The organism is Rheinheimera fenheensis (assembly GCF_039871805.1).
Classification (GTDB): domain Bacteria; phylum Pseudomonadota; class Gammaproteobacteria; order Enterobacterales; family Alteromonadaceae; genus Alishewanella; species Alishewanella fenheensis.
Map to the genome: position 1 here is coordinate 401,765 of NZ_JBDPJM010000001.1, position 57,671 is coordinate 459,435.

Annotated in this window: 42 protein-coding genes (2 of these 42 running past the window's edge); 24 read left to right on the forward strand and 18 right to left on the reverse strand. The window is 51.5% G+C overall.

Translation table 11 applies throughout. From position 1 onward, the window contains the following. On the reverse strand, positions 1-3,921 hold the 5' portion of the coding sequence (gene pulA, locus ABGI61_RS01675) for a pullulanase-type alpha-1,6-glucosidase (protein ID WP_347595889.1). 36 nt of this gene lie to the left of the window's left edge; the window shows 3,921 of its 3,957 coding nt (coding positions 1-3,921); it begins with the start codon at positions 3,919-3,921; its stop codon lies beyond the left edge, outside the window. A gap of 21 nt (positions 3,922-3,942) precedes the next feature. Continuing rightward, entirely contained in the window at positions 3,943-6,831 is a 2,889-nt protein-coding gene (locus ABGI61_RS01680) for a TonB-dependent receptor (RefSeq protein WP_347595892.1), read from the reverse strand. A gap of 264 nt (positions 6,832-7,095) precedes the next feature. Between ABGI61_RS01680 and ABGI61_RS01685 the strand changes: the two genes are divergently transcribed. Further along, positions 7,096-8,451 carry a hypothetical protein gene (locus ABGI61_RS01685; RefSeq protein WP_347595895.1) on the forward strand — a complete coding sequence of 452 codons (1,356 nt, stop codon included), beginning with the start codon at positions 7,096-7,098 and terminating at the stop codon, positions 8,449-8,451. A 19-nt stretch (positions 8,452-8,470) separates the two neighbouring features. Here the strand turns inward: ABGI61_RS01685 and ABGI61_RS01690 are convergent, their stop codons facing one another. The 3 genes from ABGI61_RS01690 to ABGI61_RS01700 all read right to left on the reverse strand — a co-directional run bounded on the left by ABGI61_RS01690 (position 8,471) and on the right by ABGI61_RS01700 (position 14,424). Beyond that, complete coding sequence (locus ABGI61_RS01690; protein ID WP_347596643.1) at positions 8,471-9,949, reverse strand: tryptophan halogenase family protein; 1,479 nt, start codon at positions 9,947-9,949, stop codon at positions 8,471-8,473. A 45-nt stretch (positions 9,950-9,994) separates the two neighbouring features. Beyond that, complete coding sequence (locus ABGI61_RS01695) at positions 9,995-11,479, reverse strand: tryptophan halogenase family protein (RefSeq protein ID WP_347595898.1); 1,485 nt, start codon at positions 11,477-11,479, stop codon at positions 9,995-9,997. A 110-nt stretch (positions 11,480-11,589) separates the two neighbouring features. Further along, complete coding sequence (locus tag ABGI61_RS01700) at positions 11,590-14,424, reverse strand: TonB-dependent receptor (protein WP_347595901.1); 2,835 nt, start codon at positions 14,422-14,424, stop codon at positions 11,590-11,592. A gap of 408 nt (positions 14,425-14,832) precedes the next feature. Between ABGI61_RS01700 and ABGI61_RS01705 the strand changes: the two genes are divergently transcribed. Next, a complete protein-coding gene (locus ABGI61_RS01705; protein WP_347595904.1) occupies positions 14,833-15,279 on the forward strand; it encodes a helix-turn-helix transcriptional regulator in 447 nt (148 codons plus the stop codon). Beyond that, entirely contained in the window at positions 15,266-17,419 is a 2,154-nt protein-coding gene (malQ, locus tag ABGI61_RS01710; RefSeq protein WP_347595907.1) for a 4-alpha-glucanotransferase, read from the forward strand. Before ABGI61_RS01705 ends, malQ begins: the two co-directional genes overlap by 14 nt. Before the next feature lie 58 nt (positions 17,420-17,477). Here the strand turns inward: malQ and ABGI61_RS01715 are convergent, their stop codons facing one another. After that, positions 17,478-19,556, reverse strand: a complete 2,079-nt coding sequence (locus ABGI61_RS01715) for a M13 family metallopeptidase (protein WP_347595910.1) — start codon at positions 19,554-19,556, stop codon at positions 17,478-17,480. A gap of 231 nt (positions 19,557-19,787) precedes the next feature. Between ABGI61_RS01715 and ABGI61_RS01720 the strand changes: the two genes are divergently transcribed. The 8 genes from ABGI61_RS01720 to ABGI61_RS01755 all read left to right on the forward strand — a co-directional run bounded on the left by ABGI61_RS01720 (position 19,788) and on the right by ABGI61_RS01755 (position 32,601). Further along, positions 19,788-20,201, forward strand: a complete 414-nt coding sequence (locus ABGI61_RS01720) for a DUF350 domain-containing protein (RefSeq protein ID WP_347595912.1) — start codon at positions 19,788-19,790, stop codon at positions 20,199-20,201. Positions 20,202-20,211: 10 nt separating this feature from the next. Next, positions 20,212-20,841, forward strand: a complete 630-nt coding sequence (locus tag ABGI61_RS01725) for a DUF1190 domain-containing protein (RefSeq protein WP_347595915.1) — start codon at positions 20,212-20,214, stop codon at positions 20,839-20,841. A 6-nt stretch (positions 20,842-20,847) separates the two neighbouring features. Beyond that, complete coding sequence (locus ABGI61_RS01730; RefSeq protein WP_347595918.1) at positions 20,848-21,996, forward strand: glutathionylspermidine synthase family protein; 1,149 nt, start codon at positions 20,848-20,850, stop codon at positions 21,994-21,996. Between the two features lie 372 nt (positions 21,997-22,368). After that, positions 22,369-24,513, forward strand: a complete 2,145-nt coding sequence (locus tag ABGI61_RS01735) for a glycosyl hydrolase family 18 protein (RefSeq protein ID WP_347595921.1) — start codon at positions 22,369-22,371, stop codon at positions 24,511-24,513. 246 nt (positions 24,514-24,759) lie between these two features. Then, a complete protein-coding gene (locus ABGI61_RS01740) occupies positions 24,760-27,396 on the forward strand; it encodes a glycosyl hydrolase family 18 protein (RefSeq protein WP_347595924.1) in 2,637 nt (878 codons plus the stop codon). A 290-nt stretch (positions 27,397-27,686) separates the two neighbouring features. After that, a complete protein-coding gene (locus ABGI61_RS01745) occupies positions 27,687-28,925 on the forward strand; it encodes a lytic polysaccharide monooxygenase (protein ID WP_347595927.1) in 1,239 nt (412 codons plus the stop codon). A 163-nt stretch (positions 28,926-29,088) separates the two neighbouring features. Beyond that, a complete protein-coding gene (argA, locus tag ABGI61_RS01750) occupies positions 29,089-30,408 on the forward strand; it encodes an amino-acid N-acetyltransferase (protein ID WP_347595930.1) in 1,320 nt (439 codons plus the stop codon). Between the two features lie 93 nt (positions 30,409-30,501). Continuing rightward, entirely contained in the window at positions 30,502-32,601 is a 2,100-nt protein-coding gene (locus ABGI61_RS01755) for a DUF6351 family protein (protein WP_347595933.1), read from the forward strand. Here ABGI61_RS01755 and ABGI61_RS01760 read toward each other — a convergent pair. From ABGI61_RS01760 to ABGI61_RS01770, 3 genes are all read right to left on the reverse strand, one after another. Continuing rightward, the gene (locus tag ABGI61_RS01760) at positions 32,584-33,663 is read right to left on the reverse strand and encodes a glycerol-3-phosphate dehydrogenase/oxidase (protein ID WP_347595936.1); all 1,080 of its coding nucleotides are present in this window, start codon (positions 33,661-33,663) and stop codon (positions 32,584-32,586) included. The two genes, ABGI61_RS01755 and ABGI61_RS01760, sit on opposite strands and share 18 nt — an antisense overlap. 13 nt (positions 33,664-33,676) lie before the next feature. After that, positions 33,677-34,783 carry a glutamate 5-kinase gene (gene proB / locus ABGI61_RS01765; protein ID WP_347595939.1) on the reverse strand — a complete coding sequence of 369 codons (1,107 nt, stop codon included), beginning with the start codon at positions 34,781-34,783 and terminating at the stop codon, positions 33,677-33,679. A 61-nt stretch (positions 34,784-34,844) separates the two neighbouring features. Next, positions 34,845-35,363, reverse strand: coding sequence for a DUF4124 domain-containing protein (locus ABGI61_RS01770; protein WP_347595942.1), 519 nt, complete (start codon positions 35,361-35,363; stop codon positions 34,845-34,847). A 201-nt stretch (positions 35,364-35,564) separates the two neighbouring features. Between ABGI61_RS01770 and ABGI61_RS01775 the strand changes: the two genes are divergently transcribed. After that, entirely contained in the window at positions 35,565-36,203 is a 639-nt protein-coding gene (locus ABGI61_RS01775) for a YiaD family glycine zipper/OmpA-like lipoprotein (protein WP_347595944.1), read from the forward strand. A 59-nt stretch (positions 36,204-36,262) separates the two neighbouring features. On the opposite strand, the gene ABGI61_RS01780 is transcribed toward ABGI61_RS01775, so the two are convergent. From ABGI61_RS01780 to speE, 3 genes are all read right to left on the reverse strand, one after another. Next, a complete protein-coding gene (locus ABGI61_RS01780; protein ID WP_347595947.1) occupies positions 36,263-38,848 on the reverse strand; it encodes a TonB-dependent receptor in 2,586 nt (861 codons plus the stop codon). A 193-nt stretch (positions 38,849-39,041) separates the two neighbouring features. Continuing rightward, positions 39,042-39,491 (reverse strand): DUF4124 domain-containing protein, encoded by a 450-nt coding sequence (locus ABGI61_RS01785; RefSeq protein WP_347595950.1) that lies wholly within the window; start codon positions 39,489-39,491, stop codon positions 39,042-39,044. A 133-nt stretch (positions 39,492-39,624) separates the two neighbouring features. After that, positions 39,625-40,482: a polyamine aminopropyltransferase gene (speE, locus tag ABGI61_RS01790; protein ID WP_347595953.1), complete on the reverse strand. Its 858-nt coding sequence runs from the start codon at positions 40,480-40,482 to the stop codon at positions 39,625-39,627. A gap of 142 nt (positions 40,483-40,624) precedes the next feature. Here speE and speA point away from each other — a divergent pair, with 142 nt between their 5' ends. The 3 genes from speA (at position 40,625) to yihG (ABGI61_RS01805) (ending at position 44,445) form a co-directional block, all read left to right on the forward strand. Further along, complete coding sequence (speA, locus tag ABGI61_RS01795) at positions 40,625-42,511, forward strand: biosynthetic arginine decarboxylase (RefSeq protein ID WP_008222270.1); 1,887 nt, start codon at positions 40,625-40,627, stop codon at positions 42,509-42,511. 111 nt (positions 42,512-42,622) lie between these two features. Then, positions 42,623-43,516, forward strand: coding sequence for a 1-acylglycerol-3-phosphate O-acyltransferase, YihG family (yihG, locus tag ABGI61_RS01800; protein WP_347595957.1), 894 nt, complete (start codon positions 42,623-42,625; stop codon positions 43,514-43,516). Then, on the forward strand, positions 43,516-44,445 hold the full coding sequence (yihG, locus tag ABGI61_RS01805) for a 1-acylglycerol-3-phosphate O-acyltransferase, YihG family (RefSeq protein ID WP_347595960.1): 930 nt from the start codon (positions 43,516-43,518) through the stop codon (positions 44,443-44,445). Before yihG (ABGI61_RS01800) ends, yihG (ABGI61_RS01805) begins: the two co-directional genes overlap by 1 nt. Here the strand turns inward: yihG (ABGI61_RS01805) and ABGI61_RS01810 are convergent. Continuing rightward, positions 44,442-45,623, reverse strand: coding sequence for a class I SAM-dependent methyltransferase (locus tag ABGI61_RS01810; protein ID WP_347595963.1), 1,182 nt, complete (start codon positions 45,621-45,623; stop codon positions 44,442-44,444). The genes yihG (ABGI61_RS01805) and ABGI61_RS01810 overlap by 4 nt on opposite strands. A 99-nt stretch (positions 45,624-45,722) precedes the next feature. Between ABGI61_RS01810 and ABGI61_RS01815 the strand changes: the two genes are divergently transcribed. Next, positions 45,723-47,579, forward strand: a complete 1,857-nt coding sequence (locus tag ABGI61_RS01815; RefSeq protein ID WP_347595966.1) for a GAF domain-containing sensor histidine kinase — start codon at positions 45,723-45,725, stop codon at positions 47,577-47,579. After that, positions 47,576-47,965: a response regulator gene (locus ABGI61_RS01820; protein ID WP_347595969.1), complete on the forward strand. Its 390-nt coding sequence runs from the start codon at positions 47,576-47,578 to the stop codon at positions 47,963-47,965. Before ABGI61_RS01815 ends, ABGI61_RS01820 begins: the two co-directional genes overlap by 4 nt. 24 nt (positions 47,966-47,989) lie before the next feature. Here ABGI61_RS01820 and ABGI61_RS01825 read toward each other — a convergent pair whose 3' ends face one another. Next, the gene (locus ABGI61_RS01825) at positions 47,990-48,835 is read right to left on the reverse strand and encodes a tetratricopeptide repeat protein (protein ID WP_347595972.1); all 846 of its coding nucleotides are present in this window, start codon (positions 48,833-48,835) and stop codon (positions 47,990-47,992) included. Between the two features lie 346 nt (positions 48,836-49,181). On the opposite strand from ABGI61_RS01825, the gene ABGI61_RS01830 reads away from it, so the two are divergent. Beyond that, complete coding sequence (locus ABGI61_RS01830) at positions 49,182-50,948, forward strand: acetolactate synthase 3 large subunit (RefSeq protein ID WP_347595975.1); 1,767 nt, start codon at positions 49,182-49,184, stop codon at positions 50,946-50,948. 1 nt (position 50,949) lies between these two features. After that, positions 50,950-51,441, forward strand: coding sequence for an acetolactate synthase small subunit (ilvN, locus tag ABGI61_RS01835; RefSeq protein ID WP_008222251.1), 492 nt, complete (start codon positions 50,950-50,952; stop codon positions 51,439-51,441). A gap of 93 nt (positions 51,442-51,534) precedes the next feature. On the opposite strand, the gene ABGI61_RS01840 is transcribed toward ilvN, so the two are convergent. After that, a complete protein-coding gene (locus tag ABGI61_RS01840; RefSeq protein ID WP_347595979.1) occupies positions 51,535-52,773 on the reverse strand; it encodes an NRAMP family divalent metal transporter in 1,239 nt (412 codons plus the stop codon). A 152-nt stretch (positions 52,774-52,925) separates the two neighbouring features. Here ABGI61_RS01840 and ABGI61_RS01845 point away from each other — a divergent pair, with 152 nt between their 5' ends. From ABGI61_RS01845 to ABGI61_RS01855, 3 genes are all read left to right on the forward strand, one after another. Beyond that, positions 52,926-54,350, forward strand: coding sequence for a hypothetical protein (locus tag ABGI61_RS01845; protein WP_347595982.1), 1,425 nt, complete (start codon positions 52,926-52,928; stop codon positions 54,348-54,350). Positions 54,351-54,444: 94 nt separating this feature from the next. After that, positions 54,445-54,714, forward strand: coding sequence for a hypothetical protein (locus ABGI61_RS01850; RefSeq protein ID WP_347595984.1), 270 nt, complete (start codon positions 54,445-54,447; stop codon positions 54,712-54,714). Then, a complete protein-coding gene (locus tag ABGI61_RS01855) occupies positions 54,711-54,959 on the forward strand; it encodes a GNAT family N-acetyltransferase (RefSeq protein WP_347595987.1) in 249 nt (82 codons plus the stop codon). Before ABGI61_RS01850 ends, ABGI61_RS01855 begins: the two co-directional genes overlap by 4 nt. Positions 54,960-54,982: 23 nt before the next feature. Here ABGI61_RS01855 and ABGI61_RS01860 read toward each other — a convergent pair whose 3' ends face one another. The 3 genes from ABGI61_RS01860 to ABGI61_RS01870 form a co-directional block, all read right to left on the reverse strand. Then, positions 54,983-55,639: a diguanylate cyclase domain-containing protein gene (locus tag ABGI61_RS01860; protein ID WP_347595990.1), complete on the reverse strand. Its 657-nt coding sequence runs from the start codon at positions 55,637-55,639 to the stop codon at positions 54,983-54,985. Between the two features lie 23 nt (positions 55,640-55,662). After that, the gene (locus ABGI61_RS01865) at positions 55,663-55,809 is read right to left on the reverse strand and encodes a lmo0937 family membrane protein (RefSeq protein WP_347595993.1); all 147 of its coding nucleotides are present in this window, start codon (positions 55,807-55,809) and stop codon (positions 55,663-55,665) included. A gap of 137 nt (positions 55,810-55,946) precedes the next feature. After that, on the reverse strand, positions 55,947-56,336 hold the full coding sequence (locus tag ABGI61_RS01870; RefSeq protein WP_347595996.1) for a PRC-barrel domain-containing protein: 390 nt from the start codon (positions 56,334-56,336) through the stop codon (positions 55,947-55,949). 175 nt (positions 56,337-56,511) lie between these two features. Between ABGI61_RS01870 and ABGI61_RS01875 the strand changes: the two genes are divergently transcribed. Beyond that, positions 56,512-56,823, forward strand: coding sequence for a BON domain-containing protein (locus ABGI61_RS01875; protein WP_347595999.1), 312 nt, complete (start codon positions 56,512-56,514; stop codon positions 56,821-56,823). Between the two features lie 90 nt (positions 56,824-56,913). Further along, positions 56,914-57,671 carry the 5' portion of a Crp/Fnr family transcriptional regulator gene (locus tag ABGI61_RS01880; RefSeq protein ID WP_440590647.1) on the forward strand. The gene runs 16 nt beyond the window's last position, so only the first 758 of its 774 coding nucleotides appear in the window; its start codon is at positions 56,914-56,916; its stop codon lies off the right edge, out of view.

The following is a 57,671-nucleotide window of genomic DNA, read 5'->3' on the forward strand; positions in this document are numbered from 1 at the left end:
GTTGGTGGCGTCTAACAGGAAGTTATAAGTCGCACTTTCAAAGTCCATGTTCAGGTTATCGTTGCTAGCTTCAATCACTAAGGGCGCACCTTCGGTTACTGTTGCTCCAGCAGCGCCTGCGCCCATGTTAACCGTTGCCCAGTCAGCCGAGGCTACTTTGAAGGCAATATTGCCAGCGGTGATGTCAATGTCCACGCTATACAGGTTAGATCCCAGATATTCAAAGGCATCGACTTCACCCCAGCCGTTCATGCCACCACGCAGATACACTGTGGTTGCACCATAAGGCACATACTCACTCACTGTCAGCGTAGGTGCCGTTTTATTGTTGGCATCTAAGCGGAACACATAAGACGAGCTCTTCGGTATGCTGATGTTCAGGTTATCATTACTGGCTTCAATAACGATGTCCTGATCCAAGGTAACCGTTGCGCCACCAGCGCCCACCCCCAGATTGACAGTGGCCCAGTCCGCAGAGGCCACTTTGAACGCGTAGTCACCTGCATCAATATTTAATGTCGCAGTGTACACCCCATCGCCATCATAACTAAAGGCGTCAGACTCACCCCAGCCATTCATGCCGCCACGGACAAAAACAGTGGTAGCTTCATACGGTGGAATATCCGGTGCACCGCTGGTGGCATCTGCAGCCAGGCCCGCTCCCTGCGTGGCTCCCTGGGCTTTAACAAATACCGCCATGGTGTAAGCGGGCACGATAAAAGTGCCTTCATCTGCGCCAGCAGTAAAGCTGGCCGCTGTGACACTGGTATCCACTGAAGCTTGCTGTATTGGGTGTAAATCAAAACCCGCTGCAGTAGGTACGGTGTGCGACTGCTGCTGACCGGTGCCGTTAATCACTACCACCAGCGCGTCGTGCATCGGATCCAGATCAGTTAAACCGACGCCATCGTCAATGCTCATCACAATAAGGCCCTGGGTTTGGTTTTTGCCAATATTGTGAAAGCCTACGCGGTCGATAACATCCTGCGCGCTCGCCAGGCGGAACAAGGGGCTGCCGGAACGAATGCTTAAGAACTCCTTAAACACTGAGCTTGCAAAGCTAATTTGCTCTGGCTCTGGTTTAGCGTTAGGGTCCAGCAGAATTTGCCCTATCGTAGTCCAGTTATCACGATTTTTCTCTGCCAATGGCAAACCAACCGCAAAGTTGTTGCTTTGCATGGTGAAATCAACAAAGTTAAACCAATCACCGGCATCATAGCTATCGCGGTCCATCGATTTCGAGCGCAGGAAGTCACCGCCCATTTGTAAAAACGGTATGCCCTGGCTCATCAGTGGAATGGCGATAGCAATATTCTGCGCCCGCACCCGCTCTGCGCGGTTCAGGCTGGCATCCAGGCCATATTGCAGCTTATCCCACAGTGTTTCATTATCATGCTTGGACACATAGTTAATGATATCAGCCGGGTCTGCGGCATAGCCGGCACCACCAAAGCTGGATGCCGGGCCGGCAATACCCTGATAACTCTCCAATACATAGTCTTTTAGCGTACCCGCCAGGCCAATGCGGATTAAATCCTGTTTGCGCAGGTTATCGTCTGATAACTCAGTGCTAAACAGCACCGCATCACGAATAGGGTCACGTGGCCGGTCGTTAAAGGTACCGACTTCTGTACCTGCCATATCAATTTGCTTGGCCTGCACAAATAAGCGGTTATTGGTTACTTCACCAAAGTTCCAGCCTTCACCGTAAAAGTACACCGTTGGGTCGACGCTGCGAACCACCTCACGCGCGGCCAAAATACTGTCTTTGGGCGAGTGCCCCATAATGTCAAAGCGGAAGTCGTTAAAGCCGAAATCGCGCGCCAGAATAAGCAAGGAATCCTGCATAAACTTATCGAACATACGATGCTCAGTCGCGGTGTTTTCACAGCAGGTTGAACGCTCAATACCGCCGGTGGTTTCGTTGTAACGGTGGTAATAACCGGGCACAATTTTGTCAAACACTGAGGTGGTGTTCAGGCCCGAAGCACTGGTGTGGTTGTACACCACATCCAGCACGGTGCGCAGGCCAAGATCGTTTAATGCCTTATTCATTGCCCGCACTTCTTTAATGCGTGCCACGCCGTCCGGGCTAGAGGCATAGCTGCCTTCAGGGGCAATAAAGTGCTGTGGGTCATAACCCCAGTTAAAGCCATCTATGCTGCGCATGGCTTCTACCAGCTCCTGGGCTTTTTCACCAAAAGGGGAATAGCTCTCCAGCACGGATAACAGTGTCGCGTTGGCGTCAGTATTACCACATACCGGTGCATCGGCCTTTAACTGACATAGCTTGGCTACCGTATCGCTTAGCTCAATACGACGGTTGGCATCTTCATTGATATTGGCCTGATCATTCAGCGGTAACAGGTGGAAATGCGTTAAGCCATTATCTGCCAGCGACTTTAAATGCTTAACCGGCAGCGAGTCCATCTCGGTAAACGCCAGATACTTACCACGATTCGCCGCGCTGACGCTTTGGTCACGAATGGAGAAATCGCGCACATGGCCTTCGTAAATCACGATATCCTCAGGCTTGGCCACTGTGGGCACAGTGCGCTCGCTCCAGCCTTCTGGCGCTAAGTCGGCATCATGCAGGTTAACAAACTGGCTGTAACGGCCGTTGGTTGACAGGCTTAGCGAGTAAGGGTCGGTGCTTTCAATGGTTTCTACCTTACGGGTTACCGGATGGTACACCGTTACCTCATAGCGGTAGAACTGGCGGTCCAGCGCGCTGCTACCCTCGTAACGCCAAATGCCGGTCAGGCTATCCAGTGCCATATCGTGGGTGGCGGTTAAGCTTTTGCCGGCGTCATACACTTTTAACTTAACGCTACGGGCAGTTGGTGCCCAAACACTGGCCGTAATGCCTCCATCCTGATACTGAATACCCAGGCTGGCTTCATCGGCATCATCATCGCCTTTGGTGTATAAATCGTCTAATACCTTGGCAGCCTGCACATAGGTAGCGGCCAATAGCTCACCATCGGCATCAGTCGCGGCCAGTACCAGCTGGTTCTGCACCATGGCTTTGGCTTCATCAGCGGTAAAGTTTGCACTAAAGGCCGGCTTATCGGCCAGATGGGGCACCAGGGCTTTTTCGGCATCGGTTAAATCAGCTGGCATTAGCTCTACGCTGCTGCCAGACAAATTACCATTACGATCGATTTCCAGATCAGCATCGGCAGAGTAATGCAGCTTAACAATACTCGATGGTGCCACAGTACCATTCCAGACAAAGGTGTTCTGGCCGATCCAGTGTGCCGCCGCGCCTTGTACGTTAACGCCCAGTGACACGACCGGGAATTCAAATACGCCATTCACGCCGGAGAATATCCAGTTCATGCGGGCAAATTCCGGGTCATCCTGTGACAGCGGCATTTGCATATCCGGGCCAGGATCTTTACCGGCATCATCGGTACCAATGTGCACAATAAAGTTACCGCAAGCGCCTTCAGTACCGGCATAACCGGGTTTTAAGTCTAAAATCCAGTAAGCGCCATAGTTGGGGTCAACACCGTCATGCACCAGGCCATTGTCCCAGGATGGTGCAATGGAGGAAGGCTGATAAGCATCACAGGTTTCGTTGTTCCAGGTATGCAGCCGGTAACCTTCGTAAACGCCATCCTGTGGCCGCTTGTAAAATAATACTGCCTGATTAGCGCCAGCAAACACCACCGGATCCGGCGCGTTAGGGTCTTTACCAATAACACAGCTTTCATTAGCGGCATCCGGCACCGTGGGTGCCGGGCAGAATATCGGTGGTGGGTCGATACAGCTGGTACCACTGGCATCAGGGATTTGCGGTACATTACAGGTGAGTAATACCTCACCGGGTTCGGTCGAGTCAGTACCGCCACAAGCGGCCAGCAGCTGCACTGCCAGCGCCAGGGTACTGAGTTTTATTAGGCTAAAGCTATTCATTATGCTTGCTCCAAAATCCGCTTAAAAGGTGTACACCGCGCCAAAGTAGAACTGGCGACCAAAGAACTGGATGGTGCCGGTTTGCGCTTTGTCACCGAAATAACTTTTGGTGGGCTCGTCGGTCAGGTTATTTACCTGGAACAACAGCTTAAAGTTGTCGTTAATGTCGTAAGAGGTTTGCATGTCAATCACAGTTTCGCTGTCGAAGTTAGTGATTTGCTCATCTATACCCACTTGAGACGACACGAAAGGCGAGCGGTAACGGGCACTGACGCGGGCATCAAAACCCTGATAGTTCCAGAATACGGTGCCGGTAAATACATCCTGTGACAGACCTTCAAAAGTGGTTTCGATTGGCTCACCGCCTAAGCTGTTAATCAGGCTGACTTCACTTTCGGTGTAGGAGTAACTGCCCGACACACCCAGGCCAGACCAGATTTCCGGCAGGAAATCGAACACCCGGGTAAAGGCCAGCTCAGCACCGCGGATATAGCCGCCTTCGCCGTTATTTACTGCGGTAGAGAAAGCGCCATTAAAGGTGGTGCGCGGAATACCGTCTTCATCCACAATCACCTCGGGCACATCAAAACCGGCACCGGCAAAATCAAATTCCTGAATGGTAAAATCGTTCACAAAAGACTTAATGTCTTTATAAAACAGTGCAAAGGCTACAGCCCCGGCCGGCACATAGTACTCGTATGATAAGTCGAACTGATTGGCTTCAAACGGTCGCAGGAAGGGGCTGTTGGCACTGGAGCCGCTAATTTCTCCGTCATCACTGATGGTAATAGAGGTATTAGACGCCAAACGGTTAATCGGTGGGCGCGAAATCACTTTTGCCGCAGCGAAGCGGATTTGCGAGTTGTCGGTAATACCAAAGTTCAGGTTTAACTGCGGCAGCACATCGGTGTATTTTTCACCTAAAATTCCCGGCGCATAGCGGGTATTGACCAGGCCGGCATCATCGGTAATGTTTTGCGCGCCGCGCAGCGGATCACCGTTTACATCGGCTAAATCGGTGGCGCTCTGGTCGGTTTGTACCACGCGCACCCCCACGTTACCGGTCAGCGGTATGCCAAACACTTCGCTGTTCAGGTTCGCCATCACATAACCGGCCAGTACATCTTCATATACTTCACCGCTTTGTAATACTGACCAGTTGGTATTAGGACCAGTGGGGTTAAACTGCGACGGCAGAATGTCCGGGTTACCCGTGCCCCAGGTTTGTACTGGCAGCGGAATCCCCTCAGGGAACCAGGCGTTTAGTGCCGCATCCAGATCAATCGCCAGGTAGCTGGGGTAATTGGCAAAATCGCCGCTAAAATTGACCACTTCAACCATATCAGCAGTTAAACGCAGCGGCGGCTGTGAATTTAAGAAGGCACCGTCACTGCCATATTCAAATACAGAACGATCATTTTTATAGGTACGCTCAGAATAGCGCACACCCGCCTCGAGTGACGCGACCACAGGCATATCCAGTAACCAGGTAGCATCCAGCCGATAGGCATTTACCTCATCCTCGTTCACAAAAGGATAGATGCCGTATTTGCTGACCATTACCTTGTCGATATCTGAGAACGCTTCTGCCTGGTTAAACCCTACGCTTGGCAGGTTTAAACCGTTTAACAGATAGGAGATAGACACATTGGTATCCAGTACCGGCACCTCGGCATTGGCATCTTCTGCCACTAAGGCCCACAGCAAGCCGTTACGGAAATCGCTCTTGGCGCTCGAGTGCGACACATCAAAACTCAGATTTACCGTGTCGGTGACATCCCAGTCGGCGTTAATGCCAAAACTGCGTACCTCGTCATAGTCGCGGTTATCATCGTTAACAATTTCAACCCGGGTAAAGCTGCTGCTGGTGCGGTTAAAGGTGCCGCCAATTACTGAGCGACCATTTAGCGCCGGGTTACCCAGCGCTGCCGTAGGGCCGCCAAATTTCACCCGAAAACCACGGGCAAAGGCTTCTTTGTCAAACTTCGATAAAAACGCATCGGCTTTTAACGTAAAGGCATCATGCGGCGTCCACTCCAGTGCAGCCATATAGCCATCACGGGTTTCTTCGCCGCCTTTGTGCTGAATCTCAAAGCCTTCGCTGATAAATTCGTTTACCCCATCATCATTGGTGTCTTTCTGACCGTTGTAAGCCAAACCGACAAACTGCGTGGCCACACTGGGCTGATACAGCCGGGCGTAGCCGGCGGCAAAGCCTAAGGTATCGTTTAAAAACTTGCCCTGATACGACAGGCTAAAACGATGGCCAAAATCGACACCGTCCGGCACTTCGTCAGCGCGGTCGTTGTACATGCCACGGGCATTAACAGTGAAGGTATGCTGCTTTTCGTTACGCAGCGGGCTGGCGGTTTGCAGCTCAACGGTACCGGCGACGCCGCCTTCAATCAGCGAGGCTTTAGGCGACTTATACACCGCGGCAGAATTAATCAGCTCTGACGGGTACTGGTCAAATTCAATATTACGCTTGCCACTGGTCGATACCTGCTCGCGGCCATTGAGGGTAGAAAATACAAAGCCACCCGACATACCGCGAATATTAATTTCGGCCGCCTGGCCACCGGTGCGCACCGCCGATATGCCCGGTAAGCGGGTAAGCGCATCGGCCATTGAGACATCAGGCAGTGCGCCCAAATCATCGGCCGAGATGGTTTCTGATACCGTATCGCCAAAGCGTTTAGCGTCTAACGAGCGGAACAGGCTGCTGGCAAAGCCGCGTACCTGAATTACTTCAACACTGTCCAGCGCCTGCTCGGTGGCGGCACTGTCGTTGCTAGTTTGTTGCGTTGCTGATTGCGGCGTCTGCTCTGTTGTTTGTGCAACAGCAGAACACGCCAGACTACCCACACCTGCCATAGCAAGTGTGAGCAGACTAAGCCTGAACTTATTCATGCCCTGTTTCCCCGTGTGTTTTTTATTATCGGTGCTGCCTTCCATGCCACCAGCATGAACTGCTGCCCGCTGTATGTACTATGTACAGTTTTTAACCGTAATGGGGCAGGCTGCAATATGAATACGTATTCAGCGCGCCAGTTTGGCGCATTTCACCATAAAGCTGTCACAAAGTGGTGCAAGCGCTACCGGACCTGACCAGGCTCTTTTCTACTTAGCAGCTTTGCGGTAAGGTGGATTCAGCTATTTTCACAAGGACAGCATTTGCGTAGCCCAGCCCCGAAACTTGCAGCCGACAGCAGCTTTATGCGTGAACTCAAGCGATTACTAACGCGGTTAAGCGCTGTATCGGATGCCGACAGTTTAGTTAGTTTATTTAGTGACAACCTGCGCTACAGCAGCTTTGCCAGCGGCACTGCCGGCGAGAAGCTGCCCGATGGCCAACTGGCGAAACCTGAGCTGACGGCACAGTTGTGGTTTTTGGCTGAGAAGATGCTCGGGTTAATTGAAGGTAGCACCCCTGTCGATACGCTTGTCCGCTCGGCCAGGCTGTTGGGCTGCCTGCAACTGACCGCACCGGTATCGCCCAGACGCTGGCGTGAACTGCAATTTGGTTACAAACTGCTGTACCGCGCCACCCTTAGCCTGCGCTTGCTGGATCATGCTCTGGCGCATAAGTTGATTACTGAACCTGCCTTGCTGTTGCACTTTGACCAGCGACAACCGCAAAACCCTGATTGCAGCTACCGGTTACAGGTGCAAATGCCGATACTGGTGGCTTTAATGCTGCTTGATGCCGGCCAACTGGACGGTAAAGCCCAGCGCTTGCTTACCGGCTACAGCGGCGAGCTTGATAGCAGCCGTGCGCTGTCTATCGAAGAGCGCGCAGAATATTTACAGCTGATACAAGAAGGTAGCCAGCGCTTAGCACAGCAGGCATTAGTGGTACTGCCGTATCGGGGCAACGACAAACAACAGCGGCAACAGCATCAGCACAGCGAACAGCAGAAACTGGCGCTGGTGCGGCAGTTTCTGCAACAGCAACAACAGCCACTGAGCCTGTTGGGTAACCTGTTGAAAATTCCGCAGGTATACAGCTCCATGGTGTTACCCGGCCGCCAGCGCTATGTGTATGAAGCGCTGCCTAAGGCCAGCTTATTGCTTAAAGACAGCGCACGGCGCGGCCAGCTTCACAGCACCCTGGTAGAGCATTTTTTACAGATCACCGGCGTATTTCCGCAGGGCTTTGGCATTGCTTTTACACCACAGCAGCACGATGGCAGCCAGCAGGAAAAATACGAGCTGGCCATTGTAAACCAGCTGTATCCGCCGAATATTGCCGAGCCGCTATGCCGGGTAGTGAGCCGCAACCTGCAATACCGCCGTGGCGGCCAGAATATCCGCATTAGTATTGCGCATAATTTGTACTTTAAACCTGCACGCGAGCGTTTAGCCACCATCCCAAAACAACGCTTACAGGACATACTGACCCAGCTCAGCGCCGACTGGCAGCCGGGCCAAATACGCAGTTTCATTCCGCGCTGCTGGCACCCGGAGCAGTTTTTTCAGCAGGCCGAGCACCAGAATTTGTGGAATAACGCCGTACTAAAACAGAATTAGCCGGGCCAATTTTGCGTTATCACGCTGACGTAAAATTGAGCGTACAACCGCGAAAAAGCGGTCCGATACCCTGAGCTATCCAAGCATCTTGTTGCCGTAATATCTCAGCTGCAGGTTGCTTGGGGGCGAGGCGCGGAAACACGCCATAACCGGCAAACAGGCAATACCAAGACAAGAGGCCAAATAAGGTTTCACGATTTTGCTGTCGCAGCACCGGCGCCAAGTCCTGTCCATTTAGCCAAGCGTCACGGATCTCAGCCAATGTTAGCGGCATCACATCTGGCTGACGGGCTGCGCGCCAATACTCCGTGTCCTGACGGGTATTAAACAAATAATGCGCCAGAATATAATCCCGAGTGGCTTCAAAACGTTGCCGGATAGAATGATTATATTTATCTTGACGCAACGTGCTCCAATTGCCCGCGTCGTAGTCTTCCAAAAAGGTCTCAACTGCGGTTTGCACCAGATGTAAGGCTGTTGCCTCCAAAGGCTCAATAAAACCTTGCGACAAACCAATCGCCAAACAATTTTTAGCCCAGTGTTGTTTAACCTGGCCCACTCGCATGTTCAGGTGCCGGGCACTGACATCAGTATCCAACAACCCTAATGCGGCTCTTAGCTCGGTCTCTGCCTGATCTTTTGATTTAAAAGCACTGCTGTAAACATAACCATTACCGGTACGGTGCTTCAGGGGTATTTGCCAGGCCCAACCGGCCTGCATTGCACTGGCCAGGGTTTGCGTGGGTAATGGCGATAATGCCTTAGAGGGCAGGGCAACAGCGGCGTCGTTTAACAGCTGTCCACTGAAGGACTCAAACGGAACGTTGAGCGCTTGTTGTAACAACAAGCTGCTAAAACCCGTGCAATCGACAAATAAGTCGGCGGTAAAACTGCGACCGTCGTTGGTTATCAGTTGTTCTATCTCACCGGCAACTGACAACGCGACCCGGTTAATGCTGGCCGTATGGTGCTGCACACCGAGGGCTTTGGCACGCTCACGCAGGTACTTTCCCAGTAATACTGCATCAAAGTGATAGCCATACTCTAACCGAAATGGAAAGTTCGCTGGCGCCACCGGCGTCAGATGCTGTGCAGCAAGATAACCATTAAACAAAAAATGTTCCGGCGCAGTAACCACGGCCAAACCTTGCCGACGCTTTAAACAATTGCTGACAAAGGCGTCCTGACTGTGAACATCCAGCTGTGAGATAAACGGGTGGCTGTAGCTACGCACACCGGTTGCCGGGCTCCAGCTATCAAATTGGATACTGACCTTGTAGGTCGCTTCGCAGGCTGGCATCCAGTCACTTTCGGCAATACCCAGCGTGGAAAAAAAGCGCTTCATTGTTGGTGTCGACCCTTCGCCAACACCAATAATACCAATATCTTCAGACTCAATTAAGGTAATAACTACCGGTTGCTGGCGCCAATGCTGTGCCATTAGTAACGCCGTCATCCAACCGGCTGTTCCCCCGCCGACAATGATAATACGATGCATATTTTGCACAGCGTCACCTGGCATCAATCTGATATCTCCACACAGTTAACCCTGGCAAACCCGCTGCAAAAACGCATCATGCAGCGGCAGTTTTTCTAATGGATCACGCTTTATCGCCAGCATGGTTTGCAGCATTTGTTTTAACTGGGCTTCGGAGTAGCTATTGGCCAGCGGATGATAATCTTTTGGCACTATGCCCTGCCCCAGCATCACCTGCAGCCAGGAGCTCTCCAGAAATAAGTCATTCTGCTCGCGGAACAGGCTGCCATTTTCAGCAAATAGCGCAATTTTTCGCTTCAATGTATCAGGCACCTGCATCTGGCGCAGATCCCGCCAAAACGGGCTGTCAGTACGTTCATTGACATGGTAGTGCAGAATAATAAAATCGCGCACCTGTTCAAATTCAATCTGCGATTGGCGGTTATATTCATTCACCAGCGCCTCGGTGACGCCCTGATGCGGAAACAGTTGCAGCAAACGCACCACCGCCGACTGGATCAAATGGATGCTGGTCGACTCCAACGGCTCTAAAAAGCCGCTGGACAGGCCCACCGACACCACATTGCGGTGCCACTGTTTACGCCGGCGGCCGGTTTTAAACTGAATAAACTTCGGATCCGCCAGCGGTGTAGAGTCCAGATTAGACAGCAGTAAATCGGCCGCCTGCTGCTCGGTATAATGTGCACTGCTGTACACCAGGCCATTGCCGTTACGGTGCTGCAGCGGAATACGCCATTGCCAGCCGGCACTGTGCGCAATTGAGCGGGTGTAAGGCAGTGTCTGCTCAAAGCGCTCAGACGGCACCGCCACGGCTCTGTCGCACGGCAGCCAATGGCTCCAGTCTTCATAACCGGTATTAAGCTTTTGCTGGATCAACAGGCCTCGAAACCCGGAGCAGTCGATAAACAAATCACCGGCTAACACCCGGCCATCCTCCAGCACCAAATGCTGAATGTCGCCATTGCCATGCTGGGTCACACTGCTGACTTTACCTTCGTGGCGCATTACGCCCATTTGCTCGCTGAATTTACGCAAAAAGCGCGCGTAAAGGCCGGCATCAAAGTGGTAGGCGTAGGGCAGCTCCAGCACCGGGTCTTTACTGTTTATCGGCGCAAACTTACCCGCTTCGGCGCACAAATAGTTTAAATCGTACTGCCATAAAGAGGTGGTATCGCCCAGCTGCTGGGCGCGGCGCCACAAATGGTGAAAATGACAAAATGCCAGGCTTTTACCCGGTGCACCAAAGGTATGAAAATAGCCCTCGCCCGGCACACGCCAGTTTTCAAACTTTATTGCCAGCTTAATTGTCGCTTTAGTTTCACGTAAGAATTCGGCTTCATTAATGCCCAGCACATTATTTAATAAGCGGATGGGCGGAATAGTGGCTTCACCTACGCCGACGGTGCCAATATCTTCAGACTCGACAAGGTCGATATCGACCACCGGGCCTAATACTTTTTTTAGTAAAGCCGCCGCTATCCAACCGGATGTGCCGCCGCCTAACACTACAACCTTGCGAACGCCTTGCATTGTTGCCCCTTAAATACAAAACAGCCCAACCAGGCTAAGCTTGGTCGGGCTGTTGTTAACGGTTAAGCCGTAACGGGGTTACCGCTTAATTGCCACGTGGGCGGCCAAACTTAGAACTTATAGTTCAAGCCTAACATATAGTTACGGCCATAGCTCTGATAGGTAATGATCTGACGGCTATCAGCGCCATTGGTCGTGACATCTTTTTCATCAGTCAGGTTTTGCGCCTGCAGCGTGACGCGTAAACCTTTCAGCGCTTCTATACCCGACTCGCTAAAGTCGTAGCCAATCTGCGCATCCCATAGCTCACTGCCAAGGCGGGTAACCGGAGTCAAGGCTAAGCTTAGACCACGTTCTTCCGTCTGGAACTCATCACGCTTGGTGCCTGAAATACGGAATTCAAAGCCTTTGTACTCATAGTAAGCTGTCAGGGTATAAATTTCTTCTGACAAACCCGGTACCCGGCCACCATCATCCAGTTTACCGTCCATAAAGGTGGCGCTGGCAACAAGACCAAAACCATCTAAGGCTTCATGGAAGATATCAAACGGCACACTGGCCTGGAACTCGTAACCACGTACAAAACCTTGTAAGCCATCCTGACGCACATCTAAACGGCCAAGGAAAGTCGCTGGCGGCTGGTTACCTGTCGCGTCTGTTGACTGATGGAAACCTGGGATATAGTTAGCCGAAAAATCATTTATCAGTGTGATGTTACGGTGCCAATTCTTCAGATCTTTAAAGAAGAAGCTGGCCGCAAAGAAACCATTATCGTGGTAGTAATTTTCGTATGACAAATCGAACTGGTCAGCTTCCAGTGGTTTCAGCTCGGTGTTGCCACCGTTGCCACCCCAGGCGCTGTTCAGCGGATTATCATCCAGAATATTATTGTCGTTAAAGGCAAAGGTGACCTGCGAGTTAGGACGCATATCGTCCATCCGTGGCCGGCTCATCACTTTTGACAAACTGGTGCGGACATACTGACGATCGGCCACTTCAAAGCTCAGGTTCAAGCTTGGCAACACGTCGGTATAGTCTGTGCCAGCTGATACCGGAACAATTTCGGTGAAGCGATCAGCGTTGGTAGTAGTACTAAAACCGTCACCACTCTGATCGGCACGCACAATTTGCACACCCAGATTACCGGTTACCGCAATATCACCAATTTCGGTGCTGATATCCAGCATACCGTACAGCGTAGTTAACTTTTCGTCGATTTTGTAGGTGTCACCAAAACGGCCGTTTTCCAGCAGAGCAGCATTGGTTTCGGTATAAAAACCGCTGCGGTACAAGCCTAGGCTGTCGTACGCCAGCACACCGTTAATACCGATAAAGCTTAAATCCGCCACGCCCAGTACAGCTGGAATAGCACCATCATTTGGCCAGGTATTAGCAGTTAAAAAAGCACCATTATTAATTTTGGTTTTTGAGCGCTCTTTGTAGACTACGCCCAATTCCAACTCATTAAAAATACCCCACTCGACATAGCCGTTGGCTTGTAAGCGCACACTGTCCAACGTTTCTTCAAACTCAGGATTGTTTACAAAGCCATCTTGTGCTGTATCCGGGCCGAAGCCAGGCACCCCCTGGAATTGCTGAATAGGTGCCAGTGAGCCACCCCAGGCTTGCGGGCCTGCTAAGCGGATTAAGCTTGGGTCGGTCAAATCAACCGGTGCAATCGTTGGGTGATCAGAGTAGAAGGCGCCACTGGACGTCATTACCCAAGAGCGTGCAGTGATTGGACGGTCAGCAGAGTTAGCTCGACCTACACCAGAATAACTTTCGATATCGGTAATCGACTTGGTGACTTTACCGCTGGAAACATCCAGTTGACCTGTCCAGTTATCACTGATTTGGTATTCCAGGTTTAAGCCAAAGGTTTTTAGCTCTGCATCTTGCTCACGTACGTCGTTACGCACTACCGAGTAGAAGCCGTCGTAAAACCCTGATGTGACTAAACCATTTTCTACGCCGGTGATGGTATAAGCACCGGTACCCCACTCAGCACCACCTTCTTCCAAACCACGGCGGGCATCCTGCTCGTTAAAGTCGATATAAAGTGCGTCAAAAGTCGCTTTTAATTTATCGTTTACCGCGTATTCCAGCACCAACGCAACGGAGTCACGCTCTAACATGGCCGAACGGGTAAAGGAGTCATGACCACCGAGAATCACAGTACCTTCAGGCACTGTTACCCCATCAGCCGCACGCTCTGCATTCGCTCCTGCATAACCCCAACCGCGGAACTGCTGCTCCTGGCGAGGCGTTTCCAATGTTGCTACTACCAGTGCCACGCCCAGCTTGTCATCGAGGAACTTGTCGACATAGTTAAACGATAAGCGATGGCCCTTGTTATCAAAGTCTGGGTTGCCGGAGTCTTGGTCGTTCTTCTCGTAGCTGCCGTTAAAGGCAATGGTGCGTTCTGCTGAAAGTGGTTTTACGGTTTGTAAATCAACGGTACCACCAATACCTTGCGCCATTAGGCTGGCGTCGGGGGTTTTATACACTAAGGCGGTAGAAACAATCTCAGACGGGTATAAGTCGTATTCAACACCACGGTTATCACCCATACCTAACAGCTCACGGCCGTTTAATGAGGTGCCAACGTAGTTTTCGTTAAAGCCGCGCACCGACAACCCGCTGGTGCGGCCGTTACGGCGTTCACCGGCCAAGCCTGGCAAACGGGCTAATGACTCGGCCACGCTGGTATCAGGCAGTTTACCGATATCTTCAGCCGACAGTACTTCAACGATTGAGTTTTCACTCATTTTAATCGCTTGGGCGCGTTGTAAGCTGCCGCGATAGCCTGTTACTGAAATTACTTCAATCTGCTCATCGGCTTTGGCTTGCTCGTCAGCTTGCGTCGCTGTTTGCGCATAGGCCATTGAGCCTGAGCCAGCTGCAGCTAACGCCAGTGTCAGCATACTGAATTTAAATTTAGTCATGTCCTTCATCCCCGGTGTGTTGTTTGTGTCGCCTGCTGCCGTAAGCGCAGCCATGCAGTGCAACCAGACTTTTGTCTAAGGCTATTTATTAAACTTATTAGGTCAACAGCTCAATATGAATACGTATTCATAATTACTAATTTGCCCAAAACTGGGGCGGCAATGTAAATACCTGCACCAGCTGGGTGCACCGCGTCATATCAGGGTTTTGCTTTGTTTCGCGGCGTCACTTTAATGCTAGGTATAGCAGATTTACGCCGCTTTACCCTTATCAGATGAGGGGGAAATTTTATTGCATACGTATGCAGCAGGTTTAATAAATCGAGCAGGCTGATTTATGCTTGCACCGTTTAATGGCAGAACCAAGCAAACCTGTGGACTTGCTGTGCTGCCAACTGGGAGCACTCTATGACACCTTATAGCCATCAGCCAGCACCGGTTGCCGCAGTAAGCAGCCAGACAACGCTGACAGAACAACTATTCGCTAAACTGCGCCGGTATATCACGCAGCAACTGCCGCAAGCGCCAAGGCTTTGCCAGGCGGCCAGCGCCCTGCATGTTAGCAGTCGCACGCTGCAGCGTTTACTACAGCAGCACAACAGCAGTTTTCGCCAGCTGGTGTGTCAGTGCCGCCATCAACTGGCACAGCAATATTTACAGCAAAGTGAGCTGAGTTTGCAGCAAATTGCTTTTCAGCTTGGCTTTGAAGAGCAAAGCAGTTTTCAAAAAGCTTTTAAATGCTGGCAGGGTTGCTCACCCGGCGCCTTTCGGCAACGCAAGCTGTGTAGCGCAGCACGAACTCAATATCCAACGGCGCAAAGCGCGCGGTTACAGGTGAATTATGCAATTAATTAAGCAGCTCGCTGCATTGGCGGGGCTACAGGACAGCTATGTTCACGCGCAAGGCCACACTGAGGTGGTCAGCCTGGACAAGCAACAGGCTATTTTGCAGGCGATGGGCTTTGATTTAACCAGCGATAACAGCATCCGCCAGCACATTAGCGATTTAACCGAGCAGCCCTGGCTGGAAGTGTTAGCTCCCGTTACCGTGTGCCAACAGGGCCAGCCGGTACAAATACGGCTGCAGCAGTTGCAACAGCATGCCCTCAGCGACTGGCAGTGGCAGATTACCACGGAAGATCAGCAGCAATTTAGCGGCCAGTTAAGCCTGGCAGCCAGTAATATTAGCCAGCGCCAGCAGACGACGCAGGGCGAAGTGCTGGTAGCCGAGCTAACGCTGGACGTGGCGCTACCACTGGGCTACCACCAACTGACGTTAACCGGCGGCGCCAGCCAATATCAGCAGCAGTTAATTATTACGCCGCAGCGCTGTTTTCAGCTGCACGATAAAGCCGTGCTACATAAAACCTTCGGCCCGGCCTTACAGTTATATGCGGTAAAATCAGCGCGTAACTGGGGTATTGGCGACTTTATCGACTTGCAGCAGATGATAGCGCCGCTTGCGGCACAAGGCGTCGACTTTATTGGCTTAAACCCACTGCATGCGCTGTACCCAGAGTTACCGCAAGATTGCAGCCCTTACAGCCCGAATAGCCGGCTGTGGCTAAACACCCAATATGTCGCGCTGGAGCACACTGAAGAGTTTAAACAGTGCGCCGCGGCGCAGGCAGAAGTCGACAGCACCGCGTTTCAGCAGCGTTTAGCCAGCCTGCGCGCCACTACCGATGTTGATTACCCTGGCGTAGCAGCAGCGAAAAAACATATCGCTACTCTATTGTTTCAGCAGTTTAAACAGCAGCATCTCGCCAAAAACACCACCCGGGCCCAGCAATTTCATGCCTTTGTTGAGCAAGGTGGCTTAAGCCTGACGCAATTAGCTATTCATCAGGTGTTACAAGGCAAGCTGTTTGCAAAAGACTGGGGCATGGCGGCCTGGCAGAATTTCCCTGACGCCATGCGCAGCCCCAACAGCAGCGCGGTGGCAGAGTTTGCCCGCGAGCACGCCGATGAAGTGCAGCTGCAACTGTACCTGCAGTGGCAGGCGCAACTGCAATTAAGTGAAGTTAAGCGCTTATGCCAGCAACACGGTATGGCCATTGGCCTGTACTGTGATGTGGCGGTAGGCACCAGCCGCAGCAGTGCTGAAAGCTGGGGCGCGCCCGAAGACTATTACATGGACTTAAGCGTCGGCGCACCGGCTGATATTATGGCGCCCAAAGGCCAGAACTGGGGCTTACTGGCGTTTAACCCGCATACGCTGCGACAAAAGGCCTACAAACCTTTTATTGAGTTAATTCAGGCCAATATGCGCTATGCCGGCGCGTTACGCTTAGACCATGTAATGGCGCTGCTGCGCTTATGGTGTTGTCCGCTGGGCAGCGATGCCACAGCCGGTGCTTACCTGCGTTTTCCGGCAGCCGATTTATTCGCCATACTGGCGCTGGAAAGTCAGCGCAACAGCTGTGTGGTAATAGGCGAAGACTTGGGCACAGTGCCGGTTGAGATCAGCCATTTAATGGCGCAGTACCAGGTATTGTCATACCGGGTATTTATGCTGGAGCAAAAAGCCGGTAGTTACGACCATGCCGCGCAAACCTACCCGGAGCTGGCCTTGGCCACCGTCACCACGCACGATATGCCCACGCTGGTCGGTTACTGGCAGGAGCATGATTTAGCGCTGCGCCATCAGCTGGATCTGTTCCCTAATGCCCAGGTAGCCGACAGCCTGCACCAGCTACGTGCAGATGAAAAACAGCTGATGCGCCAGCGCCTGCAATTACCCGAAGGTGATTACAGCCAGGCCGATTATGCTCAGCTTATCCGCGCCAGCCATTTATTTACCGCACGCCAACCGGCTAAACTACTGGCGTTTCAGCTGGAAGACTTGTTGCTGATGGCCACGCCGGTCAATATTCCCGGCACCAGCACTGAGTACCCGAACTGGCGGCGTAAGCTGGTTGAGAATATCGACCAGATCCTGCAGCGTGAGGATGTACGCCAGCTAATCGCCGAGATAAAAGCGGCCCGGCAATAACGCAGCGTCTGCATAAAAAAACCGCCTAAGTGGCGGTTTTTTATTATAAAACATCAGGTTACCAGATTTTCACCCGTACTTTTTCGTCACGGTACATGCCATCACCCGGTTTAACATCGAACGCCTGATAGAACTCCGGCATATTCGACAGGGTACCCAGCACGCGGTACATGCCCGGTGAATGTGGCCCGGTGATTACCTGCTGGCGCAGGGCTTCGTCGCGGAATTTAATGCGCCAGACCTGGCCCCAGCCCATAAAGAAACGCTGTTCGGCAGTAAAGCCGTCAATTACTGTACCGCTCTGGCCTTGCAGTGAATTTTGGTACGCTTTAAACGACACCGTTAAACCACCAAGGTCAGCAATATTTTCGCCCAGACCTAAGGCGCCCTGCAGGTGTAAATCGTCAATCGGGTTAAAGGCACTGTATTGATCAATCATCAGCTGTGCCCGCTGCTGGAACTGCGCTGCGTCTTGCTCTGTCCACCAGTCGCGCAGGTTACCGTCGCCGTCGGAGCGGCGGCCCTGATCGTCAAAGCCGTGGGTAAATTCATGGCCAATAACGCCACCAATGGCACCATAGTTTACGGCATCATCCGCTTCTACGTTGAAGAACGGTGGCTGTAAAATAGCGGCCGGGAACACGATTTCATTCATGGTCGAGCTGTAATAGGCATTTACCGTTTGCGGTGTCATGCCCCATTCGGTGCGATCGACCGGCTTGCCTAAACGGTCAATAGTACGCTGGTATTCGCACTCACTGCTACGGCGCAGGTTACCGATTAAATCAGCGGCGTTAATCTCCACACAACTGTAGTCGCGCCATTTATCGGGGTAACCAATTTTGGTGTTAAATTTGGCCAGCTTAATTTGCGCCTGCTTTTTCGTTACCGGGCTCATCCATTCCAGCTCGTCAATAGACTGGCGAAATGCCACGCGCAGGTTTTCAATCATTTGGTCCATCCGCGCCTTGGCTTCTGGTTTAAAGTATTGCTCAACGTACTTTTTACCCACCATAAAGCCCAGGTTGTTATCGACCAGGCTAACCGCGCGTTTCTCGCGGCTACGCTGCTCTTGCAGGCCATTTAGCGTCTTGCCGTAAAAGTCGAAGCTGGCATCAACAAAGGCTTTGTTCAGATTATTGGCGTTGCTGCGCAATACATGAAACTTAAGATACTGCTGCCACTGCTTAACCGGCGTTTCTGCCTGTATTTTGGCAAAAGCGGTAAAATAGGTCGGCTGACGTACCACCAACTCATTAATGCTGCCCAAATCTGCGGCGGTTAAAAACGCCTGCCAGTCAAAGCCCGGCGCGAGTTTATTAAGCTCAGTTAGCGTAAGCTTGTTGTAGGTGGCATTACGGTCGCGGTTCTGTACCCGGCTCCAGTGCGCAGCAGCAATTTGCTTTTCCAGCGCCACGATATCGGCGGCAACTTGTTCAGCATTATCAAAACCGGCCAGGGTCCACAGTTTTGCAATAAAAGCCTGATATTGTTGCAGCAACTCTAGTGAGCGAGCATCGTCTTTTAAGTAGTAATCACGGTCAGGTAAACCCAAACCACTTTGCGAAGCACCGGTAATGTACTGATCGGATTGCTTTTGATCCTGGCCGACATAGACCACAACCGGCGTGCCCATACGGTAACGCTGCCAGTTGCCCCACAGAGCGGTCAGATCAGCATGGGTTTTCAGGTTATCAATTGCTGCCAGTTCGCCGCGCAGTGGGTTTAAGCCCAGTACTTCAGCCAGCTGCTCATCTAAGAATGAGCGGTATAAATCAGCAATTTTTTGCTCATCACTGCCTTTGGCATGCTGCTCTGTCGCCAACTGCTGCACTATCGCCAGCACTTGTTTTTCAGCGTTTTCACGTAGCTCATCAAAACTGCCCCAACGTGCTTTATCCGCCGGAATTTCAGTGTTATCAAGCCAGCTGCCGTTTACGTAACGGAAAAAATCCTGCTGCGGTGCAACTGTGGTATCCATATTTGCCAGCGTAATACCTGAGCTTAAGCCGGCTGGCGATGCCGCGGCGGTCTGCTGTACCGCGTTCTCAGTATTGCTGACAGTGCTGGTTGAACAGCCCGCCACGCCCAGTGCCAGCGCGATGCTGAGCGCCACTGTGGTCATACTTTTTTTCATTATCAGTTCCTGAATTAACATTTACCTGCGCTACTGCAAGCGTGTTGTTGTGGTTATGTATTTAAGTCGTTACTGCGCCAGTGTAGGTAACGGATCAGTGCTGTCCAGCGCTTAACCGGTAAGCGGTGTGCTATCTGCGATAAATAACCCACACAGTAGCGCCGATTTTGGTTGAATTACCCCGCTAATTTGCGCAGGATCAGCGCAAACTATCTCAATCGGGGAATTTATATGTTAGATACTGCGTTAAGCTCGTTAACTGGTTTACCGGCGTTTGCTGCTTACTTCGCACTGGCGGTAGTATTGCTGCTGGTGTTTGCCCGGCTGTATACCTGGGTAACACCCCACGACGAGTTTGGTCTTATCCGCGCGAATAACCCGGCTGCAGCAATCGCCTTTGCCGGCGCCATCATTGGTTTTGCCTGGCCGCTTTCAAGCGCTATTACCCATTCGATGTCGTTGCTAGATTGCGCCATCTGGGGCGGCATAGCGTTAATCGTGCAAGTGCTGACGTTTTTCATCAGCAATGCTGCGCTTAAGCAATTACCACAACGTATAAGCCAGGGTGAATTGGCGGCCGGCATTTTCTCTGCCGCCTGCTCTATTACCGTGGGTATGTTAAACGCCGCCTGTATGAGCTACTAAGGAGTACAGTATGAGCAAAACCTTTAAACGCAGTAAAACCGCGCGCCTGATTATGATGGTACCCGCTGCAGGCCTGGTGCTAGCCGGTTGTGGCGAAAAACCGGTTGAAGTACAGGTATTTAACACACCGGATGAATGTGCGGCTTACTACAACCCACCGGCCGAGTGTCAGGCGGCTTTTGCCGAAGCTAAGGCGCTGCACCCACAGGTGGCACCGCGTTATGCCAACCGGCAGGAGTGTGAAACCGATTTTGGTGTGGGCCAGTGTGAGAGCGCTGCGGTTGTTGCCGCAAACGCAACTGAACCCACACAGCAGCAAACCCAGGCCAGCGGCGGCTTTTTTATGCCAATGATGATGGGCTTTATGGCTGGCCAAATGCTTAACCGTGGCGGCATGGCCGGTGCGCCACAACAGCAAACGGCCAGCGCCAACCGCAGCACGGTACCCAATCAGCCGCTGTATAAATCGCGTGATGATCGCAGCACCTTTCGCACTGCGACCAACACACCGGTTGCCAACCAGCCAGGCTTAGCCAGTATTAAGCCGTCAGCAGTGCAGCCTAAGCCAGCCGCCATGGCTCGGCGCGGTGGTTTTGGCGCTCAGGCGGCAAAACGCGCTACGACAAGTTACGGTGGTTAAGCCGATATGAAACGCATAAACAGTGCTCCGCGCCCGGGCTGGAAAGCCTTTGCTGAAAGTGTTGGCTTTAACTTTCATACCTTTGACGGCGAACCGTATTGGGATGAGAGCGCTTATTATCAATTTAGCCTGACGCAAATTGAGCAGGATTTAGAAGATCCGACCGAGCAATTGCACCAAATGGCGCTGGATTTGGTAGATGAAATTGTTACCAATGAAGAGAAACTAACCCGGCTAGCCATTCCAGAGCCGTTCTGGGATGCGGTGCTGGCTAGCTGGCGCGCAAAAGCGCCACACTTGTATGGCCGGATGGATTTTAGCTACAACGGTACTGGTCCGGCTAAACTGCTGGAACTGAACTACGATACCCCCACGTCACTTTATGAAACCGGCTTTTTCCAGTGGGTCTGGCTGGAAGATATGCTGATGCGCGGCGCTCTGCCGCAGGGAGCAGATCAGTTCAATTCATTGCAGGATAAACTACAGCAAGCCTTTAGCGAACTTAATCTGCCACAGCCATTTTATTTTGCCAGCGTTACCGAAAGTGTTGAAGATAAAGGCACTGTCGATTACCTGATGGATATCGCCCTGCAGGCCGGGGTCAACTGCCGTTATATTCAGCTGGAGCAACTGGGCGATATTGACGGTCAGCTGGTCGACCTCGATGGCTTTCCCATCCAGGGTTTATTCAAGCTATACCCCTGGGAGTTTATGCTGCAAGAAGACTTTGCCAGCACCATTTTAACCAGCCAAACCCAGTTTATTGAGCCGCTATGGAAATGCCTGTTATCTAACAAAGGCATACTGCCGCTGCTGTGGCAAAAATATCAGGGCCACCCTAACCTGTTACCGGCATTTTTTGATGATGGCAGCAGCTTACAATACGGCTGGCTGCGCAAGCCGCTGTTATCGCGCGAAGGGGCCAATATCGAATTGCTGACTGCAGAGGGCAAATTCATTAAGCAAGACGGTCCTTATAACGACAGCGGTTATATCCGCCAGCAACTGGCGCCACTGCCTCAGTTTGACAATAACTATACGCTGATTGGCAGCTGGGTGGTGGGTGACAGCGCTGCAGGCATAGGTATCCGTGAAGATAACAGCCTGATCACCAAAGACAGCTCGCGCTTTTTGCCGCATATCATCCTCGACTAACCTTTGAACACAGCGGCGCTGCTCATCGTGCCGCTGTGCTCGTTAACAAACTTCCCTAATAGCGCCAAACTGGCCCGATAATGTGTAAATTATCCTGACAGCATACTGTAATTATTTTTCTTTAAAATTCAGTGTATTAATCTTCGCACAGCAAAATATCATGAAATTCTCAAGTCTAAATTTTGACAACGCTGTCATATTTGCCATAGTCAATACCGCTTATTTTCTAATCAGCCAGCTGCACAAACGACACTGCAGGTAAGCAGAAAATAGCCAACGTCCGAATTACAAAGCTGTTAAATGCTGGACGAATTTGCGACTAAGTATCGCCATAACTATTACAAAACCTAAGCAACACCATTGGAGGAAGTTATGTTTAAACAAGCAGTTAAAGGCGGAAGTGGTCTATCACTACTGCTACTGGCCGCCAGTATTCAGGCCGCCACACCCAATGCCCCGGTGATCAGCTGGATGCCCACCGATTACGCCCTGCAAAACGGCAGTGTGCAGGTACCGCTACGCTGGGATATGTGGTGGGGCAGCAACGGTAACAAGTGGTACTTACATAAAAATGACAGCGTTGTCTATGAAGCTGCATTAACACCCAACGGCCAGAACGCACAAAGCGGCAGTACCAGCTTAACCTTTAGCCAGCCCGGCAGTTACCAGCTGCAGGTCAGTTTATGTAATGTCAGTGGCAGCACCGAACAATGCGCACAAAGCGGCATTACCACTGTTACAATTACCGGCTCAGGCGACAGCGAACCAGACCCGGTAGAGCCCGATCCGGTTGACCCGGATCCCGTCGAGCCAGACCCGGTAGAGCCGGATCCGGTAGAACCGGTTAACCCGGCCGCTCCGGCTAAACCTGCCTTTGCCTGGAGTGAAAACAGCGTCACGCTAAACGGCGGCAGCGCCAGCCTGAATTTGGCCTGGAATATGTGGTGGGGCAACAACGGCAACTTATGGCAGCTAAAACAAAACGGCTCTGTGGTGCACAGCGCCAGCCTCAGCAGCGCTACTCCTTCCGCACAGAGCGGCAGTACTACAGTAAGCTTTAGTACCACCGGTAATTACGACTTTGTTGTCAGTTTATGCCAGCAAAGCAGCGATGCGCTGTTATGTACCGACAGTGATGTGAAAACCGTCAGCGTGGTTGCCGGCTCAGGCGGCGAGGGTGGTGGCAACGGCGGCGATAACGGCAGTTTCGATCCCTGGACCGACTTAGATATGACCGCCTGGCCGCACCCGCTGAAGCAAAATAATGTCGCTTTTAACAATACTACCGGCAAAAAAGTCGGCGCCTACTTTGTGGAGTGGGGCATTTATGGCCGCGCCTTCCATGCTGCCGATATACCGGCACAAAACCTGACGCATATTTACTATGGCTTTATTCCCGTGTGTGGTCCGAACGAAGGCTTACGCCAGGCCAACCCGGAAGGTTATGCGGCATTAAACAGCCAGTGCAGCGGCAAACCTGACTATTCCGTTGTGGTACACGATAAGTTTGCCGCGCTGGAAAAAGGCTATCCAGGCGATGTTTGGGATCAGCCAATCCGCGGCATTTTTGCCGAGCTGTACCGCTTAAAGCAGGCTCATCCGCACGTTAAAATTCTACCGTCAGTCGGTGGCTGGACCTTATCTGATCCGCTATACGATGTCGGTACTAACGCTGCCGCCCGCGCGGTATTCATCGACTCTATTATCGACTTTATCCGCACCTATGATTTCTTTGACGGTATAGATATCGACTGGGAATTCCCCGGCGGCGGCGGTGCTAACCCGGATTTAGGCTCTGCTCAGGACGGTGCCGGCTTTGCTACTCTGATGCGCGAACTGCGTGAAGCTCTGGATGCACTGGAAGCGGAAACCGGTCGTGAATATGAACTGGCGGCGGCGATGTCCGGCGGCGTTGAGAAACTTAGCGTCGTCGACTGGGAAGATGCACACCAGCACATGGATTACATCAACCTGATGACCTACGACTATTACGGTGCCTGGAACGGTGTGCTGGGCCATCAAACCGGCTTGTATCCATCTCATAACTCGCCTATCAGCGGCTTTAGTGCCCATGAAGCGGTGCAGTACCTGCTTAATCGCGGCGTACCGGCCGGCAAAATTGCGTTGGGCGCCGCCATGTATGGCCGCGGCTGGCAAAATGTGTCGGGCACTACTGGCGGCAATCCATTTACCGGTACCGGCGGTGATGGCATTACCGGTGGCTGGGAGCGCGGTATTATGGACTACAAAAAAATCGAAGCCGACTTTATGGGTGGGCCAGAGGCCAGTGGCGTAAACGGCTTTACCGTGGGCTGGGATGATACCGCCAAAGCCAGTTATGTCTGGAACCCGGCCACCAATACGCTGATCAGTATCGATACCAAGCGGTCGGTACGCGAGAAAGGCGCTTACATTTTGCAGCATCAGCTGGGCGGTATTTTTGCCTGGGAAATCGATGCCGACAATGGCCATATTTTAAACGCGATGCATGAAGGCTTAGGCCATACGCAACAATAACTAATATTGCCAGCTGGTTGCCATCACAAACAGGACGAGAACCGGCTTACTCTAAACCAACCGTTGCAGGCCAGGAACGCTGACAAATTCGTCAGGAACGAATTTGAATAGCATCGCTAGCCCGCAGGGTGAACTTCATGGATGAAGTTCATTATCGAGCCTACAGGGATGTATTTACGGCGTGTTGGTGTGAGCAAGCCGGTTCGACCCGGAGCTGCCAGCTTGAGCTTTTAGCAGGAATTAAAGATGAATCTAACTACTACCTTATCGCTGCTGGCGTTGGCCAGCACAGCGGCTTTTTCGGCCCGCGCGGTCGATTGCACTAATCTGCCACTGTGGCAAAGCGATGCTGCCTATGGTGGCGGCGCTCAGGTACAACAGCAACAACAGGCTTTTCAGGCCAACTGGTGGACACAGGGTAATGACCCTGTCAGCCACTCGGCACCCTATCAGGAGTGGCGCTTACTCGGCAGTTGCGATGGCGCGGAGCCCGAACCGGACCCGGAACCCGAGCCAGATCCGGAACCTGAGCCTGATCCCGAGCCAGACCCTGAGCCCGATCCGGAACCAGAACCAGACCCGGAACCTGATCCCAGCGTACCGGGCGACAGCAGCTGCCGGCCCGATGGCCTGTATCAAACCCCCGGTATTAACGTGCCTTACTGCACTGTGTATGACGCTGATGGCCGCGAGCTTATCAGCCCCGACCACCCGCGGCGTATCATTGGCTACTTTACCAGCTGGCGCCATGGTAAAAACGGCCAGCCGGCCTATTTAGCCTCAGATATTCCGTGGGATAAAATTACCCATATCAACTACGCCTTTGCCCATGTAAATGCCGCCAATCAAATTTCTGTCGGCGATACCAGCGACCCAACCAATGCCTCTACCGGCATGGAATGGCCGGGCATTGCCGGCGCTGAGCTCGACCCCAGCCTGCCGTACAAGGGCCACTTTAACCTGCTGCAAAAATACAAACAGCAGCACCCGCATGTGAAAACGCTGATCTCGGTCGGTGGCTGGGCTGAAACCGGCGGCTATTTTGATAGCGACGGTAACCGGGTGGCCAGTGGCGGTTTTTACACCATGACCACCAACAGCGATTTAAGCATTAACCAGCAGGGTATTAATACCTTTGCCGACTCGGCGGTGGCCTTTATCCGCCAGTACGGTTTTGACGGTGTCGATATTGACTATGAGTACCCGACCAGCATGAACGATGCCGGTAACCCGGACGACTTTGCCCTGGCTAACAGCCTGCGCGGTGGTTTAATGCGCTCTTATGTCGAGCTGATGAAAGTACTGCGGCAGAAACTGGATGCGGCCGGTGCCGCCGATGGTAAGCATTATCTGCTGACAATTGCCTCGCCCTCATCCGGCTACCTGCTGCGCGGTATGGAGGCGTTTCAGGTTACTCAGTATCTGGATTACGTCAACATTATGAGCTACGACCTGCACGGTGCCTGGAACCAGTTCGTCGGCCATAATGCTGCCCTGTTCGATACCGGCGAAGACGCTGAGCTGGCTGCATGGAACTATTACAACACCGCGCAGTACCAGCAGATCGGTTATCTGAATACCGACTGGGCTTACCGCTATTTCCGCGGCACTATGCCTGCCGGCCGTATCAATATTGGTATTCCGTATTACAGCCGTGGATGGAAGGATGTGCAAGGCGGCAACTTTGGCTTATGGGGCAGCGCTGCCTTACCGAACCAGAGTAACTGCCCGCCGGGTACCGGTGGCAGCACAGTGAGTAAATGCGGCAACGGCGCTGTGGGCATTGATAACCTATGGCATGACAAAGATGTGAACGGTAACGAGATGCCGGCCGGCTCTAACCCATTGTGGCATACCATGAACCTGGCCGAGGGCATTAGCGCCAGCTATTTTGGTCTGTATGGTTTAGACCCTGCTAACCCGGCACATCAGCTGACCGGCAGCTACAGTCAGCACTACGACGCTACCGCCGTCGCGCCCTGGCTGTGGAACGCGCAGAAAAAGGTGTTTTTATCGGTCGAAACCGAGCAAAGCATCGCTGCCAAAGCCCAGTATGTGATTGAGAACGGTATCGGCGGTGTGATGTTCTGGGAGCTGGCCGGCGACTACGGCTGGGACGCCGCCAAAGGCGAGTACTTTATCGGCAATACCCTGACCACGCAGTTTTACAACAGCTTTAATGGCGCCACGCCTTATGGTGCAGTTAAAGCCGAGCGCGCTATGCCAGTTCAGGCGGTCGATGTGCGCTTAAGCATCAGCGATTTTAAACTGGGCGATCAGAACTTCCCGATTAACCCCAAGCTTACGCTGACTAACCACAGCGACAGCACTATCCCAGGTGGCAGCAGCATCAGCTTCGATGTGCCAACCGCAATACCGGATAGCATTAGTGATCAGAGCGGTTTTGGCTTAACCGTAATAGAAAGCGGCCGTAACACCAGTGGTAATAATATTGGCGGCCTTGAGAATAACTTTCATCGCGTTGCCTTTACCCTACCCGGCTATTTAAGCGTGGCCAGTGGCGACAGCGTTACAGTGACGCTGAATTATCAGCTACCCATGCCAATGCCGTCTAACTGGGTACTTACTGCTAACGGTAATGAATATGCCTTTGCACAAGAGTATCCGCAGCTACCGGTAGTCAGTATTGGCGCCGGTGATGGCGGTGACGGTGGCGATGACGGCAATGGGGATAGCTGCGGCGGTATCAGCGCACCTATTTACCCTTACCCGCAGTGGCCGCAAACCGACTGGGCCGGTAACCCCAGCCATGCCAATGGCGGTGACCATTTGTCGTACCAGGGCGGCGTATATAAAGCCAACTGGTGGACCAACTCGGTGCCGGGCAGTGATGGCAGCTGGAGTTTTATCTGTAATTTATAGCGCGCTATAAAGCGGTGGAGTTGAAGGTTCACCGCTTTTCCTTGGCTTTGGGTTTCGAGTAATGCGGTGAGTGGGTAACACTTGTCAGGCTCGTCGCAGCAACTGTGCCTGGACGTCCTGTCCGGCAACTGCGGCCAGCTAAAGCTGTCCAAACTCGCTCCCGACGAATTTGTCGAGCCCGCTCGGGCGGGCACTCAGACACTCTGCGCCGCCCTGCCAAGGTCACGCCATTCACCAATGTCAAATTCAGTGCAGCCTTGAAGCGTTTTGGCAGCACAGGAGATCCGAAGATGAAACCCAAACATTTAATCCCCGCAATCCTCACAACCAGCCTGCTATTTATCAGTCTGCAGGCCAGCAGCCATGGCTATGTCGACTACCCCAAAGCCCGGCAGCAAATATGTAAAGACGACGGCGGCTACTGGTGGCCAGCCGATGGCAGCGGCATTCCCAATGCGGCCTGCCGCGCGGCTTACCAGCAGTCCGGCGGTTATATGCTGACCCAGCATCATGAATTTTCTGCTAATGTCGCCGATTACCGCAATATGGCGGCGGTGCAAAACGTGGTTAGCGATGGTAGCCTGTGCGCCGCTGGCGACAGCCGTAAAAGCGGTATCGATATCCCCTCAGCGCACTGGCAGCGCACCACTATCGATTTAGCACAAAGCAGTGAGCTAACGCTGCGCTTTCGTGCCACTACACCGCACAACCCCAGCTTCTGGCAAATCTATTTAAGTAAAGCCGGCTTTGATATTGCCAGCGAGCCACTCAGCTGGAGCCAGCTGCAGCTTATTCACCAGCAAAGCGATGTACCGGCCGATGCCGGCTATTACACGCTGCAGGTACCGCTACCGACCGATCGCAGCGGCCCTGCGGTGCTGTACACGCGCTGGCAACGGGTTGATGTGGTCGGCGAAGGCTTCTACAACTGCTCGGATATCGAACTGGTAAATGGCAATAGCGACACCCCGCCGCTGCTATGGTTTGATAAAGGTGCTTACGTCAACCTGCAAACACCGGCTGAAGTCGGCGGTTATGCCCAGTTAAGGCTATTCGATAGTAATGGCCAGGAGCTGATAGACGAGCGCTGGCAAATTACCAACGCCAATATAAATAATGCGCTGTGGGCAACAGAACTGGCGGCGCAGGTAAATACCCAGTACAGCAACCTGCTGCAACTTGGGCAGTTAAACGGCGATAATGTGGTATTTAGCAGCGATTTGGCAGCCAACCGCGCCTATGTGCGGGATAACAGCCATTTTTATAACCTGGATTTGCGCCCGGCACCTGATGATGGTGGTGACGACGGCGGCGATGCTGGCAATAACCCACCGGGCAACTGCCCCGGTTATGACTTAAGCCAGATAAACACTTATCCGAACTGGCCACAGTTAGACTGGCAAGGCCAACCCAGCCACGCCGCCAGCGGCGATAAACTGATATACCAAGCCGCGCTGTATCAGGCTAACTGGTGGACACAGTCTGTACCCGGCAGCGACAGCAGCTGGACCCAGCTGTGTAGCTGGTAACAGCCAACAGCATCGCAGAATAAATATGCTTAAAAAGTAGATATAAAACCACTTTTCACCTAAAATGCCGGCTTTAACGCAGTTGAAGTTGGCATTTTGTCATATAGCTGCCATCTTTATGTCCTATACAGCTTGTGTCTGAATAGAAGGAAGCCCAACGCCCGTGCGCACCACTGAACTTGTTTCCGGTTTTCGCCAATCTGCCCCCTATGTTAACGCTCACCGCGGCAAAACCTTTGTCGTGATGCTTGGTGGCGAAGCCATTATGCAAAGCGGTTTTCGCAGCATTATTAATGATGTTGCGCTGCTTAACAGCCTGGGTATTAAAGTGGTGCTGGTGTATGGCGCCCGGCCACAAATTAATGCGGCACTGCAACAGGCCGGCTTAGAGCCCACCTACCATAACCGCGTGCGGGTTACCGATGATGACTCGTTTAAGTTAATTAAACAGGTAGCCGGTGCGCTGCAGCTGGATATTACCGCCCGGCTGTCGATGAGTTTAAGCAATACGCCAATGCAGGGCGCGCAAATTAACGTGGTGAGCGGTAATTTTGTTATTGCCCAGCCGCTGGGCGTCGATGAAGGTGTAGATTACCACCACAGTGGCCGGGTAAGGCGCATTGACGCCGCCGGTATCCGCCGCCAGCTGGATAACAACGGCATAGTGCTGATGGGGCCTATTGCCGCATCTGTTACCGGTGAGAGTTTTAATTTAACCGCCGAAGATATCGCCACCCAGGTAGCGATTAAACTTAAAGCCGACAAAATGATTGGCTTTAACGAAATTGGTGGCATTGTCGGCGAAGATGGCGAGATAACCGCAGAACTTATGCCAAACGCCGCCGAACAGATCATGCTGCAATTAGAGCAGCAAGACGATGCCTGTACCGGCACTATTGCGTTTTTACATGCGGCCATCAGTGCCTGCCGCGCTGGCGTGCCGCGTTGTCACTTAGTCAGCTACGATGAAGACGGTGCCTTGCTGCAAGAGCTGTTCTCCCGCGACGGTATCGGTACGCAGATTGTGACCGAGTCTGCGGAAAAGCTGCGTGCTGCAACCATCTCTGATATCGGCGGTATCTTAGATTTGATCCGGCCGCTGGAGCAGCAAGGCCTACTGGTACGACGCTCACGCGAGCAGCTGGAGATGGAAATTAACCAGTTTACTTTAATTGAACGCGATGGTCTGGTGATTGGCTGCGCTGCGCTGTATCCGTTTCCGGAAGAGAATGTCGGCGAGTTTGCCTGCTTAGCCGTGCACCCGGATTACCGCGATGCCGACCGTGGCAGCATCTTGTTAAAAGCCGTGATCCAGCAGGCGCGGCAGCGCAAGTACAGTAAGCTGTTTGCCTTAACCACCCGCAGCATTCACTGGTTTTTAGAGCACGGCTTTGAGCTGTTAACGGTAGAAGACTTACCGGCGCAGAAAAAGCAGCTGTATAACTATCAGCGCCGCTCTAAAATTCTCGCTATTACGTTATAAGTTCCAGGCCTGCTACTTCAGCGGGCCAATTTTTTCTCCCCAGCCGCCGGCGCTGACTAAACTTACCCAAGGTCACCACTGCGGAGCTCCGATATGCGTATTCTAGGTTTAGCCCTGTTGGCACTGCTGCTGGTGCTGGTACTGCTGACCCAGTGCAGCAATAGCCCGGGCCAGCGCTGGCGTGAGCCTAGCCCGGTACTGGGTATAGCACCGCCACAGCCGAGCTTGTTATTAGCGGTTGATAGCCATATCCGTTATACGCAACGGCCGGATGATCCTTACCCCTACCCGATCCCGTTAGGCAAACCGGGACCACTGATGCCGCTGTATAGCGGCGGCCTGCGCTATCCGCTGTATTGTGATTTTACCGCGCAGGCTCTGGATGCCCCCCTGATTGATAACCAACAAGGCCATGGCATCGCCGTGTGGCAAAACGGTGAGCTTGCCGGTTACAGCAAAGACTGCCTGCACCCGGCACAGCTGCAATTTTACCTATTGCAAGACAATGGCGACATTAGCCGTTTTAACGGCGGCAGTATAGCCGCTGACCAGCAGCTACTGCGGCTGGAGCTGGGTACCATTAACCGGTTTTTTTATTACATCTTAATGCCCGTCACGCCAGCGGAATATGGCGAGCGCGGCGGCGCTTCGCTATGGAATAGCAAACTGATTTATCAGTTTCATGGCGGTGTAGGTATTGGCTATCGCCAGGGCTACCTTAAACCCGAACGCTTAATTCGCGACCGCAAAAATGAACTGCAGCAGGGCTTTGCCGTTATTAGCGCCAGCATTAACAAAACCAGTTATGGCTATAACTTTTTACTAGCGGAAGATACCGCCAGCCGGGTGAAACGCCACTTTGTCAGCCTGTATGGCGCGCCGCAGTATACGCTGGGCATTGGCGGCTCTGGTGGCGGCATCGCGCAGTATTTGCTGCTACAAAACCACCCCGACTTGCTTAATGGCGGCATAGCGCTGTATAGTTACCCGGATATGCTAAGCCAGACCTTGTATGCGCTCGACTGCGATCTGCTGCACAACTATTACTATTTTACTGCTGCAGACAAAGGTCGCTGGCAATCATTGGCGCAGCGCCAGCTGCTGGAGGGCTTAAGCGTATCGCCTGAGCATAGCCTGAAGTTCTCTGCGCAGGTCGCGCTGGCACAACTGACAGAAGGTATCTGGCCAACCTTGCCGCAAGGCGCCACCCAATGCCACAATGCCTGGCTGGGACTATCATCATTGGTGCATAACCCACATCAGGGCAAACTAAAGCGCCTGGTCGATGATAAGCTGCTAGCAGAGGTAAACTGGAGTTACTGGGGTGATTTAGCCAGTATTTATGGCGTTGACCAGCAGGGTTTTGGCCACAGCTTATGGGATAACCAGGGCGTGCAGTATGGCCTGCAGGCACTGAAACAGGGCAGCCTTAGCGCTGACGACTTTATTGCGCTTAACCGCGCTATTGGCAGCTGGCGGCCACAAGCGCAAATGCAACCCGAGCAGATCCGCTACCTGCCCTTTGTTGATGCCCCCTTATGGCTAAGTGCCTTTGGCCGGCAGAATATCAATTACTCGACGTCAGCGCTGGCAGCAGTGCGTTTTAGCGCCAACCGCGAGGCTGCTACTAAAGCCTATCGTTATGGTCAGCTGTTTATAGGCCTGACCGAAAAACCCATTTTAGACCTGCGGCATTACCTCGACCCGGAGCTGGATATGCATCACCTGGAGCCCTCTTTTGCTGCCCGTGAGCGCTTGGTCATGCGTAATGGTCATGCCGATAACCAGCTGATTTGGGTCAGTGACCCAGCCTATACCCCGCTTGGTGAAGCTGTGGCCTTAATGGATGCGTGGCTAAGCAGCGGGCAAAAACCAGCCAACGCGCAGGATCAGTGTTTTGCTGCCGACAGTACTGTTATTGCCGCTGGCAGCGATATCTGGCTGCCAGGTGGCCGCTGCGCCAGCACTTATCCAATTCACCGTAACAGCCGGATTAATGCCGGCGCGCCGACACATGGTTTAATGTTTAACTGTGCCCTTATCAGCGTTGCACAAGCCATAGCGCGCGGCGATTATCAACCTGTCGATATGCAGCCTTATCAGGCAGAACTGGCGGCCATTTTCCCAGCCGGGGTCTGTGATTATCAGCAGCCGGATCAGGCGTTACCGGCCGATTTAGCCTTTGGCTACTGACTGCGCGACCTCAGCGGCGACACTTTTACCCAGCGCCCGGGCGGTGGTCCACTTTCCGCCCGACACGGTAAGTAATTTGTTTTGCCAGTGCAGTTGGTACTCACGACTGGCCTTACTGGCATTGCTACTACCGCCCAGTAAAGGCCGTACCCCGGCAAATTCGCCCAGCACAGCATCAGTGTGCTGCTGGGGCGTGAAGTAATGGTTATACACACCAAGCAGATAATGCCGCTCAGTGTCTGAGCATTGAATCGGCTCATCCAGATGCTGGCGTACTTCGGTGGTGCCCAGCAATGTCTTGCCCTGATACGGCAGCACAAACACGATGCGCGCCTCGCCGGGAACCTCCAGCATATGGCCATAGCGGCCCTGTGCCGGTAACAATAAATGGCTGCCGCGCACCAAATCTAACGGCTGTGTCGGCAGGGCCGACTGCTGCAGTAATCGCTGGCTCCAGGGCCCCGCTACATTTATTACCCGGTCAAACTGTTGCCAGCCCGAGCTTAATAACAACTTGCCATCGGCAGTAACCTGCTGCACCGGGCTGTGTTCCAGCAAGGTTGCACCGGCCTTGCGGCATTGCTGCGCCATCCACAGGCCGAGTTTTTGGTCGTCCATCTGGCCATCAAAAAACAGATAAGCCCCCAGCAAACCATCGGGCTTTAGCTGTGGCGAGCAGCGCAGCGCTTGCTGCGGATTTAACCAGCGGTGGCGGCCAATGCCTTTGCGGCCGGCAAAAGTATCATACAGCCAAAGGCCGATTTTTAACTGCCAGCGGGCACGGCGGGAGTCGGCATAAAGCGGGTAAAGTATTGGCAGGCGACGGGTCAGTTGCGGTGCTTTTTTCAGCCACCAGCGCCGCTCCTGCAGCGCTTCTCGCACCAAACGAAACTCGCCCTGCTCCAGATAACGCAGACCACCGTGTAGCAATTTAGACGAGGCGCTGCTGGTGGCCTGCATCAGCGCATCGCGCTCAAACAAGGTGACCTGATGACCGGCCAGCGCCAACAGCCAGGCACTGCTTAAACCATTAATGCCACCGCCCACTACCGCTATTTTCATCGGCCACCTGTTGTTAAGTTGTCAGTGCAATATCGTCCCGGTGCACCACTTCTTCACTGGGGCAAAAACCCAGCGTTTGGGCAATTTGGGTGCTGTGTAAGCCTTTGATCAGTTGTAGCTCAGTGGCGCTGTACTGGCAAATGCCTTTGGCTAACTGCTTGCCGCTATCATCGCACAGCCAGATGGCATCGCCTTTATCAAACTGCCCATGCACCGCCGTGATGCCCTTTGCCAGCAGGGAGGCGCCTTTATGCAACAAGGCCTGCACCGCACCACTATCCAGGCTGATACTGCCCTGGCTTTTTAAACTGTTAAGCAGCCAGTGCTTTTTTGCACTTAGCCGGTCCTGCTGACGCACAAACAGGGTGCCAGCCGGCTCACTGCGCAGCAGCGCATCAAAGCTGGTGGCTTTCTGGCCATTAATAATCAGTGTATCCACACCCAGCTTAGTGGCTTTATCGGCAGCCTGAATCTTGGTGACCATACCGCCGGTGCCAATAGCATGGTGGCTGCCGCCGGCCATGGCATAAATATCAGCAGTAATTTTTTCCACCCGGGGAATAAAGCGCGCATCGGCATGGGTTCTGGGGTTGGCCGTATAAAGGCCGTCGATATCAGAGCAGATAATCAGCGCATCGGCATCAACCAGCACCGCTACCATCGCCGCCAGGTTGTCATTATCGCCCACTTTCAGCTCAGCGGTGGCCACGCTGTCGTTTTCATTAACGATAGGCAGCACCTGATTGGCTAATAAAGTGCGCAAGGTATTATCGATATTTAGGTAGCGACGCCGATCAGCTAAATCATCATGTGTCAGCAGAATTTGCGCGCAGCGAAAATCAAATAAATGGCTCCAGGTTGCCATCATCTGAGTTTGGCCAACCGCCGCCATGGCTTGCTTGATATTAATAGGTAGTGGCTGATGGGCAAAAGCAATGGCGGAGCGGCCAGCGGCCACACTGCCGGACGACACCAGCACCACTTCGGTGCCTTGCTGGCGGCATTCACTGATAAAACGGGCAATTGCCAGTAAGTAGCGGGTAGAACAGCCTTTGGCATCAGGCGAAATCAGCGCACTGCCAACCTTAATAACAATGCGCCGCCAGTCAGAATGTAACATAAGCACCCCATAACACAGCCAAACTGGCAGCAGCTTAAAGTTTAGGCGTCTACATGTCTATTTAATTCTTGGTGCTGGCCATGGCAATTTCACAGTTGCCGGCGGTTAAATGGGTGTAGCCGCCATAGGCGCCTAATACCAGTCTATCATCGGTCAGTTTTTTCACCTGCCAGTTAACCTGGCCACTGCCAAAGGCGGGATGATCAATGACAAAAGAGCCCGGTGCCTGACGAATAGGGTACTTAAAGGTGTCCAGTCGCTGATCCTGGCTAATATGCTGTACCATCTGGCGCTCGCTGAAAATCCAGGTTTTGCGCAGCGCGTTGTCCTGTTGCACCACACCATCGGGTAAGCTTGAGGTGCCGATTTCACACCAACTGCCGGAAATCAACTCGCTAACTGCTTGCTGTGGCTGCTCGGCAAAGCGGATATCCAGCTTAACTTCATCACCGCCACGGCATGGCTCACCCTGAAACACCACTTCATTACTGGCATTGGTACATTTATATACTTCGGCAACAGCAGGTTGCATCATGCAAACACCGCCTAATAACATTAAAAAGCGCACGGTATATTTCATTATTAAATCCTTTTTAACGGCTGCCATGATACGGCACCGCAATTAAACCCGCATACAATACTGAAAAACGCTGTCAAAGTGAACAAAGCCGATAAAAATATACAAAATTTCAACAAACGCCGTCTACACAAAGCGTTATAGTTCAGCACTAATTCAGTTTTAACCACTAAGCTGACACCATTATATGATTAGGAGTGTATTATGCGCCGTTCTGCTTTTATTGTATCGCTGCTCTCTGCCAGCCTGGTGATAGCCGGTTGTGCCTCAAATGAATATTCGAACACCACCAAAGGTGCCGCTATCGGCGCTGTGGTGGGTGCTGTGGCCGGCAAGGCGACAGGTAACCACAAAGATAAGCGGCTGGTGATCGGCGCCGCTGTCGGTGCGCTGGCCGGTGCTGCGGTGGGCAGCTATATGGATAAACAAGAAAAAGCACTGAAAGAAGAGCTCAGCGGCAGTGGCGTGAAAGTGATCCGCGAGGGTGACAAACTGCGACTAGACATTCCAGCCCAACTGACCTTTGAAATTAACCGCTCGGATATCCGCAGCAATTTGTACCCGGTGTTTAACGACATTGCCAAAGTATTGCGTGATTATGAAAAAACCATGCTGGTGGTTGCCGGCCATACCGACGATACCGGCCCATATCAGTACAATATGAATCTGTCGCAACAACGCGCCGACAGTGTTAAGCAGTATCTGATAGCACAAAACGTGCAGGCCATTCGTATTGAAACCCAGGGTTATGGCCCGAATTACCCGATAGTGCCAAACAGCTCTGAGGCCAACCGCGCACAAAACCGCCGTGTTGAAATTCATATCGAACCAATAGTGGAATAGAGCCCTATTTTAGATAAAAAAACAGCGCCTTTTGGCGCTGTTTTCGTTTCAACGGCTAGTTAAAAACGATAGCTGATTTTGCCATAAATGTACTGACCACGAGGGTTATGCACCTTCGAAGCGTAACCATATAGGTCACCGTCACCATCACCGATAGCAAATGGCGGATCTTCATCCAGGGCATTGTTCATACCCAGCACCAGTTGAGTCTTATCATTCAGGTTATAACGCGCCTGAATATCCAGCAACATCTGGGCACTGATCGTGCGAGTGGTCGTACTCTCTACTTCACTTGGTGCTGCATAGTCTTCAAACTCGCCAATATAACTCAGGCTCGTCACTACACCCCAATCACCGTGACTCCAGTCAGCAGCAGCTAACCAGCGGTGTTGTGGATAGTTATATTCACCGGCATAGTCGATACGATTTTTCTCAAATTTGCTGATATATGACCAGTCCAGGCTAAACCTTACTTGCCCCATATCCTGCAGCGCTAACCGGTAAGACGTTGATAAATCTAACCCGGTAGCCTCCTGCGAGCTGACGTTAACATAGCTGTTGAATAAGCGTGATAACTCGCCCAATGTTTGTCCTGGTAATGGCGCTAAACGTACACAGACGGTACTGTTCTGGTTATTACATTCAGCCGCATAGACATTCTCGTAATCATTTTTATCGATCTTATTGTCCTGCGTGATGCTCCAGATATCCGCTGTAACATCAAACTCATCATTCACCTGCCAGACAAAGCCCAGGTTAAAGGTTTCTGACTCCTCTGGCTGTAAGCCTTCACCGCCGACAAATACAATAGTGTAATCGGTGGATGCACACGCCGGGTTAGAGGCATCAGCCACCGGACAGCGATAAGTATCGGTAAAGAATACCGACTCTTGTGATGGGCCTAAGCCAATTTGTGCCAGTGAAGGTGCACGGAAGCCCTGGCCAAACGAAGCCCGCATCGTAAAGTTATCTAACGGGCGCCATTTCATCGTTAGTTGAGGGTTAGTGGTTGAGCCGAAATCACTGTAGTGGTCATAACGGCCTGCTACGGTAAACTCCAGGGTGTCGTCAATCGGAATAAGCAGCTCTACATAAGCTGCATATTGATCCCGCTTAGCTTGTGCAGACACCGACTCAGTACCGAATATTAAACCGCGCTGAAATTGATCATCCGGTTGGTCAAAGGCATCTTCTTCGCGGTATTCTACACCGGCCGCAAGAGATACCATCTGGTCACCCAAAGCAAAGGCTTCACCACTGATGCTGGCATCATATGAGGTAATATGTGATTCACCACGGCGCACCAACGAGGTGGTAATGGCATCAATTACTTCAGGTGAGTTAAAGGTGCCGCCAAATGGGTTGTAGTTACCCAGGTTAATCTGCTCTTGCAGGAAGTCTGTGCGCACCCAACCTTGCTGTTTACTACCGGTTTGCATCGACTCACTGCGGCCTTTTTGCGCTGCAATATCCCAGTCCCAGTTATTGATTTGGCCACGAAGTCCCAGCACCATCCGCAGTGAATCAGACTCGATATCCCATACACGAGGGCCTGCATCTACCGTGCGGAAGCGGTTAATCGCGATATCCACACCAAAGGGGTTGTTAGGGTGCGTACCCGGCACGGTTAAGCCGGCATCACCATCTAACGGTGTAGCGGCACCTGAGGCCTGCGATCGGTTATGCTGTACGGATAGCTCAACATAGCCCTGAAGGCTGTCGGTAAACTGCTGGCTGCCCTGAAAAATAGCACCGACACGCTCTGCCGCCGGTACTGTCATACCAAAAGGACCATAGTCAAATACACAGGTTTGACCAAAGGCGCGCTCTGCAGGACAGCCCGGGTCAATGCGAGTTTCGCCATTTACGATAAAGTTACCTGGAAAACCGCGCGATGAACGTAAATCTAAGCCACCATATGGCGCCTGATTTGCAGTACCAAAGCGGCCCATTTCTGCACCGGTAATCACCGTATTTTTAAAATAATCCAGGATCAACGTCGCGTTGGCGTCATCTGTTTCAGTGCCCCAGACCAGGCTAGCAGACGTTTCATCATACGACGGGCCTGTGGTACCACCGTGGCTGACGCTTACTTCTGCGCCATCAAAATCTTTGCGCAAGATAATGTTTACTACGCCAGCAACAGCGTCTGAGCCATAAACGGCAGAAGCGCCGTCTTTTAGAATTTCGATACGCTCGATTGCCGCTACCGGAATAGAGTTAATATCTACGAAGGAGTTGGCGATGTTCTCAGCGAAAGCACTGACCGCTACGCGCCGACCATTAATCAGTACCAGAGTAGCGTCAGAGCCAAAACCACGCAAACTGATCGCTGCACCACCGTTGGCGGTAGAATCCTGGTTATTACCACGGGTAGAAAAGGTACCTGTACCCGCAACAGGCGTGCGCTCTAACAACTGCTGCAAGTTAGAAAAGCCCGATTTGGCAATATCTTCCCGATTGATAATATCAATCGGGGCCGCGCCTTCCAAATCATTGCGTTTAATGCGTGAGCCAGTAACTTCAATCCGTTCCACTTGCTGTGTGTCTGCACTGCTGTCGGCTTGCTGAGCAGAGGCGATATTGCCGTAACACAACGAACTTACTGCTAGCGCACATAGAGAGTACTTAAATGACGTTTTCATATGCATCCTTTTTGTTATTTGTTTTGTCATCAACTGCTTACGCAGCGATAAAGGTGTAGCACAAAACGCAAAAATTAACATTATTTGCACATGTTATATTTGTTATAAATCGTGACAAGGCGTAACAAAAGACAGACAACAAAAAGCCCCGCGAAATGCGAGGCTTGTGTTTTGGAACCATAAAGCGTTTGCGTTAGTTCTGCGCGTATTGCCGTTCTAAATTAACCGTTTTCGATTTCAGACTGGCTAGGTTAGAGCGCTCAGCACTGATTTTTTCGTCATACTGCTGTTCGGTACGATCAATCTTTTGCTGCAGGGTGACGAGCTCTTCCGCTTTAGGGAAGCTGCGGCGCAGCTTGTACAAATCGGCCTTCAGCTCATCTAATTTTTGCTGTTTTTCCTGTTCCAGTTTGCTGATCTGAAACTCGACAAAACGGCCCTGACGCTTTAAAGCATCAACTTGTTGTTTGAATTCACTACGGGTGCCGAGCATAGCGGTACCTAAAGGCCGCATATCGACTTGCTCGGCTTCACCGGCGCAGGGAAACTGACTAAATTCGACTACGCCGTTTTGCTCACACTTATACACCTGAGCCTGAACAGAAAAAGCGCCGAAAAACAACAGGTAAGATAATTTCTTCATTTGCCACCCCACATATGAGCAATAAATGTACAGAAAGCTTGCCAAATACGCAAGTTAACCCGCACATTTATTTTTCGGTTCAGCCAGTTTTCAGCTTAGTTGCTGTAACACAATTTGCCTAGCGCCAGCGCAATTAGCCCAACAGTGCCTGCTTCATAAAGTTAGGCCAGGCAGACGCCGCTTTGTGCACCTCTGCGTTGTAATATTCGGTGCTAAAAGGCGCATTTACGGCATCGGTCTCGCGAAAACCATTAAAGGCCATGCCTTTGCGTGCCAGCGTACAAGTCCACCAGCCTGACGGATACACCATTTGCGGGAACAATAGCGTTTGCAGGGCATCAAAGCCGGCATCTAACATAGCGCTACGCATATCTTTTAACAGTGGCATGTGAATAAGTGGCGATTCGCTTTGTTGTACTAAAATACCACCATGACGCAGCGCTTTGCGGCAGCTGTCGTAAAAGGCGCGGTTAAACAAGCCCTCGCCCGGGCCAATCGGGTCAGTGGAGTCAACAATAATCACGTCGACAGACTCCGCCTGGGCTTCACGCATAAATTTAATACCGTCATCAAATTTTAGCGTAGCGCGCGGGTCATTGTTCGAGGCGCAAAGCTCCGGAAAGTATTTTTCTGCCATCCGGGTGACTTGCTCGTCAATATCGATTTGAGTTACCGACTCCACACCGGGGTGCTTTAACACCTCGCGCAGGGTACCGCAGTCACCGCCGCCGATAATCACCACGTTTTTCGGGTTGGCGTGGGTAAACAGCACCGGGTGGCTTAACATTTCGTGATACAAAAAGTTATCGCGACTGCTGAGCATAATAACGTCGTCGATCACCATCAGGTTGCCAAAATGGCTGGTCTCGTACATTTCAATTTTTTGAAATGGCGATTGCACCTCCTCCAGCTTTTTAGTGACTTGCAGGCCAAAAGCACTGCCGCTGGCGGCGAAAATTTCGGTGTACCAATTGTTGTTAAAACCCGACATAACGATCCCCTCTTCGTAACAGGGCGCGTATTGTGCCTTTTAGCGCCTTCACACTCAAATTTTTTCGGTTTTTTGTGTTTTTTGCTGCAGCCTCGCCGTATAAGCCTTAAACTATAGCCAACTTAATTTTAAAGGAACGACAATGGCCGACTGGGGTACTGAAAAAGCACGCTCTATTTACAATGTTGCGGTATGGAGTGAAGGGTATTTTGATGTCAACACTGATGGCGATCTGGTGGCTTATCCAGATCAGGACCACAGTAAAAAAGGCATCCGTTTTCCTGAGCTGACAGCCCGGTTTAAAGAAGAAGGCCTGACCTTACCGGTGTTGGTGCGCTTCACAGACATTCTGCAGCACCGTGTTGATACCTTAATTAAATCGTTCCAGCGCGCTAAGGCCGAGAAAGACTATCAGGGCCAGTACACAGCAGTGTACCCGATTAAAGTGAACCAGCAGTTTTCGGTGGTAAAACGCTTAATTAGCCACGACAGTGGTAAAGTGGGCCTGGAAGCCGGCAGTAAGCCAGAGCTGATGGCTATTCTGGGCGTGACCGAGCAGCCACTGCAAATTGTGTGTAACGGTTATAAAGACAGCGAGTTTTTGCGCTTAGCCACTATTGGCCAGATGATGGGCCATACCGTGTATGTGGTGGTAGAAAAACTGTCTGAGCTGAAAACCCTGCTGCGCGAAATTGACAACTTAGGCACAGCGCCGCGTATTGGTATTCGTATCCGCTTAAACTCAGTGGGTAAGGGCAAATGGCAAAATACCGGCGGCGAGAAAGGCAAGTTTGGCTTAACTGCTACGCAGGTGTTGCAGGCGATTGATGTGCTGCGTGATGCCGGCAAGCTGGATTTACTGCAGCTGGTGCATTTTCATATCGGCTCGCAAATTGCCAATATCCGCGATATTCACAACGCTATCCGCGAGTGTGCCCGCCACTATGCTGAGCTGCGCACCTTAGGCGTGCCAATCACAACGGTTGATGTGGGTGGTGGTTTAGGCGTTGACTACGAAGGCTCTAAGTCACGCTCTGCCTGCTCGATGAACTACACCATGTACGAATATGCCCGTAACGTGGTAAACGGCTTAAAGGAAGTGTGCGACGAGTACGATCTGCCGCACCCGAATATTATTACCGAATCGGGCCGGGCGATGACGGCGCACCATGCGGTACTGGTAACCGATGCGATTGATATTGAGCGCGCACCGGGTTTGGTTAACTTGCCTGAGCCAAGCGAAGACTCACCTACAGTCATCTTAGGCCTGTGGGAAGCTTACCAAAACGTAACACCGCGCACAGCGATAGAGGCCTACCATGATGCGGTGCATTATTTTACCGATGCCCATGCTCAGTATGTGCATGGTTTGTTAACGCTGAAAGACTGGTCGCTGCTGGAGCAAATTTACTTTGCTACCATTAACAAAGTAAAAGCCAATCTGGATATGACAGCACGTTCGCACCGTTCTATTCATGATGAGCTGAACGAAAAGCTGGCCGATAAGTTATTCGTTAACTTCTCGTTATTCCAATCAATGCCCGATGCCTGGGGTATTGATCAGCTGTTCCCTGTTATGCCGCTGGAGCGGATGAACGAGCCGCTGGATCACCGTGCCATTATTCAGGACATCACCTGCGACTCTGACGGCCAGTTAAAAAGCTATGCCGATGGCAATGGTATAGAGCCAAGCCTGCCACTGCCGGTGTACAAAGAAGATGAGCAGTATCTGCTGGGTATGTTTATGGTCGGTGCCTATCAGGAAATTTTAGGCGACTTACACAACCTGTTTGGTGATACCGACTCAGTGCACGTTGAACTGACCGACGATGGCAGCTATAAACTGACCAATATCATCAAAGGTGACACCGTGGCCGATGTACTGCGTTATGTGCAGTTTGATGCGAAAAAGCTGATTGCCTCTTACACCAAACAGCTGGCCAAGCTGGAGATGGATGACAGCAAAAAAGATGAGCTGCTGGATGAACTGAAAGCCGGCGTTTACGGTTACACCTATTTTGAAGATTAAGGTAAACTAGCCTCTGATCCGATGTGTTAACAGCAGGCTCGCCTGCTGTTATCATTTTTGCCGGTACGGTTTTGCCGGCATAGTGTCCGGCCATTGTTATCAGGTGCTGTTATGTTACATTTTTTACCCCGCCCGCTCAGCGGCGCTTTATCGCTGTTGTTGTACACGCTAAACACCCTGTTCTGGTTTGTACCCGTATTGCTATTAGCCTTGCTAAAACTGCCCCCGATAACCCGCTGGCAAAGCTGGATGACTTACCTGCTGGATGCCTGTGCCGTGGCCTGGATCAGCGTTAACAACTTTACCACCCGTTTGTTTACCCGCATTCGCTGGCATGTTAGTGGGCTGGAAAAACTGTCACGCAACGACTGGTATCTGGTGCTGGCGAATCATCAGTCCTGGGCCGATATTCTGGTGCTGCAAAAGGTGTTTAACCGTAAAATTCCGTTTATTAAGTTTTTCCTGAAAAAAGAGCTGATTTACGTGCCATTTTTAGGCATTTGCTGGTGGGCACTGGATTTTCCTTTTATGAAGCGCTACAGCAAGGCCTTTTTACAGCGCAACCCGCACCTGCAGGGTAAAGACATTGAAACTACCCGCAAGGCCTGCCGTAAATTCCGCTTTAAACCGGCGGCCATTATGAATTTTGTTGAAGGCACCCGCTTTACCCGAGAAAAACACGATAAGCAGCAATCGCCTTACCACAACCTGTTAAAACCCAAAGCCGGTGGCGCCGCCTTCGTGCTGGGCGCCATGGGCGAGCAGCTACATAAAATTCTCGACATTACCATTTACTACCCCAAAGGCATTCCCAGCTTCTGGGATTATATCTCCGGCAAGGTTCGTGATATAACAGTGCAAATAAAGGTGCTGCCGATTACTCCAGAGCTGGTGGGTGACTACAACGACGCCGCTTATCGCGAGCGTTTCCAGCTGTGGATAAACCAGCTGTGGCAGCAAAAAGACCAGCAACTTAGTGCGCTGAAACAAGGAGTTAAGCAGTAATGTTAAGTTTTTTACCTGGTTGGTTGTTGTTTCCCTTCAGCTTTAGCGCCTTTGCGCTAAACCTGGCATTTTGGGGCATAGTGGTCACGCCACTGGGATTAATTAAACTGCTGCTGCCGTTTAAAGCGGTACACCGCTTAACCGGCTATGCCGGCAAAGGCTGCTACCGCGGCTGGACAGCAGTAAATACCGCACTGATTAACCTGTTTAATCATGTCGACTGGCAGGTAACCGGCGCCCAAACCCTGGATAAAGAAAGCTGGTATCTGCTGATTTCCAACCATAAAAGCTGGCTGGATATTCCGGTGGTCAGCACCGTAGCCCATAGCCGCATTCCGGAGCCAAAGTTCTTTTTAAAAGATCAGCTAAAATGGCTGCCTTTTTTAGGCACCGGCTGCTGGGCGCTGGATATGCCCTTTATGAAACGCTACAGCGCTGCCCAGCTTGCGAAACGGCCTGAACTCAAAGGCAAAGACATTGAAACCACCCGTGCGTCGTGTCAGAAATTTAAAACCGTGCCTACCACTATTATCAATTTTGTTGAAGGCACCCGCTTTACCGAGCAGAAAAAAGCCCATAAACGCAGCCCGTTTCAATACCTGTTGCCACCCAAGGCTGGTGGTATTGCCTTTACCCTGGCCAGCATGGGCGAGCAATTTAACGCCATTTTAGACTTTACCCTGCTCTACCCGGATAACCCGGACCATGTCGCACTGGACATGTTAATGGGCAAACTAAAACGGGTAGTGGTGCAGGTTGAAGTGTTGCCGGTAGACCAGCAGGTGATTGGTGATTACTTTAACGATGAGCAGTTCCGGCAGCGCTTTCAGTTGTGGTTGAATCAGCGCTGGCAGTTAAAGGATCAGCAAATCGCCCAGTATTATCAGCAGCGCGCCAGTGCCGGGCAAACCGAGCACCTGGCCTGTTAAGCCTTACTGGCACTGAGCAAAATATTCCGTGGCGTAATCTCCCGCTGACACAACTGTGTCAGCTTTACTTTGTAGCCATGCTGCTGCAAATATAACGCTTTATCCAGCGCCAGCCATAGCTCCAGTGGTCGGCGAAACAAGTGTCGCACCAGTTCAATACGTCGCACCAGTAACTGCCGCTTAGCGGCGCGCGCCAGATAGGCAGACCAATCCATATTAGCCGGTAGTGGCAGCTGATGCTGCGCTGCAGCCCAGCGGGCAAAAGTAGCAAAATCACCGCTAAACCAGTGTTTAGCAACTGACGACAGCGGCTGATAAGTGCGCTCTTTGCTGATATCAGCGCGTAGCTCATCATAAGCCAAACGCCATAGCACTTCGGTATGGCGCAAGCGGTTAACCCGAGCACCGCCGGTAACCTGCCCCTGCACCACTAACTTTAAATCATCTTTATCCAGCATCAGGTTATGCTGCTGCGCCAATGCCGACAGCGGCTGATACTGCTCGGCAGCAATTAAATGATAGCAACAGGGTACCAGTTGCAGTTGACGGCAGCCATACTGCACCGCTTGGCGCAACAGCCGGATATGTAAATCGCCGCAGGCGTGCAGCGCCACCAGATGCTGCTCTGGTTTAAGCACGTTTGCCAGGGGGGCTGATAACACATCAGCACAAATAAACTCTTGTTTAAGTTGATGTTTCTTTGCCAGCAATGCGCCCTCTTCGCATAACTGCGGCTGCCACTCGACACTGGTTACCGGCTGGCCAAAACGCTGCGCCAGAATGCGCCCCAGATGGCCTTTACCGGCACACCATTCCACTACCGGCAACGAAGCGGGCAACCACTGCTGGCACAGCGCATCAATTTGCTCCAGCTTGCGCCCGCTGATACCCGTTTGCAGCCAAAACGGCAAGGTTGACAGCTCAGCCGCCTGTGACGCCGCAAGCGGCGGTTCCAGCTGGAACAGCTCAGCAAAGTGAGATGCAAGCCAGGGCGGTAATTGTGCCGTTTGCTCGGCGTGATCCAGCTCGGTCGGTGTTAATAATGCCAAGTTTGCTTGCCAGGTCTGCCCGCACCAGGGCAACACCTGATGCTGAAATGGCAATAGTTGCCAGTACGGGCGGTACCGCGTCAACAAATGACTCAAGTGATAAAAGTAGCCGGCTAAATCCGGTGGCATAATCCGCTACCTGGTACGCAGTAAAAATCGACGCCTGCCATTTTGCCAGCCCTGTCGTTGTGCTTTATAGTAAAGCGATGCAGATCAATTAAGACCGCTATGATAAACCAGGGTGTTAACCGGACCACACAGTTTCTTGCCTGGCTAGGCAGTTTTTTACTGGTCTTGCTATTTGGCTATCTTAGCTGGCAAGGTTACCAGCAAGCACCTAGTCCGCAGTTGCTATTGCGCTGGCTAGTGGCATTTTTAGTCAGCGAGCTGATTTTACTGCTTTTGGTCAGGGAGATAGAACGGCTATTACAACGGCTGTTACAACAGGCACAACAGGCACAACAGCTAAAACAACAGCTGGCATCGCGCCAAAACAACAATTATCAGCAAGCGCTTAGCACACTAAACAATATTGCCACCAGCTTCGATCCGGATTGGCGCAAACAACTTAGGCAAGCCCTGCAGGTAGCAGCAGACTACTTACAACTACCTATTGCGATTGTTAGCAAAATTGAGCAACAGGATTATCAGGTACTGGTACACAGTGCCCCGGAAGGTTTACTGCAGGATAACAGCCATTTTGACTTGGGTAACACCTACTGCAGTTTAACCCTGGCCAGCGGCACCGTGCTGGCCATTGACCAGATGAGCCAAAGCCAGCATGCGCAGCACCCTTGTTTTAAAACTTTTGCGCTGGAAAGTTATATTGGCAGTGCCATACAAGTCGATGGTAATCCGTTTGGCACCGTCAGTTTTTCCTCTACCACAGCCAGAGCCTCGCCCTTTAGCCAGCTGGAGCGTGATTTTGTCAGTCTGCTGGCACGCTGGATTGGCAGTAGTATAGAGCGCCGGCAGTATCTGGAAGCTCAGGTTGATGCGGCGCAGCGGTTGAAGAAAATTGCTAGTCAGCTGCCGGGGATGGTGTTTCAGTTTCAGCTAAAACCGGATGGCAGCAGCAGTTTCCCCTATTGTAGCGAAGGCATCCGCGATATTTTTCAGCTAACGCCGGAGCAGGTTAAAGACGACGCCTCAGCCGTCTTCGCGCTGATCCACCCGGATGATTTGGCCGCCGTTCAGGACAGTGTTGCCGCCTCAGCAGCCAGCTTAAGTTTATGGAGAACCGATTATCGGGTGCGCCGACAAGATGGCGAGTATATCTGGGTGACCGGCCGCTCTATGCCGGAGCAACAGCCCGATGGCAGTGTGCTGTGGCACGGCTTTATCAGTGACTTAACTGAGCGCAAACGTGTAGAGCGGCTAAAAGATGAGTTTGTCTCAACCGTCAGCCACGAGCTGCGCACCCCGCTAACCGCGATTAGCGGCGCCATTGGCTTGCTGCATGGCCAGGTATTCGGCGCGCTGCCCGAGCAGGCCCGGCAAATGACTGAGCTGGCACAGGCTAATGTGAAGAAATTACAGCTACTGATTAACGACTTGCTAGATATGGATAAACTGATCGCCGGCAAAATGCAGTTTGATATTCAGCCTCAACCACTGCTACCCATTATTCAGGCGGCGCTGCGCGATAACCAAAGCTATGCTCAGCAATATCAGGTGACCTACGAGCTCAATGCAGAGCCGAGCGATATTTGGGTGAGGGTTGATAATATGCGCCTACAGCAGGTACTTACCAATCTGCTGTCAAATGCGGCAAAATTTTCACCGCCACAAGCAGTGGTTAAAGTAGTGCTGCAACAACAGGACTTAACGGCATTGATCCGCGTGATTGACAGCGGCTGTGGCATCGGAGACGATTTTAAGCCTTATATTTTCAGTAAGTTTTCTCAGGCCGACAGTTCAGACAGCAAAACGAAGGGCGGCACCGGTTTAGGCCTGGCCATCAGCCAGCAACTGATGCACAAGATGCAAGGCAATATCGGCTTTCACTCCGAGCAAGGTAAAGGCAGTGAATTTTATTTACTGCTGCCGGTGGTAAGCACCGAACATTCAGAGGAAATATTATGACGGCTCTAGAACGCATTATGCATGTAGAAGACGACCCTTCTATTCAGCAGGTCGCCAAAATTGCACTGGAGGCCGTTGGCGGCTTTACGGTACATACTTGCAGCAGTGGCCAGCAGGCACTGACTGATTATGAAGCTTTTGCACCTCAGTTAATTTTACTTGATGTGATGATGCCGGGCATGGATGGCCCGACAACGCTGCAGCACCTGCGCCAGCAATTTGATTTGTCCAAGGTGCCGGCGATCTTTATGACCGCCAAAGTACAAAGCAGTGAGGTAGAATCTTACAAAGCGCTGGGCGCCGCGGATGTCGTGGTAAAACCCTTTGATCCCATGACGTTATCTGACCAGATCCGGCAGATCTGGCAAGATTTTCATCAGGCCTAGCACAATAGCTTTAGTACAGCAAAATTAGTAAAGCAGGCTATACAGCTTACGCCGGTAGTGATTCGCTACGCTATCGCCTTTGGGCAGCGCCGCCAGAATATCCAGATACAGTTTTTTGCTGCTGCCAAAGTTCAGGTCTTGTTGCAGTATGCTTAACAACAATGCCAACGCCTCCTCACTGCGCTGTACCGCCTGGTATTGCACCGCCAACTGCTCTTTTAATTGCTTGTTGCTGTCATCTTGCGCTAAAGCGGCTTGTAGCGCCTGAATTTCTGGCGTGTCGGCAGCTTCTTTTGCTAACTGTAGCTTAGCCTGTACGCTTTTGTACAACGCATCCTGATCGGCCAGTTTAATTTCGCCCAGTAAGGCTTCGGCTTGTGCTAACTGGCCCAGGCTTACTGCCGTATCGGCCAGCCACAACTTAATGTCACTACGCGCAGGTGCCAGGGTTAACGCCTGCTTGAGCAGCGGGTAAGCGCCGGCGAAGTCTTGTTCGGCCAGTTTTGATTCAGCCTGCGCCAATAACTCATCTTCCGGCTTGGGTAAATAAGCCGCCAATTTGGTTAGGATCGCCTGCTCAGTTTCCACCCCGGCAAAACCATCAACCGGCCGACCTTGCTTAATCATCATGACGGTGGGCAGAGACTGCACACCAAACTGCATGGCCAGATCCGGCTCTTTATCACAATCTACCCGTGCCAGCAGCAACTGATTAGGGTACTGGCGGACAATTTTTTCCAGTACCGGGCTTAGCTGGGTGCAGCCTTCGCTGCGCGCCGACCAAAACTGAAACAGCACCAGTTTTTGCATTGAGGCATCGAGCACCTCGCGGGCATTGTTAATAGACACATCCACTATTGGCTGTTGCATAAAAGCATTAATCCTGTACGGCTGTTGAAACTTAATTAGCTGTTACTATGTGGGCTGACCGGCAGCTTTGCAAGCCTTAGCCTGACCGATTAAAGTCGTAAAAGCTGGCGGAAAAGCATCGACATCTGGCCGTCTATCACGTAAATTACCGTGGCGCACTAAAAAATGACTGCACAGCAGCAACTAACCATAGCGCCATAGTTTGAGTTAACAGTTTACTCTGCTTAACCCGTCCACGTAGCACAGAATAAAAGCAGCCATAACACTGCTTTAAATGATCCACCCACGCTTTGCCAGCAAAGCCGTGGCGTGTTGTCTATGCCACAGCAAACTATGAGAAACCAACATGACCAGCCAGACCCAGCCAGACGATAAGTCCGCCGCCACTAAAGCTCCGCTAATGCTGTCCGGTGCCGCTATGGTGATCCGCGCCCTTGCCGATGAAGGCGTAGAATACCTGTACGGCTATCCGGGCGGCGCGGTATTGCATATTTACGATGCATTATTTCAGCAAAACAAAGTTAAGCATGTGCTGGTACGCCACGAGCAGGCCGCTACCCATATGGCCGACGCTTATGCCCGCGCCAGCGGCAAAGCCGGTGTGGTATTGGTCACTTCCGGCCCCGGCGCTACTAACGCCGTTACCGGTATTGCCACCGCCTACATGGATTCGATCCCGATGGTGGTGCTCACCGGTCAGGTAATGAGCCACTTAATTGGTGATGACGCCTTCCAGGAAACCGATATGCTGGGCATTTCCCGGCCAATTTGTAAGCACAATATGTCAGTGCGCCGGCCGGAAGATATTCCGTACTTAATTAAAAAGGCCTTTCATATTGCGCAAACCGGCCGGCCAGGCCCGGTGGTGCTGGATATACCAAAAGATATGACCATGCCGAATCAGACATTTCCGTATCACTACCCGGCGGAAATTAATCTGCGCTCCTATCAACCAAAACAGCAAGGCCATGCCGGCCAAATTAAAAAAGCCGTCACCGCGCTTTTAGCCGCGAAAAAGCCCATTCTCTATGCCGGCGGTGGTGTCATTATGGGGCAAGCTGCTGAGGAGCTCACCGAGCTGGCGCAGCTATTAAACCTGCCGGTAACCAATACCCTGATGGGGTTAGGTGCTTACCCGGCCAGTGATAAACAGTTTATTGGTATGTTGGGTATGCATGGCAGTTATGAAGCTAACCAGACCATGCACCATGCTGATCTTATTCTGGCCGTTGGCGCGCGCTTTGACGACAGGGTCACCAACAACACGAAGAAATTCTGCCCGGACGCCACCATTATTCACATTGATATCGACCCGGCCAGCATCAGTAAAACGGTCAATGCGCATATCCCTATTGTTGGTCTGGTAAAACCGGTGCTGACCGAAATGCTGTCAGTGTTAAAGCAGAAGAAGAAAAAACTCGACAATGCCGCACTACAAAGTTGGTGGCAGCAAATTGAGCAGTGGCGCGCCGTGCATGGCGGGCGTTATGACAGTGCGGCTCCACTGTTAAAACCGCAATACGTGATAGAGCAGGTCGCCAAAATTACCAAGGGCGATGCTTATGTCTGCAGCGACGTGGGCCAGCACCAGATGTTTGCTGCCCAGTATTACCCCTTTAACAAACCCAACCGCTGGATTAACTCTGGTGGTCTTGGCACCATGGGCTTTGGCCTGCCTGCAGCGATGGGCGTAAAGCTGAATTACCCTGATGCCGATGTCGTCTGCGTTACCGGTGAGGGCTCTATTCAAATGAATATTCAGGAGCTGTCTACCTGCAAGCAGTATGGCCTGGGGGTAAAAATTATTAATCTGAATAACGGCTATCTGGGCATGGTAAAGCAGTGGCAGGATATGAACTATGAGTCACGCTATGCCAGCTCTTACATGGACTCACTGCCCGACTTTGTCAAACTGGCCGAGGCCTATGGCCATGTCGGCATTCGCGTAACCAAACCCGAAGAACTGCAGCCGGCACTGGAGCGCGCTTTTGCGCTAAAAGATCAGCTGGTATTTTTAGATATTCACGTCGACCCCAAAGAGCACGTCTACCCAATGCAAGTACCCGGCGGTGCCATGAACGAGATGTTTTTAAGCAAAACAGAGAGGACTTAACATGCGGCATATTATTTCTGTTCTGCTGGAAAACGAATCCGGCGCCCTGGCTCGTCTGGTCGGCTTATTTGCCCAGCGCGGTTATAACATCGACTCGCTAAATGTGGCCCCAACCGATGACCCGACTTTGTCCCGTCTGACATTGGTCACGCACGGCAACGATCAGGTGATTGAACAAATCAGCAAGCAGCTGCACAAGCTGATTGAAGTGGTAAAAGTATCCGACATCAGCGAGGCGGCGCATATTGAGCGTGAGCTGATGCTGGTGAAGGTAAAAGCTAACGGCAATCAGCGTGAAGAAGTAAAACGCTGCGCGGATATATTCCGTGGCCAAATCATCGACGTGACGCCCACCACTTATACCATTCAGCTGGTGGGTACCGGCGATAAGCTCGATGCCTTTATTCAGGCACTGGGCGCCACGCCAATCCTGGAAGTGGTGCGTAGCGGTGCTTCGGGTATAGCGCGCGGCGAAAAAACGCTGGCGTTGTAACGCCAGCGCGGTGCAAAAGTCGCAGTAACGAACAGACGCCTAAGGCTAAGTTCTTTGCTGCGGCATATCGCTGTCACACTCAACACTTTATTTTCAAACCAGCCCACTAAACCAAGCCAAAAACAACAACGCAAAACCAATCAGATACGTCAGACCCAGCCAGCTCAGTAGCTTTAGCGGTTTGCTCAGCACTATACCGCCATCGCCCCGCATCAGGCTGTAATTCAGCCAGGCAAATACCGGGGTGGTTAAAAACGCCAGCGTCATGGCAAAGGTCAGCATCGGCGATAATGCTGCTTTAAAAAACAAAATTAATGCCATACCAGCGCCGGCCTGCGCCAGCAGCCAGTAATTTAATGCGGCTTTATGTTTCACCCAGCCCAGTTGTTCAAAGGACGCATGTAAAGTACGGGCATAGCCGTCCAGCACGGTAATGGTAGTGCCAAACATACATAAAAAGGCAATTAATGCCACCAAAGGCTGCGCCCAGCCGCCGATGGTGCTGGCATACATTTGCATCAGTTGCTGGGCAAAAGCACTGCCTGCCAGTGCGATTGGCTGCGCATTGCCATATTGCACCAGCGCGCCGAGTGACAAAAACACCAGAGCCAGCGCAGCGGTTAACCAATAACCGAGATTAAAGTCGAATAAGCCCTGCGCCCGGCTGATGTGCGTATGGCGCTGCTTGGCTTTAAGCCACAGCGAGCTTATTGCCGAAATTTCAATCGGTGCCGGCATCCAGCCCATTAAGGCGACTAAAAAGCCTAAGCTGGCCAACGTCCAGGGCGAAGGGCCGATATAACCGGCCGGTGCCTGGGCGCCATTTTGCCAGGCAATCAGTGCAGCTATCACGGTCGTGACGGTCAGCAATACCATAATGACTTTGGCGACATTATCCAGCGCCTTGTAATGGCCCAGCAGCAAAATCAGCAAACAGGCAGCCAGAATCAGCCAGCACAACAAGGTCACCGACAAATTGCCCGGCAGCGCATACTGCAATAAACTTGCTGTCAGTAATAATACCCCGGCAGTGTTAACTACCGCCGCGATAATATTCAGCACAATAAAGCTGTAAAAATACCCCCGGCCTTTGCGCTGATAGCCCACTAGCAGGCTTTCTTTTCGGGTTAGGGTGTACTCCACACCGAAGCGGAAAAACGGATACTTCAGCACATTAACCAGTAAAATCAACCAGGCCAACTGCCAGCCAAACAAAGCGCCGGCCTGGGTAGAGGCGACCAAATGTGAACCGCCAATCGCCGCCGTGGCCATTAACACCCCAGGCCCCAACGCCTGAAGCTTACCGCGCCATCCGTTTAAAAACTGTTGCATAACACACCTGTTAGTTTTTTTTATCAAGCTTAACGAATAGCCCTTTATGTTGCTATGACCTTTGTTTCATATTATTAATAAATACGGTTAATTATATTGCTACTAAAAGTGCACTGAACCGGTAAACAAGACAATAGAAAAGGATTTAATCAATGAGCCGAAAATTTATTATTACTTTTGTGATATTTCAGGCCCTAGTGGTACCCATATCTTCTACAGAAGCACAGCAACATCAAACACCTGAAATTCTGAGCTATTTACCACGATGTGAGTACACCGTATTGCAAACTGTCGATATATCCGAAATAAGTTCCACCGCAGTTCGGGAGCAAAGTGATATTGAGCAAGAACTAAAGCAGCGACTTGTTACGCGTTTGCGTACCGATGCTCAGGCACATTCTGCCAATGCAGTTATTGTAAAATCGGTTGATAAAGAGCACATAACTCACAACCCATTCATTGGCCAACAAAATCATAAAAATCGATTACTTAAGATAAAAGTAAACGCAGATCTAATTGCAGCCTGCACTGAAGACGCCAGCAAACCACAGCAACAGGCTCCCTACAACGACAAACTTGAGAGAGTGATTGGGCAACAACGGTTCGAATTAAAGCCCATCATTATTCAGAGCCCAACGATCTCTAACAGCTCCGCAGCTTCGCAACCCGAGGTTTCAATAGGCATTTCTGCAGAGCAGGGATTTTACGGTGCCAAACCCGGCATGAGTTACGACGAATTGATTTCGCTTTTTGGTGCACCTTCCGGCCAGTTTTCGTTTGACAATGGAGTCCGGGCTCTGGCTTTTGGTAAGTCAGTGTGGTGCTTTTTTCAACATGACAAACTGATTGCTATCAAGCACCACACTGACTATCTCACCCCGGCGGCAATCAGACTATTACCGGAAGACAGTCGTTTCGATAAACAAGAGTGGCAATTGGACCAACGTTTTGGCCCCCGTAGTCTGCTAAGTGAATTAAAGGAGCATTACGACACCAAGTTACACAAAGTGAACCCGAACCGCTATCAAATCGTCTGGCAGCAACAGTTGCTGCAACTTGATTTTACGGTGTACAACAGCCTGAACAGTGATGACGTTGACGCAAGACTGGTTGCGTTATCACTGACAACTGCCGATCTGAAACAACCAGAACTCAAACTTCAGTTAGTAGAGCCCCCTGCTATACAAGTTGCTCTAAACGCCATAGCAGATAGCATGACAAATACGTCTTGGTACAGCGCAGTCTCTGAATTACCGGTATTACATCAAATTTATAACGGTAAAGTGTCCGAAGTTATCTATGACAACATTTTCTCGATTCAGTTTGCCGACGGCAAGCCAGTTGCAGTGCGCCTGCAGCCGCTAATCAGGTCAGCAGCGGGAAGAGAGAAAATTACCAGCTATCTGCGCCTGTTAAAACAACCAGTCAACGTCGAACAGTTTTTGCAGCGCTACCCCGATACCTTTGAGATGGCTGACAAATTAGATGTGTTTTCCGAACACTTTGATTTAACTGCTACCATTGATGAAGAAAACTCAGGAAATTTAGACAGTATTTATATCGAGTTTCATCATTAACAGGAATGAGAAGTTGGGCCAGGCTAATTCTTCATTTGGCATTATCCAACAGTTCTTCCATACTGGCGCAAACCCATTCCCTCGCGGAGCTTTTATGAGCGATGAGCTGCTCGACCAGGCCATGTTATTTGAAGTCATCGAAAACCAGCTGGCCGACAATTACCCCAAGCAAGTGACTGAAACCCTGATGCGACTGCGTATGACCGGCCATAGCCGCGATGAAGCCATTGAGCTTATTGCCTGCGCGTTAGCACCAGAAATGATTGATGTGATAGAGCACCAGCAAAGCTTTAACTTAGAGCGCTATGCTGCACATCTGGCGCAATTGCCCGACACATCCTGGCTGGAGGAAGAAGACGCATGACAGAACCGGTTATTCAGCACCAGCGTGAGCAGCAGCGCTTTGTACTGCAACTGGATGGCGCTGAAGCCGTGTTAGATTATGCCCTAAACGGTAGCAGTATCAATTTTCATCATACCTTTGTGCCACCAACATTTCGCGGCAAAGGCCTGGCAGAAAAGTTAGTCCGCCACGGTCTGGCCTGGGCCAGGCAACAGCAGTATCAAATCAGCGCCAGCTGCTGGTATGTACAAAAATTTTTGCGCTAGCAGGCAAAGTTAACGTCATAAAGCTAACGCAATAACGAGAACTGATTTCCGCCGCGCTGCTGCGCGCACAACAAGGCGGCCGCGGCACGCTCTAACAACGTTATACCGTCTGCTCCGTCCTGCGGATACCGGCTAATGCCTATGCTGACAGAGATGGCATGGGTTGCATGACACAAGCCATTTAACGCAGCCAACTTTTTTAACAGTTTTTCCGCTACCAGCACGGTATCAAATACCCGCTTCACGTCTGTGATTAACAACAGAAACTGACCATCAGCTTGCTTGCTTACCTGGTCACAAGAACGCACGGCACCTAACAGCCTGGCTGAGATCAATGCGCTGACTTGCTGCGTCACTGCAGCACCGTAGCGGTGAGCAACAGTCTGATAATCGTCCACCTGCAGATAAAATACCGCAAAGCCTGTACCGTTCCGCTGTGCCTGTTTTATTAATTGCTGCAGGTGCTGCTGGCTCTGCAGCATGGCATTAGCGTTGGTATTATCCCCCATCTGACTTTGCCGCAAAGCCAACATCTCGCACAGGGTGCGCTCTGTAATGGCTTCTGCCTGCGCCAGCGCTTGCTGCAGCTGGGTATAACTACGTCTTGGCGATATGATGATCTTCGCTGGCAACGCCACTACAGCGTGAACCTGACTTATCGGGCTACTTTTTTGTTGCATCAGAGGCTCCTTTTTGGCGGCTATCATATACGCCGGCCGCGTATCAATCTTATGGCAACAACGATCAGTGCAATAACCAGCAGCAGGTGAATAAAACCACCCATAGTATAGGAAGACACCAAGCCCAGCGCCCAAAGTACAATCAGGAGTACAACAAGAGTTTCTAACATAAGGTTCTGCCTGTTAACGGTGTGAGAAACTTAACTATGCGACAGCACTTTGCTGTTGTATGTGCGGTAGATAACACAAGAGTAAAAACCCGCACAGAAGCGGGTTAGGTTGGATTGGCTGGAATAGCGGGGGGTATTCAAGATGCAGAGTAGTAAGTATCAATTTGTTTTGCCCAGGCTTTGTCAGCCATATTTGGCCATTTATGTTTGTCAAAGCCCGGGGCGTTACTTAAACGTGCTTTATCAATTGCCAGCACAAAGCGCTTGTTTTGCGTGTCTAACTTAAGTGCATCCCAGGGCACGGCAAACAGCTTCTCGCCCATACCCAGAAAAGTACCAAACGATAACACGGCATAACTTACCTTGCCGCTACTCACTTCCAGCATAATTTCTTTGATATCGCCCAAACTTTCTTCTTTATGGTTAACCACACTGTTTCCCACTAAGGTGTTTGCGCCCATCAGCTGTGGGCCCGGCCCATTCAAAGTGCCCTTGTACATGCCACTGGTGTTTTGTTGATCGCTCATCGTAGGTTCTCCTGCTTAAAAGTCTGCCGGCAACGAAAATGTTGCTGCAGCTTTTGTCTTAGCCTAAAGCAATAAGTTGACGGGCTCTGTTCGCTGCAGCACAGAGTTAACGCCAATTGCGGTTTAAGCTTTATTGGCAAAACAAACTCACCGGCATTTAACAGGAGTAGTAAATATGAAAACCCGCAATATCTATGCGTTATGCTTTTTTAGCTTGCTCAGTCTTATCCTGATGGGCTGCGGTGCTACCAGCACCAGAGAAGGCACTGGTGAGTACATTGACGACACCGTCATAACCACCAAAGTAAAAGCAGCAATCTTAAATACCGCTTCACTTAAGGTCAGTGAAATTAATGTCGAAACCTTTAAAGGTGCAGTGCAGCTAAGTGGTTTTGTCAGTTCACAAGACGATATTAATACTGCCATGCGCGTAGCGCGCGGCGTTACCGGCGTAACAGCAGTAAAAAATGCCATGCGGGTTAAGTGAGCCGTTTGTGTTATATGTACGTTAGCGTACAGAGTTAACAGGTAGTTTAACTATACTTAGTATTACTAACTAAGCAAAAGGACTCTTTTTATGCAGGCTTCTGGCATGTCATCACCACTAAGTACTTCCATGACATCAAAACACACGCCTGTACAAAATCATTTGTTAAATGCGCTGCCAACCGATGTGCAACAGCGGTTGTTTCCACATTTAGATTTAGTAGAAATGCCGTTGGGTAAAGTGCTTTATGAATCAGGCGATGTGATGCGCTATGTGTATTTTCCTACCGACTGCATAGTGTCGTTGCTATACGTGATGGAAAACGGCTCATCCGCTGAAATTTCAGTGGTGGGCTATGACGGCATGGTGGGTGTTTCTTTGTTTATGGGCGGTGACAGCACCACCAGCCGCGCTATAGTCCAGAGCGCCGGCTTTGCCTATCGTATGTTAGGCCATCGTTTGAAGGATGAATTTAACCGCCACGGCCAACTACTGCACATATTGCTACGATACTCACAAGCGCTGTTAACTCAAATGGCACAAACCGCCGTCTGTAACCGCCACCATAGTATTGACCAACAACTGTGCCGCTGGCTGTTACTGTCACTGGACCGCTTAAAAGACAACCATCTGGTAATGACGCAGGAGCTGATTGCCAATATGCTCGGTGTAAGGCGCGAGGGCGTTACTGAAGCGGCCGGCCGCTTACACAAACAAGGCGTTATTGACTATAGCCGGGGCCATATCCTGGTGACAAACCGGGCTAAGCTGGAACAACTCAGCTGTGAATGTTATGCCGTAGTAAAAGCCGAAACCGATCGTTTGTTGCCAATCCTTACGCCTTCTTG

What these genes read in the sequence shown, in the direction of transcription:
- ABGI61_RS01680 (WP_347595892.1), bottom strand. Translation starts at nt 6,831, where the DNA reads ATGAATAAGTTCAGGCTTAGTCTGCTCACACTTGCTATGGCAGGTGTG.
- ABGI61_RS01810 (WP_347595963.1), bottom strand. Translation starts at nt 45,623, where the DNA reads ATGCCACCGGATTTAGCCGGCTACTTTTATCACTTGAGTCATTTGTTG.
- ABGI61_RS01870 (WP_347595996.1), bottom strand. Translation starts at nt 56,336, where the DNA reads ATGAGCGATCAACAAAACACCAGTGGCATGTACAAGGGCACTTTGAAT.
- ABGI61_RS01845 (WP_347595982.1), top strand. Translation starts at nt 52,926, where the DNA reads ATGAGCCGAAAATTTATTATTACTTTTGTGATATTTCAGGCCCTAGTG.
- ilvN (WP_008222251.1), top strand. Translation starts at nt 50,950, where the DNA reads ATGCGGCATATTATTTCTGTTCTGCTGGAAAACGAATCCGGCGCCCTG.
- ABGI61_RS01695 (WP_347595898.1), bottom strand. Translation starts at nt 11,479, where the DNA reads ATGCAAGGCGTTCGCAAGGTTGTAGTGTTAGGCGGCGGCACATCCGGT.
- ABGI61_RS01775 (WP_347595944.1), top strand. Translation starts at nt 35,565, where the DNA reads ATGCGCCGTTCTGCTTTTATTGTATCGCTGCTCTCTGCCAGCCTGGTG.
- ABGI61_RS01755 (WP_347595933.1), top strand. Translation starts at nt 30,502, where the DNA reads ATGCGTATTCTAGGTTTAGCCCTGTTGGCACTGCTGCTGGTGCTGGTA.
- ABGI61_RS01725 (WP_347595915.1), top strand. Translation starts at nt 20,212, where the DNA reads ATGAGCAAAACCTTTAAACGCAGTAAAACCGCGCGCCTGATTATGATG.
- malQ (WP_347595907.1), top strand. Translation starts at nt 15,266, where the DNA reads ATGCAATTAATTAAGCAGCTCGCTGCATTGGCGGGGCTACAGGACAGC.
- ABGI61_RS01875 (WP_347595999.1), top strand. Translation starts at nt 56,512, where the DNA reads ATGAAAACCCGCAATATCTATGCGTTATGCTTTTTTAGCTTGCTCAGT.
- ABGI61_RS01785 (WP_347595950.1), bottom strand. Translation starts at nt 39,491, where the DNA reads ATGAAGAAATTATCTTACCTGTTGTTTTTCGGCGCTTTTTCTGTTCAG.
- ABGI61_RS01690 (WP_347596643.1), bottom strand. Translation starts at nt 9,949, where the DNA reads ATGCATCGTATTATCATTGTCGGCGGGGGAACAGCCGGTTGGATGACG.
- ABGI61_RS01780 (WP_347595947.1), bottom strand. Translation starts at nt 38,848, where the DNA reads ATGAAAACGTCATTTAAGTACTCTCTATGTGCGCTAGCAGTAAGTTCG.
- proB (WP_347595939.1), bottom strand. Translation starts at nt 34,783, where the DNA reads ATGTTACATTCTGACTGGCGGCGCATTGTTATTAAGGTTGGCAGTGCG.
- ABGI61_RS01865 (WP_347595993.1), bottom strand. Translation starts at nt 55,809, where the DNA reads ATGTTAGAAACTCTTGTTGTACTCCTGATTGTACTTTGGGCGCTGGGC.
- speA (WP_008222270.1), top strand. Translation starts at nt 40,625, where the DNA reads ATGGCCGACTGGGGTACTGAAAAAGCACGCTCTATTTACAATGTTGCG.
- ABGI61_RS01735 (WP_347595921.1), top strand. Translation starts at nt 22,369, where the DNA reads ATGTTTAAACAAGCAGTTAAAGGCGGAAGTGGTCTATCACTACTGCTA.
- ABGI61_RS01825 (WP_347595972.1), bottom strand. Translation starts at nt 48,835, where the DNA reads ATGCAACAGCCAATAGTGGATGTGTCTATTAACAATGCCCGCGAGGTG.
- ABGI61_RS01700 (WP_347595901.1), bottom strand. Translation starts at nt 14,424, where the DNA reads ATGACTAAATTTAAATTCAGTATGCTGACACTGGCGTTAGCTGCAGCT.
- yihG (WP_347595960.1), top strand. Translation starts at nt 43,516, where the DNA reads ATGTTAAGTTTTTTACCTGGTTGGTTGTTGTTTCCCTTCAGCTTTAGC.
- ABGI61_RS01760 (WP_347595936.1), bottom strand. Translation starts at nt 33,663, where the DNA reads ATGAAAATAGCGGTAGTGGGCGGTGGCATTAATGGTTTAAGCAGTGCC.
- yihG (WP_347595957.1), top strand. Translation starts at nt 42,623, where the DNA reads ATGTTACATTTTTTACCCCGCCCGCTCAGCGGCGCTTTATCGCTGTTG.
- ABGI61_RS01855 (WP_347595987.1), top strand. Translation starts at nt 54,711, where the DNA reads ATGACAGAACCGGTTATTCAGCACCAGCGTGAGCAGCAGCGCTTTGTA.
- speE (WP_347595953.1), bottom strand. Translation starts at nt 40,482, where the DNA reads ATGTCGGGTTTTAACAACAATTGGTACACCGAAATTTTCGCCGCCAGC.
- ABGI61_RS01815 (WP_347595966.1), top strand. Translation starts at nt 45,723, where the DNA reads ATGATAAACCAGGGTGTTAACCGGACCACACAGTTTCTTGCCTGGCTA.
- ABGI61_RS01770 (WP_347595942.1), bottom strand. Translation starts at nt 35,363, where the DNA reads ATGAAATATACCGTGCGCTTTTTAATGTTATTAGGCGGTGTTTGCATG.
- ABGI61_RS01745 (WP_347595927.1), top strand. Translation starts at nt 27,687, where the DNA reads ATGAAACCCAAACATTTAATCCCCGCAATCCTCACAACCAGCCTGCTA.
- ABGI61_RS01850 (WP_347595984.1), top strand. Translation starts at nt 54,445, where the DNA reads ATGAGCGATGAGCTGCTCGACCAGGCCATGTTATTTGAAGTCATCGAA.
- ABGI61_RS01860 (WP_347595990.1), bottom strand. Translation starts at nt 55,639, where the DNA reads ATGCAACAAAAAAGTAGCCCGATAAGTCAGGTTCACGCTGTAGTGGCG.
- ABGI61_RS01720 (WP_347595912.1), top strand. Translation starts at nt 19,788, where the DNA reads ATGTTAGATACTGCGTTAAGCTCGTTAACTGGTTTACCGGCGTTTGCT.
- ABGI61_RS01740 (WP_347595924.1), top strand. Translation starts at nt 24,760, where the DNA reads ATGAATCTAACTACTACCTTATCGCTGCTGGCGTTGGCCAGCACAGCG.
- ABGI61_RS01705 (WP_347595904.1), top strand. Translation starts at nt 14,833, where the DNA reads ATGACACCTTATAGCCATCAGCCAGCACCGGTTGCCGCAGTAAGCAGC.
- ABGI61_RS01830 (WP_347595975.1), top strand. Translation starts at nt 49,182, where the DNA reads ATGACCAGCCAGACCCAGCCAGACGATAAGTCCGCCGCCACTAAAGCT.
- ABGI61_RS01840 (WP_347595979.1), bottom strand. Translation starts at nt 52,773, where the DNA reads ATGCAACAGTTTTTAAACGGATGGCGCGGTAAGCTTCAGGCGTTGGGG.
- ABGI61_RS01715 (WP_347595910.1), bottom strand. Translation starts at nt 19,556, where the DNA reads ATGAAAAAAAGTATGACCACAGTGGCGCTCAGCATCGCGCTGGCACTG.
- ABGI61_RS01820 (WP_347595969.1), top strand. Translation starts at nt 47,576, where the DNA reads ATGACGGCTCTAGAACGCATTATGCATGTAGAAGACGACCCTTCTATT.
- ABGI61_RS01730 (WP_347595918.1), top strand. Translation starts at nt 20,848, where the DNA reads ATGAAACGCATAAACAGTGCTCCGCGCCCGGGCTGGAAAGCCTTTGCT.